A 57,046-nucleotide genomic window follows, 5' to 3' on the forward strand; every position below is an offset into this window, starting at 1 on the left:
AGGTGACCGTACGGAGCAAGGACAAGGGCGGGCGGCTGGTGGCCTGGACGGCGTCCGTCAGCGAACTCGCTCCTCGTACGGAGGCGTGGGAGACGGCCGTCGCCGAGCTGAAGGGCAAGCGGCTGAACGCGCCGGACTTCGAAGAGATGACCGACCGGTGGGCGCGCGAGTCGCGTGTGCTGCGTCTGGAGCCGCGCGACGCGATCACCGACCTGCCGCACGGCTCGCAGGCGGCGGCGCCGCTGCCGACACCGGCGACGACGCGTCAGCCCGCACCGGCGGCCGTGCCGCGCCTGCTGTTCAAGCGCGGGAGGAAGAAGGGCTGAGCCCGTCCGGGCCGGCTCAGCTGCTCGGCAGCGTGCTGCCGTAGTCCACCGTCTCGCCCTTCGTGGGCGCCTTCAGTGGGAAGTCCTTGCCCCAGTCGCTGAGGGTGAGCGTTCCCGCGCCGCCCGCGCGGGCCAGCTGCAACGGGTAGGGCATGCCTTCCAGGGAGACGTTCAGCGAGCCGCCCGCACCGTCGCTGCCGTTGACCTCGATGGTGCGTACGCCGCCGATCTCGGCGCGGTCGCCCTTGCCGAGCTTGCCGTGCAGCCCCAGCAGCCCGTCGAGCAGCACGCTCTTGTCGGTGAAGCCCCGCAGCTGGTCGTAGGACGGATCGTCCTCGGGCACCTTCACGTACTTGTCGTCGAGCTTGTCCGCGGCCTCGGAGTCGGCCTCGCTGGGCGGGGCGCTCGCGTCGTCGCCGCCCTTGCCGTCCGGGTGGGTCCAGAATTCGGCGTCCGCCTTGAGGAACAGCTCGTCCCCGACTCGCAGCAGCTCGAACGTGCCAAGGGCCTCGGAACTGACCGATCCGGTGCCGCCGGCCTCCTTGAGGGACATGTTGAGCTTGTACGTCTGCCCGTCGGTGACGACCGTGCCCGCCAGGCGCACCGCGTCCGCGCCCTCGGCCGCCGTCTTCGCCTTCTTCTCGATCCCGGCGGCCGACAGTTTGCCGACGCCGTTGGTGCCCGCGTCCGGATCCTCGTCGCCGCCGCCGCACGCCGTGAGCGCGACGGTCATCCCGACGCAGAGAGCCACGGGAAACGCGGCCCGGCAAAGACGGGCAAGGGACCGGGAAAGGGTCACGAACGCACTGCCTCTCATGCGAGACGGGGGACGGCAGACCGCAGCGTACCCGTGCCGCCCACACCCATCGACAACGAGCCCCGGCGGCTGATCGCCCGTACCGTACGGACGGATCCGCCAGGGCGGCACGGAGTGGTACGGGCTAGCCTGAACCCGTTGTCGCGGTCGATACGGGGACAGTCACGGGCAAGGCCGCGAACACGGCAGGGACAGTCGCGGGCAAGGAGGAGCGCATGATGGCGTCGGGCACCTCCCGGGTCTTCGTCTCGCACCTCGCCGGTGTGCCGGTCTTCGACCCCAACGGCGATCAGGTGGGGCGGGTGCGCGACCTGGTGGCGATGCTGCGCGTCGGCGGCCGTCCGCCGCGCGTGCTGGGCATGGTCGTCGAAGTGCTCAGCCGGCGAAGGATCTTCCTGCCGATGACACGCATCACGGGCGTCGCGTCGGGTCAGGTGATCACGACGGGCGTGGTCAACGTGCGGCGCTTCGAGCAGCGCCCCACGGAGCGGCTGGTCCTGGGCGAACTGCTCGACCGCCGTGTACAGCTCGTGGAGAGCGGCGAGGAGGTGACGGTCCTCGATGTCGCCGTCCAGCAGTTGCCCGCGCGGCGCGAGTGGGAGATCGGGAAGGTCTTCGTCCGGCGCGGCAAGAGCGGCGCGCTGCGGCGGCGCGGCGAGACGCTGACCCTCGACTGGTCGGCGGTCACCGGCTTCACGCTGGAGGAGGACGACCAGGGCGCGGAGAGTCTCGTCGCGACCTTCGAGCGGCTGCGTCCCGCCGACCTGGCCAACGTGCTGCACCATCTCTCGCCCAAGCGGCGCGCCGAAGTGGCCGCCGCCCTCGACGACGACCGGCTCGCCGACGTCCTGGAGGAGCTGCCCGAGGACGACCAGGTGGAGATCCTGGGGAAGCTGAAGGACGACCGGGCCGCCGACGTCCTGGAGGCGATGGACCCGGACGACGCGGCCGACCTCCTCTCCGAGCTGCCCGAGGAGGACAAGGAGCGGCTGCTGGCGCTGATGCGGCCCGACGACGCCGCCGACGTACGGCGGCTGTTGGCGTACGAGGAGCGGACCGCGGGCGGTCTGATGACGACCGAGCCGATCGTGCTGCGGCCGGACGCGACGGTCGCCGACGCGCTGGCGCGGGTGCGCCGGCAGACCCTCTCGCCCGCGCTGGCCGCCCAGGTCTATGTGTGCCGGGCGCCGGACGAGACACCGACGGGCAAGTATTTGGGCATGGTCCACTTCCAACGGCTGCTGCGCGAGCCGCCGTTCGCACTGGTCGGCTCGATCGTGGAGAGCGACCTGCCGCCGCTGGCACCCGATACGCCGCTGCCCGAGGTCACCGGCTATCTCGCCGCGTACAACATGGTGGCCGCGCCGGTCGTCGACGAGAGCGGTTCGCTGCTCGGCGCCGTGACCGTCGACGACGTCCTGGACCACCTGCTGCCCGACGACTGGCGGGAGACCGGGTTCAACGGCGTGGAGGAGGCCGCGAGTGGCCACTGAGCGCCCGGACAGGGAGTCGCCGAGGGAACGGGCCGCCGCGGCCTCGGGAGCGAGCACCGCACCGCGCGGGCCGCGCGGACGGCTCGACCAGCCGCGCACGCCGAGGCGCAGGTTGCTGCCGGAGTACGACCCCGAGGCGTTCGCCCGGTTCTCGGAACGGATCGCGCGCTTCCTGGGGACGGGCCGCTTCATCGCCTGGATGACGCTGGTCATCATCGTCTGGGTGCTGTGGAACATCTTCGCGCCCGAGGAACTGCGCTGGGACGAGTACCCGTTCATCTTCCTGACCCTGATGCTGTCCCTCCAGGCCTCGTACGCGGCCCCGCTGATCCTGCTGGCGCAGAACCGCCAGGACGACCGCGACCGGGTCACCCAGGAGCAGGAGCGCAAGCAGAACGAGCGCTCCATCGCCGACACCGAGTACCTGACCCGTGAGATCGCGTCGCTGCGGATGGGGCTCGGTGAGGTCGCCACCCGCGACTGGATCCGCTCGGAGCTCCAGGACCTGGTACGGGACCTGGCCGAGCAGCACGTCCTGCTGCCCGCGGAGCAGACGCGTGGACGTGACGAACCAGACCACCCGGAGCACTGACGCGCTTTCCGGAGCGTGCGCGCCGCGCCGTACCATCTCCGTATGGCTACCGACACGCACGGGACCGTCGCTCCCGCGGAAGACGCGGTGCGCGCAGCACTGGCGACGGTGAACGACCCCGAGATCCACCGGCCGATCACCGACCTGGGCATGGTGAAATCGGTCGACATCGGGGCGGACGGCGCGGTGGCTGTCACGATCTATCTCACGGTGTCCGGCTGTCCCATGCGCGACACGATCACCACGAACGTGACGGAGGCGGTCGCCTCGGTCGCGGGCGTCACCCGCGTCGACGTCACGCTGGACGTGATGAGCGACGAGCAGCGCAAGGAGCTCGCGACGTCGCTGCGCGGCGGCACGGCCGAGCGCGAGGTGCCCTTCGCCAAGCCCGGTTCGCTGACCCGGGTGTACGCGGTGGCCTCCGGCAAGGGCGGCGTCGGCAAGTCGTCGGTGACGGTCAACCTGGCGGCGGCGATGGCCGCCGACGGTCTGAAGGTCGGCGTCGTCGACGCGGACATCTACGGGCACAGCGTGCCGCGCATGCTGGGCGCGGACGGCAAGCCCACCCAGGTCGAGAACATGATCATGCCGCCGTCGGCGCACGGTGTGAAGGTCATCTCGATCGGCATGTTCACCCCGGGCAACTCGCCGGTGGTGTGGCGCGGACCGATGCTGCACCGCGCGCTCCAGCAGTTCCTCGCCGATGTGTACTGGGGCGATCTGGACGTGCTGCTGCTGGACCTGCCGCCGGGGACGGGCGACATCGCGATCTCGGTGGCGCAGCTCGTACCGAACGCGGAGATCCTGGTGGTCACCACCCCGCAGCAGGCAGCCGCCGAGGTCGCGGAGCGGGCCGGCTCCATCGCCGTACAGACCCACCAGAAGATCGTCGGCGTGGTCGAGAACATGTCGGGCCTGCCGTGCCCGCACTGCGACGAGATCGTCGACGTGTTCGGGACGGGCGGCGGCCAGCGGGTCGCCGAGGGGCTGACGAAGATCACGGGCACCTCGGTGCCGGTGCTCGGCTCGATCCCGATCGACGTACGGCTGCGGGAGGGCGGCGACGAGGGCAAGCCGGTCGTGCTCTCCGACCCCGACTCCCCGGCGGGCGCCGAACTGCGCTCGATCGCCGGCAAGCTCGGCGGCCGGCAGCGCGGCCTGGCGGGCATGACGCTGGGTCTGACGCCGCGCAACAAGTTCTGACGGCTCCGACACCGCGTGAGGGGCGCCCGCCAATGGCGTGCGCCCCTCACGCGTGTGACACGCCCTAGCGTCGGACGTACGAATTGATGTCCTCGATCGCCGAGAAGCCGAGGCCGTACGCGCTCATGCCGCGCCCGTACGCCCCGATGTGCACCCCGTTCCCGGCCGCTTCGGCGGGGACCGTCGAGCCCGCGAGCACCCAGCCGAATTCGGATTCGCGATAGTGGAACGAGGTCGGCACGCCGTCCACGGGGAGCGACAGCACCGACCACGCGGAGCCGTTCAGATCGTCCGCCAGTGCGAAGGCCGTCTCGGTCTGCTGGTCCAGCCAGTCGTCGCGCAGCGAATGGTCGAGCTGTGCGGGCCAGGTCGACAGCAGCAGCGCCGAACCGGCCAGCCAGGCCGCCGAGGACACCGTCGTGGCGTCGAGGACGCCCGTGCCGTCACCGCTGTGCCGTACGGGGCTCGCCGCGACCGTGATGACCGCCGCGAAGCGTTCCTTCTCCGCGCCTGACGCGTCCGGTCTTATCGACGGCTCGTCGCCGTGTCCCGTGGAACCGTGCTGGACCGTGCCGTCCGCCGCCATGCCCACCTGCATCAGCCATCGGGGGCCGGTGAACGCGTCGTCCAGTCCGTACCAGGGGAAGTTCGCCCGCAGATAGCCCTCGACCGTGCGCCGGGCCCCCGACACCCCATCCGTCGTGCCGGCCGCGCCATGGGCCCCTACCCGACTTGTCGTCTCCATCTGTCCGGACCGCCTCCTCTATCTCGGAGTCCGGAGCGGCCCGCCCTCACGGACGTCTCACCACCGGACAGATGGAGGATAGCCACCCGTTACCTACTGGCCGGGCAGGGCGGGGCTCAGGTGGCGTCTGCGTCGAAAGGCGGACGATCGGCCTGCTGGGGCTTTTCGGGCTTCTTGAGCAGGTCGGCGGTGCCTGAGGGGCTTTTCGTCAGGCTGGTCGCCGGGGTGTCGCTTGCGCCGGTCGGGTCGTCCTTGCCATGGACCGAGTCGGCGACCTCGTTGATTTCCTTCTTGAGGTTGAAGCTGCTGCGGATCTCCTTCAGCCCCAGATCGTCCTCATGCTCCGACAGCTGCTTTCGGACGAATTTCTTCGGGTTCAGGTCCTCGAAATCGAAGTCCTTGAACTCCGGTCCCAGCTCGGAGCGGATGTCCTCCTTGGCGTTGTCGGAGAACTCGCGCACCTTCCGGATGAAACGGGAAACGTCCTGGATGACCTTGGGCAGCTTGTCCGGGCCGAAGACGAGCACGGCGAGAATCACGAGCGTCACCAGCTCAAGCGCGCCTATGTCATTGAACACCTAGCTGCTCCTTGTGTTCTCCGTGCCCGCAGGCGAGACCTCGTCGGCCTGGCCTGTGGTGGGTCGAGGCCCGGGCCGCTCCACGGTACCCGGCGGACCTGGCCGGACGGTACCTTCATTCGACACTCACCTACCTTCCGCGCTGCCGAGGACCAGAGTCATGGTCTGCTCTTTACCTCCACGCTTCAGGGTGAGCTCCAGTTCGTCACCGGGGCGGTGCGAGCGGACCTTCACGATCAGCTCCTCGCCGCTGTGCACCCGCTGGCCGTCCACCTCGGTGATGATGTCGCCGGTCCTGATGCCCGCCTTCGCGGCCGGGCCGTCTTCCTCCACCGCGGGTCCGCCCTCGGCGCCCTTCGCACCGACCTTGGCGCCGTCGCCCGTGTACTCCATGTCGAGCGTGACACCGATCACAGGGTGCGACGCCTTGCCGGTGTTGATCAGCTCTTCGGCGACGCGCTTGCCCTGGTTGATCGGTATCGCGAAGCCGAGTCCGATGGAGCCGGCCTGGGCGCCGTCCGGCGTACCGCCGCCGTCGGCGCCGCGGATCGCGCTGTTGATGCCGATGACCTGCGCCTTCGAATTCACCAGCGGGCCGCCGGAGTTGCCGGGGTTGATCGGCGCGTCGGTCTGGAGGGCGTCGACGTAACTGATGTCGCTGCCGTCGCCGTTCTCGCCGCCGGCGGTGATCGGGCGCTCCTTGGCGCTGATGATGCCCGCCGTGACCGTGTTCTGGAGGTCGAAGGGCGCGCCGATCGCCACGACCGGGTCGCCGACCTGGACGTTGTCGGAATTGCCGAGCGGCAGCGGCTTGAGTCCGGAGACTCCGGTCACCTTCACCACGGCGAGGTCGTAGCCGCTGTCCTTGCCGACGAGCTTGGCCTTGGCGGTCTCGCCGCCGCTGAAGGTGATCGAGATGTCGCCGGAGTCGCCGGCGGGGTCGACCACATGATTGTTGGTCAGGATGTGGCCGGAACGGTCCAGGACGAAGCCGGTCCCGGTGCCCTGCTCGCCGCCTCCGCTCACATGGAGGGTGACGACGCTCGGCAGGGCACTGGAGGCGATCCCGGCGACGCTGTCGGCCGGGCGGCCGCCGCTGTCGTTGCCCGCCTGGGGCAGTTCGACGCTGGTGATGCCGCCGTTGCGCTCGATGTACGCGCCGACGCCACCGCCGATGACGGCGGCGCAGAGCGCGAGTGCCAGGGCGCCCACGAGGCCGATGCCCCGGCGCTTCTTCCGCGTCTCCCCCGCGTCGGGGTGCGTCAGGGTCTGCTGGCCGGGGGCGCCCCAGGGGTCGTACTGGAGCCACTGGTTGGGCGGGGGGTGCGGGCCCTGGGGCGGCGGCAGGTGCTGGGTCCCCGGCTGCGTGTGCGCGACCGGGGCCGGGTGGCCGTGCTGCGGGTGGGGCTGCTGCGTCCGCGGCGGGGGTAGCTGCCCCGGCATCGGCTGCTGGGCGCTCTGGGGCGGGACGCCGTACCCCGAGGCCGGCTGGGGCTGGGGTGCGCCGGGGGCGGCCGTGCCGGTCTGCCCGGTGTAGTGCTGCGGCGGAATGGGCGTGCCCTGCGCCGGGGTCGGCACCGGTCGCTGCACGGGAGGGGCGGGCGCCCAGGGGCCGGGGCCGCCGTAGGGCGGTGTGCTGTAGGGGTCGGGCTCGTGCAGCGGCTGCGGGCGGCCCTGCGTACCCGTCGACGTCTCCGCCGTGCTGCCCGTTCCCGCCGAGGCGCTCACCGCCGAGGGGGTGCGCTCGGGCGGGGCCAGCAGATGGTCCTCCGGATCCGGATCCGGGTCGACGGCCCGCTCCGGGGTGGCCGCTCGCTCGGGGGCGCTGTCGGCGGGTTCGGTGACCGGTGTGCGGTCGGGATCAGGGACTTCATCGGTGACCGGCGACAGTTCCGTCGTCTCCTCAGTGATCCGGTGCTCCGGTACGTCGGAGTCCCGCGGTATCGCGCGCCCCGAAGCCGGGCGGCTCCACCACTTCGCCTTGGGTCCGGTGGCCTTGCCGTCGTCCATGCTCTCCCCGCACCTGCCTCGTCCGTGCCCCGATCAGGGCACCCGTGCAGGGATTCAACCAGGTTTACGAATGTTCGCGCAGGGACCCTGTCACCGACGCTGCGAAAGCGGCACACCGGGCTGCGTGGGCGCGGCGAGGTGGGTGGGGTCGGGTGTGGCGGTGGGGGTGGTCAGTCCGGGATTCGCGGCCAGCTGGAACGCCGTGCCCGTAGGACGTATCAAGGGCGCCCCGGGGTAGTGGTTGAGGACCGCCGACTGGAACAGGTGGGGCGTGAGCGGTGCCTGCGTCGTGCCGGGAGCGAGCACCGGCGCGCTGTCGACGGACTGCGGAAGGATGGCACCCCGCTCGCCGCCCTGCCTGCCCCGCGCCCCGCTGCCGGGCGGTGTGGTCACCCTGGTCAGCGGCGTGATGCTGTTGGGCGCGCCCGCCCCGCGCGCCGTGGTGTCCGCCGTGGCACCCATGGGCAGCGCGCCGCCCAGGGCCATCGCGGCGAAGGACACCGCGCTCGCGGCGGCGAAGGCGAACCTCCGGCCGCGCCAGGGTGAGCGCTCGGCCTCGACGCGGCCGACCTCGTGGATCCTGAAGCCGGCACCGGAACTGGAGCCGCCGCGCACGGGCGAGCCGTGGGGTCCCGCGGGGCGGTAGCCGAAAGCGTCGCTCCGTACGCCGAAGACACCGCTGCTGAACGCCGAACCGTCGAACGGACCCGGGGTCTCGTCCTCGTCCTTCTCGGTGGACCCGCCGGGCAGCCCCTGGAGGCGGGCGAGGAACCCTTCGGACAGCGGCGGCGGCGCCGACTGCGCGAACGCGCTCTTCAGCCGGCGCTGGGCGTCGGCCTCCGCCTTGCACTTGGCGCAGGTCGCGATGTGCGCCAGCACCCGCTCCCTGGCATCGTGACCGAGCTCCCCGTCCACCAGGGCGGCGAGCCGGTCCCCCAGGTGCTGCTCCGCGGGGGTCGGACCTGTGCCACTCACGCGAGTCCGCCCTCCCCGGCCACGCTCGCGAACGTGCGCTGCTCGGCCCGAGCCTCGGGAGAACGGTGCGAGAGGGCCTTGCGCAGATGCGAACGGCCACGGTGGATCCTGCTGCGCACCGTGCCGAGCTTCACGCCGAGCGTGGCGGCGATTTCCTCGTACGACAGTCCTTCGATGTCGCACAGGACGACCGCGGCTCGGAATTCGGGAGCGAGGGTGTCCAGCGCCTGCTGCACATCCGCGTCGAAGTGGGTGTCGTGGAAGACCTGCTGGGGTGAGGGCTCACGGCTGGGCAGGCGCTCCGCCGCGTCCTCACCGAGCGCGTCGAAACGGATCCGCTGCTTACGGCGGACCATGTCCAGGAAGAGATTGGTGGTGATGCGGTGCAGCCAGCCCTCGAACGTGCCGGGCGTGTACGTGGACAGCGACCTGAAGACCCGGACGAAGACTTCCTGGGTCAGATCCTCGGCATCGTGCTGGTTGCCCGTGAGACGGTAGGCAAGGCGATACACGCGGGCGCTGTGCGTGCTGACGATCTCCTCCCAGCTGGGAGGCGTCCACGCCTGCGATTCCGCATCCGATGCGAAGGTCGCCGTAACTGCGGAGTCGGTCGAGCGAGAACGGTCAGCGAAGTTGGTCACGGATTTCGGCTCACCGGCCGACCTGAGAAAGCGCTTCAACGCTCCTCCCCGATCCGCAGGCGCAGCCGCACCTCCCCTATCGACTCTGGTGGTGTCCAGCGGAGCACCTACCATAGCTACCTCGCCCGTTAGCTCCGGATAAGAATCTTTGCCTGAATTTGCGACTGGTCCCAGGTCTTCATCCATGCGTTCCCCCACCCCTTCATAACGCCCGGTCCCATCAGCGGGTTCCCGCGTGCAGCGGATACAGTCACCGGTGCGCCAACTACGGGGACAGGAGAGGGTCATTACCGCCAACCGGCAGACAAGCTGGGCGTTCGCCGACGCTTTTGTCGCCGAGGACGAGGCACTGCGCTGGGCCCGCGACAGGGCCCGGGACATGGGGCTCCGCTCGGTGTCACCAGGCACGGGCGCCGCGCTTCGTCTGCTTGCCGCCACGGCGGGGGCCAAAGCGGTGGCGGAGATCGGCACGGGTACCGGCGTCTCCGGGATCTATCTCCTGAGCGGTATGCGGTCCGACGGCGTACTGACCACGGTCGACACGGAGCCGGAGCGGCAGCAGTTCGCCCGTGAGGCGTTCCGCGCGGCCGGCTTCACCAACAATCGCGCGCGCTTCATTCCCGGCCGGGCCCGCGACGTACTCCCCCGGCTCGCCGACGGCGGATACGACCTCGTCTTCTGCGACGGCGACCGGCTCGAGTGCCTCGACTATCTCGCTGAATCGTTGCGCCTGCTGCGACCTGGGGGCCTCGTCTGCTTCGAGGGCGTCTTCGCGGACGGCCGTACGGTCGATTCGGCGGCCCAGCCCCACGAGGTGCTGCGGCTGCGTGAGCTGCTGCGCACGGTGCGGGAGATGCAGGACGAGTTGCTGCCGTCGCTGCTGCCGGTGGGCGACGGGCTGCTCTGCGCCGTACGCCGCTGAGCCCTCGGCCCTCCTCAGGAGGACACGGAGGTGGGGGGCGGCATAAATGGGGGCGGCATAAAGCTGCCCCGGCACGGAGGTGTGTCCGCGACGGGGCAGCACGAGAGTGCGCGTTCTGTCCGCGTCAGCCGACGACCTTCTTCAGAGCGTCACCCAGCGCATCCGCCTCGTCGGGGGTCAGCTCGACGACCAGCCGACCGCCGCCTTCGAGCGGAACGCGCATGACGATGCCCCGCCCCTCCTTGGTCACCTCGAGCGGGCCGTCGCCCGTCCGCGGCTTCATGGCCGCCATGCTCGTTCCCCTTCCTGAAACCAGCTCATCGCAGCCGGCGGCCCCATGACAGGCGCTGTGTCACCGGCATCGAACACATTGCTTCCAGGTCATTATCCCGCATCGCGGGACCCGATGACCAACATCGGACGGCATCGCTTGCGCAACGCGCTCTCTCAAAACGACTCAATTCGGCGATCCGCCTGCGATACTTCGCCGCTGTTCACGGCTTCACGGCCGCGGATTCTTTGACGCAGGTCACATGCCGACCCGCGGTGACCTCCGCCATGCTGGGGCCGGACAGGACAGCCGGACGGGCAGTCAGAGCCGCAGAGGAGATCCGATCATGGCCGACACGGTGCTGTACGAGGTGGGCGACGGGCTGGCGACCGTCACGATCAACCGGCCCGACGCCATGAACGCGCTGAACATCGCGGCCAAGGTCGCCCTGCGGGACGCGCTGCGTACCGCCGCGGACGACTCCGCCGTACGGGCCGTGCTCCTCACCGCCACCGGGCGGGCCTTCTGTGTGGGGCAGGACCTGAAGGAGCACGTCTCCCTCCTGGCGGCCGACACGGCCGACGGCAGCGGCGGGACCATGAGGACCGTGAGCGAGCACTACAACCCGATCGTGCGGTCCCTGACCGAGATGCCGAAGCCGGTCGTGGCGGGGGTCAACGGGGTCGCGGCGGGAGCGGGGCTGGGCTTCGCGCTCGCCTGCGACTACCGCGTCGTGGCCGACACGGCCTCCTTCAACACCTCGTTCGCGGGGGTGGCACTGACGGCCGACTCCGGCGTGTCGTGGACGCTGCCGCGGCTGATCGGCGCGAGCAGGGCGGCCGACCTGCTGATGTTCCCGCGGTCGGTCACGGCGGAGCAGGCGTACGAGCTGGGGATCGTCAACAAGCTGGTCCCCGCGGCCGACCTCGCCGCCGAGGCGGCGACGGTCGCGCGCGCCCTCGCGGAGGGCCCCACGCTGGCGTACGCGGCGCTGAAGGAGTCCCTGGCGTACGGCGCGGGCCATTCGCTGGCCGAGACGCTGGAGAAGGAGGACGAACTCCAGAACCGGGCGGGCGCGTCGCAGGACCACGGCATCGCGGTCCAGGCCTTCCTCGACAAGGCGAAGCCCCGCTACGTGGGCCGCTGACGACGCCTGGGGCTCTCCCGGCGGCGCGGACGCCGCCGGGGCTGTCCGGCGGATGCGCGGGTGCCCGGGGCGCCCGGGTGCGCACCTCGCCGCGTTGTCGGACTCGTGCGGAGACGGCCAGTACGAGCACGGTCCGCCGCCTTGCGACGCACCGCGCCAGATGCTCCGGGCCGATCCCCCGAAGGTCCGCCGGACAGGCCCTACGCCTCGGCGAGCCGGCTCCGGACCAGGCAGCCGGCCAAATGGTCGTCCACCAGGCCGCACGCCTGCATCAGCGCGTACGCCGTCGTGGGGCCCACGAACCGGATGCCGCGCTTCTTCAGCGCCTTCGCCAGCGCGGTGGACTCGTCGCTGACCGGCGGAACGTCCGCGACCGTCTTCGGTACCGGGCGCGTCGCCGGGTCCGGGGCGTACGACCAGACGAGGGTGTCCAGTTCCCCGGCGGACCAGCCGGCCAGCTCGCGCGCGTTGGCGAGCGTGGCGTCGATCTTGGCGCGGTTGCGGATGATGCCCTCGTCGGTCAGCAGCCGCGCGGCGTCCGTGTCCGTGAAGGCGGCGACCGCCGGGATGTGGAACCCGGCGAAGGCCCGGCGGAAGCCCTCGCGGCGGCGCAGGATCGTGATCCAGGAGAGACCGGACTGGAACGCCTCCAGGCACAGCCGCTCGAACAGCGCGTCGTCGCCGTGGATGGGGCGCCCCCACTCCTCGTCGTGATACTTGACGTAGTCCTCGGTCGACAGGCCCCACGGACAGCGCAGCTCGCCGTCCGGGCCCGCCACCACTCCGCCGGCGGTCACCGCCGGTCCTCCTCGCCCGGGTTCTTGAAGAGGTCGGGCCCACCGACCGCCGCCGCCTGGGCGCCCGCCAGGGTGGACTCCAGCTCGGCGATCCGGGAGTCCCTCTCGGCCAGCTCGGCGCCGACCCTGGCCAGCACCTCGTCCACGTCCGCCATCCGGTAGCCCCGGAGGGCGACCGGCAGCCGCAGGGCCTCTATGTCGGCCCGGCCCACCGGGCGTGTCGTGGGCAGCGGGTCCACGAGGAGTTCGGGCGCGGCCTCGGGCAGCACCTCGCGGTCGCCGCCGCCGACCACCGCGAGAGTGACCGAGGCCACCACCACGACCATCGCGATGAGCAAGAACAAGAACACGTGCTTCTCCCCGGGGCAGGAAAACGTCCGGTGCCGATCGTGCCATGCGGGACCGACAGTTAGGGTCTGTTGGCGACGGCACGGACGGCTGGAACGGGCGGTGACCAGGGGATGAGCAGCGGCACTCTGCGGCTGGGACGGCGGGAGTTCGGCCCGTACGAGCCGGTGATCATGGCCATCGTCAACCGGACGCCGGACTCCTTCTACGACCAGGGCGCGACCTTCCGCGACCAGCCCGCGCTCGACCGGGTGGAGCAGGCGGTGTCCGAGGGCGCCGCGATCATCGACATCGGCGGGGTGAAGGCGGGGCCCGGCGACGAGGTGACGGCGGAGGAGGAGGCGCGCCGGACGGTCGGTTTCGTCGCCGAGGTCCGCAGGCGCTACCCGTCCGTGGTGATCAGTGTCGACACCTGGCGGCACGAGGTCGGCGAGGCCGTCTGCGAGGCGGGCGCCGATGTGCTGAACGACGCCTGGGGCGGGGTGGATCCGGCGCTCGCCGAGGTCGCGGCCCGGTACGGCGCGGGGCTGGTCTGCACGCACGCGGGCGGGATCGAGCCCCGGACCCGGCCGCACCGGATCGCCTACGACGACGTGGTCGCGGACATTCTCCGGGTGACGCTCGGGCTGGCCGACCGGGCCGTGGAGCTGGGCGTCCGCAGGGACGCGATCATGATCGATCCGGGGCACGACTTCGGGAAGAGCACCCGGCATTCACTGGAGGCGACCCGCAGGCTGGGCGAGATGGCGGAGACCGGCTGGCCGGTGCTCGTGTCGCTGTCCAACAAGGACTTCGTCGGCGAGACGCTCGACAGACCGGTGAAGGAGCGGGTGATCGGCACGCTCGCGACGACCGCCGTCTCGGCCTGGCTCGGCGCGCGGATCTACCGCGTGCACGAGGTGGCCGAGACGAAGCAGGTGCTGGACATGGTGGCTTCCGTCGCGGGCCACCGGCCCCCGGCGGTGGCCCGCCGGGGACTGGCCTGAGCACTACTTGCCGGTCTCCTTGGTCACCAGCGCCACCGCCTCGTCCACGTCGTCCGTGACGTGGAACAGCAGCAGGTCCTTCTCGGACGCCTTGCCCTGCGCCACGACGGTGTCCCGCAGCCAGTCGATGAGACCGGTCCAGTACCGCGTCCCGAAGAGGACGATGGGGAAACGGGTCACCTTGCGCGTCTGGACCAGCGTGAGCGCCTCGAACAGTTCGTCGAGTGTGCCGAGGCCGCCGGGCAGCACCACGAACCCTTGCGCATACTTCACAAACATCGTTTTCCGGACAAAGAAGTAACGGAAGTTGACCCCGATGTCGACGTGCGGGTTGAGCCCCTGCTCGAAGGGCAGCTCGATACCGAGCCCGACGGAAATGCCCTTCGCCTCCCGCGCGCCCTTGTTCGCCGCTTCCATCGCGCCGGGGCCGCCGCCGGTGATCACCGCGAAACCGGCCTCGACCAGTGCCCGGCCGATCCGGACGCCCGACTCGTAGTCCGGCGAGTCGACGGGCGTGCGGGCCGAGCCGAAGACGCTGATGGCGCTGGGGAGTTCGGCGAGCGCGCCGAAGCCCTCCACGAACTCGGACTGGATGCGCATGACCCGCCAGGGATCGGTGTGCACCCACTCGGAGTCACCCTCGGTGTCCAGCAGCCGCTGGTCGGTGGTGCCGGCCTGCACCTGGTCCCGGCGACGCAGCACCGGCCCGAGACGCTGCGTGTCCGGCTTCCGTGCTTCCTCAGGACTGCCCATGGACTGCTCCCTCCGCTGCTGTGCCAGTTCCGGGCCAGCGTAGATCCATGGAGGTGACAAACGGCGAAATTCCGGCGGACGGTCCGACTCCCCCGGCCGTACCGGCCGCCCAGACCTCGCCGGACACGACCGCGGCCAGGGCGTGTCTTTTGGATCAGGCCGGATCAGGGAGCGGGGTCTGGTGCGTACGATCGCAAGGCGGAGGAAGGAGCCGACGCGGAGCGTCGGCGACTGACGACAACGCGGCGAGCGTGCGTGCCAGGGCACGCGAGCCCGGCAAGATCCGAAAGACACGCCCTACGCGCTCAGCCACTCCCGCAGCCGGTCCTCGCAGTGCGTGATCCGCTCCACGGCCACGTGCTCGTCGCGCTTGTGGGCCAGCAGCGCGTCCCCCGGGCCGTAATTGACCGCGGGCACTCCCAGCGCGCCGAAGCGCGAGACGTCCGTCCAGCCGAACTTGGGCTGCGCGGTGCCGCCCACGGCCGCCATGAACGCGACCGCCGCGGGGTGCGAGAGGCCGGGCAGGGCAGCTCCCGAGTGATCGTCCACGATGAACTCCCGGACCCCGCAGCCGGCGAACACCTCGCGCACGTGCGCCACCGCCTCCGCCTCGCCGCGGTCCGGCGCGTAGCGGTAGTTGACCACCACGGTGCACGCGTCGGGGATGACGTTGGTCGCCACGCCCCCCTCGATCGCCACGGCGTTCAGACCCTCCCGGTACTCCAGTCCGTCGATCACCGGGCGGCGCGGTTCGTACGCGGCGAGGCGGGCCAGGATCGGCGCCGCGGCGTGGATGGCGTTGGACCCCATCCAGCTGCGCGCCGAGTGGGCACGCTCGCCCTCCGTACGGAGGTGCACCCGCAGCGTCCCCTGGCAGCCGCCCTCGACCTGCGCGTCGGAGGGTTCGAGCAGGATGGCGAAGTCGGCCTCCAGGAGGTCGGGGCGGGCGGCGGCCACGTGCCCCAAGCCGTTGAGGTCGGCGGCGACCTCCTCGTTGTCGTAGAAGATGAAGGTGAGGTCGCGGTTGGGGTCGGGGACGGTCGCGGCGATGCGCAGCTGGACGGCGACGCCCGACTTCATGTCGGTGGTGCCGCAGCCCCAGAGGATGCCGTCGTCGTCCAGCCGGGACGGCACGTTGCCGGCGATCGGGACCGTGTCGATGTGCCCGGCGAGGATGACCCGCTCGGCCCGCCCGAGGTCGGTACGCGCCACGACGTTGTTGCCGTAGCGCTCGACGGCGAGATGCGGCAGCGCGCGCAGCGCCTCCTCCACGGCGTCCGCGAGGGGCTTCTCGGCGCCGCTGACGGACGGGATGTCGACGAGCCGGGCGGTGAGCTCCGGGGCGTCCAGCGTGAGGTCCAGCGTGGTTCCAGGCTTTGTTTCGGGCATGGCCAGACCCTACGACGTGGCCCGTGTCCGGCGGAGGCGGCAGGGCGCCGGACGGACCGGTCCTGGCCGGCAGGCGGGGCCGGTACGGTGGGCGGCGTGTCCGAGACCGCCTCCCCTTCCCGTCGCGGCCGGTTCCTGCGTATCGCGGCCGGGTTCACCGTGCTTTTCGCGCTGGCCGGCTACCTCGTGGTGCGGTACGTCTCCGGCGACGGCGGGCCATCGCGCTGCACCGCGCGGGCCGCCGACTCGTCCGACGGCGACGTCCCCACGTACGAGATGAGCCCGGAGCAGGCCGCGAACGCCGCCACGATCTCCGCGGTCGGCACCACCCGCGGCATGCCCGAGCGCGCCGTCACGATCGCTCTGGCGACCGCTCTCCAGGAGTCGGCGCTGCGCAACATCGACCACGGCGACCGGGACTCCGTCGGCCTCTTCCAGCAGCGCCCGTCGAAGGGCTGGGGCACGGTGGAGCAGATCCTCGACCCGGTGTACTCGGCCGGGAAGTTCTACGCGGGTCTCGCCGAGGTCCCCGGCTACTCACGGCTTCCTCTTACGGAGGCGGCGCAGCGCGTCCAGCGCAGCGGCTTCCCGCAGGCGTACGCGAAGCACGAGCCGGACGCGACGCTGCTGTCCGCCGCGCTCACCGGCCGGGCGGCCGCGACTCTCACCTGCACGGGCGGGAGCGGCGGCGAACCGGGTGATCCGGCGAAGGTACGGGCGGCCCTGACGCGCGCCTTCGGGCCCGAGGTCCTGCCGAACGCCGACGGCGCCGACGCGTCCGCGGAAAGCGGTGAGGCGGCCGAACAGGCCGATGGACAGGACGCCGGACAGGCGGGCGGTGAGGCGGCCGGACAGTCCGACGCCAAGGGCCCGGCCGAGGTCGCGGTGCCGGTCGGCGGCTCGGACGAGGCGCGCGGCTGGGAACTCGCCCACTGGGCGGTGGCGCACTCCGCCGATCTGCGTATCGCCGAGGTCTCCGTAGGAGACCGGGTGTGGAGCGTGGAGAAGTCCGACCAGGGCTGGCGCAAGACCGACGGTGAATCAGGCCCGGAGAGATCCGGCGGAAACGACGTTCGAATGCGGATCGCGCAGTAGTACGTCCGGGTCGCCCGAACGGAGTAGCTCCGGCATATCCGGACGGCATTGCGCGGCCTCACTCGCCGATTCCTTCGCGTATCGCCAAATCCCTTGCCACAAAAGCGAAGTGACGGTTCGCCAGATCTCCGCACCGAGGATCCTTTGACCGTTTTTATCCGTAACCGATAATGCGACGCATTACCAATTCTTTACTCATGTACACCGCAACCTCTGATGCCCTTCGAGGGGTTGTCAGTGCGTCCGATCGCTGGACACGACAATTTCCTCTCCCGTCGAAGGAGCATCATGTCCCTCCCCCTGACCCGTCGGATCGCCCGTGCCGCGCTGCTTATCGCGGCGGGCGCAGCCCCCGTGGTCGGTGCGGCCGGCTCCGCCAACGCAGCAGCCCTCCCCCAGACCGCCGACCTCGGCAGCGTCTCCCAGCTGGACGGCGCCGCCCTCGGCGACACGCTCGACAACGGCGCGCGCCAGGCGACCGGTCTGGCGGGCGAGGCCGGCAGCGAGACGATCGCCTCGTCCGTCCCGGCGGCCGGCAAGACCCTCGGCGGCGTCGCCAAGTCCGCGACCCCCGTCGCTCAGCGGGCGGCCGGTGAAGCCGCCGGCGGCGCCGGTCAGACCCTCGGCGACGCGGCGACGTCCGTCACCGAGAACGGCCTGCCGACCGACTCCCTCGGAAACGGCCTGCCCACCGACAAGCTGCCGGTCAACACCCTGCCGCTCGGCTGATCCAGGCCGGTCCGGCACGCACGGGCACACGCGAAGGGGCTCGGGGAGTACGTACTCCCCGAGCCCCTTCGCGCCGCCCTGGGTCCCCCACGTCCAACGGGCCTCAGCCGAGCCGCTTGACCGCGGCCTCCACGCGCTCGTCGGTCGCCGTGAGCGCCACCCGTACGAAACTCTCGCCCGCGGGCCCGTAGAAGTCCCCCGGCGCCACCAGGATCCCCAGCTGGGCCAGGTGCGCCACCGTCCGCCAGCACGGCTCGTCGCGCGTCGCCCACAGGTACAGGCTCGCCTCGCTGTGCTCGATCCGGAAGCCGTGGCCCTCCAGGGCCGCGCGCAGTGCGGTACGGCGGGCCGCGTACCGGGCGCGCTGCTCCGCCACATGGGTGTCGTCGCCGAGCGCCGCGACGGTCGCCGCCTGCACCGGCGCCGGCGTCATCATGCCGCCGTGCTTACGGATCTGGAGCAGCTCGCCCAGGACGGCCGCGTCGCCCGCGAGGAAGGCCGCCCGGTAACCGGCCAGGTTGGAGCGCTTGGAGAGCGAGTGGACGGCCACGACGCCCTCGTACGAGCCACCGCAGACGTCCGGGTGGAGTACGGAGACGGGCTCGGCCTCCCAGCCGAGTTCCAGATAGCACTCGTCGCTGAAGAGCAGCACGCCGTGCTCACGGGCCCAGGCGACGATCCGGGTCAGCTCGGCCTTGTCCAGGACCCGTCCGGTCGGGTTCGACGGCGAGTTGAGCCAGAGCAGCTTCAGACCCGCCGGGTCGAGTTCGGTCGGGTCTTCGTAGGAGACGGGCTCCGCCCCGCACAGCCGGGCCCCCACCTCGTACGTCGGGTAGGCCAGCCGGGGGTACGCGACCCGGTCACCGGCGCCGAGACCGAGCTGGGTCGGCAGCCAGGCGACCAGTTCCTTGGAGCCGACCACCGGAAGGACGTTGGTGTGCGCGACGTCGCGCGCCCCGAGCCGCCGTTCGGCCCAGCCCGTCAGCGCGTCACGCAGCTCGGCCGTACCCCACACCGTGGGATAGCCGGGCGAGTTCGCGGCGCCGACCAGGGCCCGCTGGATCAGCTCGGGGACCGGGTCCACCGGGGTCCCAACGGACAGATCCACGATGCCGTCCGGATGGGCCGACGCTGTCGCCTTGTAGGGCTCCAGCTTGTCCCAGGGGAAGACCGGAAGTCGCGAAGAGACTGCGGACACGGTGCTCACTCTCTCGGTGGTGCTCAGTTGTCGGTACGACGAGGGAAACACCTCGGTCCCGTACGGCGAGTCGCCGTACGGGACCGAGGGCACGCTTGTCAGTCGTTCTGAGGCTGCGGCGGCAGTGCGGCGATGAAGGGGTGATCACGCTCGATCAGACCGAGCTTGGACGCACCACCGGGGGAACCGAGCTCGTCGAAGAACTCAACGTTCGCCTTGTAGTAGTCCTTCCACTCCTCCGGGGTGTCGTCCTCGTAGAAGATCGCCTCGACCGGGCAGACCGGCTCACAGGCGCCACAGTCGACGCATTCGTCCGGGTGAATGTACAAGGACCGGGAGCCCTCGTAGATGCAGTCGACCGGGCACTCTTCGATGCACGCCTTGTCCTTGAGATCCACACAAGGCTGCGCGATGACGTAGGTCACGCTGTCGTTCCTCCTCGATAGGGCGCGGCGGGCCATCTGCGGCTCCGTCCACGGGCGCGCGGGAGCGCGGCGTCGTCGATGCCCGCACCTAGTATCTCCGTTCCTGGGCACGATCCGCACAGGAGGGGCGCACAGAGCTGTGGAATTCACAACCGGAGGACGGCTGACGGTCCGGATCACCCCGGCCGACGTGGGAAAACGGGTGTCCGTCCGCCGTCTTACCGGCTCCGTCGACGGCATGGAGAAGTTCACCGATACGGTCGGTGTGCTCACATCCTGGGACGACAATGTGGTCCTCATCACACGGCGCACGGGTGAAACGGTCCGGATCGCGGAATCCTCGCTCGTCGCGGGCAAGGTCGTCCCGGCCGCGCCGGCCCGGCGGCGGGGCCCCGCCGCCTCCTTCCGGGAGCTGACGCGGGTGGCCGCGCGGGCGTGGCGGCCGGTGGAGCGCGAGGCGCTCGGCGACTGGGAGTTGAGAGCGTCCGGCGGATTCACCCGGCGCGCCAACTCGGTGCTGCCGCTGGGCGACCCGGGAATGCCCCTGGACGAGGCTCTGGCGCGCGTACGGCGCTGGTACGGGCTGCGGAGCCTGCCGGCGTACATCCAGACCGCCACGGGCGCCGAGGGGACGCAGGAGCTGCTCTGCACCGAGATCGAGGCGCGCGGCTGGCGGAGGGAGGTCACGGCCGAACTGCGCGTCGGGGCGCTCGCGCCGCTGGTGGACGGCGGTCCGGCCGCGGAAGCGGCACGGGTGCGGCTCGACCGCTCCTTCGACGAGGGGTGGCTCCGCCGCTACCAGCGCTTCGACGAGCCGGGTCCGCATGTGCTGGAGGTGCTCGGCGGCGGACCGTCCGTCTGGTTCGCCTCGGTCGACGGCGACGACGGGGTGCCGGCCGCGATCGGCCGGTGTGTCGTGGACGGCCGCTGGGCGGGCTTCATGGCCGTCGAGGTCGATCCCGCGCGGCGGCGGCAGGGGCTGGCGAGCGCCGTGATGCGCGCCCTCGCCGCCCGCGCGCTGGAGGAGGGCGCGTCCGCCGCATGGCTCCAGGTCGAGTCGGACAACGAGGCCGCGGGCGCGCTGTACGACGGCATGGGCTTCGCCACGCATCACCGTTACCACCACTTCCGACCCGCGTGAGGAGCGACGGACCGAGCATGGAACCACCTGAACCATCTGAACCACCATCGCCCGACCTGCGGAGCCGGTTCGCCGCCGAGGCCCGTGCCGAACGGCCCGACGTCGCCCTGCTCTGCCTCCTCATCGGTACGGAGGCAGACTCCGCGCTGGACGAGAACGGCATCGACGCGGCGCAGATCGAGCTCGACCGGCTGGCCGGGATGCTGCCCTTCGGTCTCGACGGCCCGCGCGCCTGGGGCGCGGCGCTGGAGGACCTGCTGGGCACGCGCCTCGGCTTCCGGGGCACACCGGGCGAGTACGGGCGTCTGGAGGCCTCTCTGCTGCACGAGGTCCTGCGCCGCAGACGCGGGTTGCCGATCCTGCTCTCGGTGCTGTGGACCGAGGTCGCCCGCCGCGCGGGGGCGCCGGTGTACGGGGTGGCCCTGCCCGGTCACTTCGTCGTCGGCATCGGCCCGCCCGACGAGCCGGACGAGGGGGTCCTGGTGGACCCGTTCACGGGCGGCAGGATCCTGACCCGGCAGGACACCGAGACGCTGGTGAGAGGGGCCACAGGCGCCCCGCTGGTGCCGTCGATGCTGACCCCGGCCGAACCGCTCCACGTGGTGATCCGCATCCTGAACAACCTGCGCGCGTGGGCGTCGACGCGCCCGGAGCGCGGCGATGTCGCGCTGTGGGCCCTCGAACTGAGCCTCCTGCTGCCGTCCCATCCGGCCCGGCTGCGCTACGAACGCGCCCAACTGCTGGTACGGCGCGGGGACTTCCTGACGGGGGCGGCGGAGATGGACGAGTACGCGGAGGTGGTCGCGGCGGTGGAACCGGCGACGGCGGACGCGATCCGCCACAAGGCACGGGCCGCCCGCGCGATGCTGAACTGAGCGCGGCCGGGGGCACGAACGCGAACACCGGACGGGCCGCGCACGCGGCCCGTCCGGTGCCTGAGTGGACCGTCACCCCTGCGGGTCGAGCTCGATCTCCGCGGTGCGTTCGTCCGGGGTCGTGCCCAGCAGCGGCTTCTGCATCGCCTGCGCCACGTCCGCCGCCGACACCGGGTGCTCCTTGCCGTCGGCCTTGGTGATCGTGAGGCCGTCGAAGACGCCGTCCAGCAGCTCCTCGATCGCCGCCCTGTCGTAGACCTCGACCAGCTTGCCGTCGATCGGCTTCATGGAGAGGATCTGCGGCAGTGACCGGTCGGGACCGAACTGGATCTGCTTGCCGCCGGCCTTGATGGTGATCAGGCCCGACATCGCCGGTTCGGCGAACTCCTTCATCGCCCGGTCGAGTTCGGCCTGGTCGATCGTCGGTTCGCGGCTGCTGATGGGCAGTTCGACGCTGTTGGGCTTGCCCGTCTCGACCTGGGCGCGGTAGGCGTCCCGTACCGAGATCATCGAGCGCTCGACATCAAGTGCCTTGCCCGCCTTGCCCGGTACGGCGACGGCCTTGCCCGGCTCGAACTTGATCGTGCCGTCGGCCGCCGAGCCCGAGTCGCCCGCGAGGTCGGTGAGCGCGACGCGCAGCTTCTCCTCGTCGACCGGGATCACCGGCTCGGTGACGCGTTCGCCGCCGAAGAGCGAGCCGATCACGGAGACCGGGTTGTAGTCGCTGCCCGCCGCGTTGCGGACCGTCGCCTGGCTGTCGAAGGTGAGCCCCGCCTTGTCCGGTCCGAGCTCCTCCTTCTTGCCGCCGACGGTCAGCTGGAGCGGCGCGGTCGACCGCTCGCCGAGTGTCGCCTCCAGCTTGTCCACCGCGTCGTCGCGGGTGCCGCCGCCGATGTCCACCCCGAAGACGGTGGTGCCCTTGGGGACGTCGGAGTGGTTCAGCAGCAGTCCGGCGCCGTAGGCGATCGCGACCAGCGTGATGATGCCCGCGCCGGCGGCCATCAGCTTCGAGCGGCCCTTCTTCTTGGGACGCGGGCTCGTCGTCCGCGCGGGCGCCGGGCCCGAGCCGGGGCCCGCGGGCGTGCCGGACGCCGGTCCGGGCGGGCCGGGGAAGTCCGGCGCCGAGTAGTCGCGGTTGCCTCCTCCTGGGGAGGGGGGCCCCGCGGACCTGGGGCCGCCGGCCGACGGGCCGGGAGGCGGGGGCAGTTGGCCGTCCTGGAACCGGCCGCCGGACGGGTCGGCACGCGGCACCGCGGCCGTCTGGGAACCGGCGGGCGGGAACGGCGAACGGTTGTCGGAGGGCACCACCGGGATACCGCTGGAGAGCGTGTCGCCCGAGACGTGGACGCCGGCCCCGCCCGGAGGCTCGGGGGCGGGCTGCTGCGGGGTCAGGATCGCGGTGTCGTCGGACATGCGCGGCGCTCCGCCACGGTCGTCCCGGCCGTCACGGCGGTCCGGTCCCGCGGGGCCTCCCGGGCCCGTGGGGCCTCCCGAGGCGCCCAGGTCGGCGCCCGGCGGCAGGTCCAGGAAGGCCAGCGGCGACGTGCCGCTCGCGGGGCCGGAGGTCGGCCCGTCGGGGGCGCCGACGCCGAACGCCGGTGTACCGGCCCTGCCGGGCGGCATGAAGGCGTTGCCCCCGCTCGCCGGCGGGCGCGGAACGCCCGCGCCGCCCCGGGTGTCCGGCCCGCTGTCGGAGCCGTACGGAAGGTCGGTACGCCCGCCCGTGCCGGGGCCGGGAGCCGGCGGCGGGACCGTCGGGCCCGGCGCCGTCACGGCGGCTCCGGCGCCCATCCCACCGGCGAGCGTGCCCCCGCTCGGAGGCTTGCGCGGCGCGAACCAGTCGCTCGTCGGGGGCTTGTCCGCCGCCGGCGCGTCCTCATCGGCCGCACCGGTGTCGGGGGCCGCGCCGGAACGCTTCACGCCGCCCGTGTCGTCGGCGCCCCCGCCCGGCTGCGCGTCGGGGGCGGCCGGTCCGCCCGATCCGGTCGGGCCGCTGTCCGTGTCGCTCATGGGCGTACGCATGACGACGGGCGGAATCGGCCGCGAACCCGGGATGTTGATCCGGATGCGCGTGGTCAGCGTGGTCTCGGTCTTCGGCTCTTCCGGCTGGGCCGGAGCCTCGGCTGTCTCCTCCGGAGCGTCCTGCTCAGGGTGCAGCGACGGATACTGGCGGGATCCGTACGGCGGTGTCCCCGAGGGGTACGCGGCTCCGCCGCGCCCCTGGGGCCCGGAGGACGAACTGTCAGTTTCACGACTCAAAGCAGGTTCTCCCGGGTTGGCTCCGCCGCCCGTTCTTACTGGTACTCAACTGTGTGGGTCCCCCAAGCCGGAGGCCAGGGGACGGCCCGGAGCGCGCACCACCATACTGTCCTGCGCCGGAACTCACCCGACGACCGGGGGAAGCGTTTATTCCACCGACCGTACGGACGTGGTCAATTCGGGCCGACGGGTCACTGGACGGGCGTATCACTTTCCAAGTCGGCCGGACTCCGGAGCCGGTTGCGGTGACCGCGACATGGTGGCACACATCACAGCCACCAGTGCACCGCCCAGCAGATAGACGACAGGGCCGAGCCCCGCGTCGAAGACGCCGTCGCCCTCCGGCCGGCCGAGACTGAGCACGATGACGGCGATCAGCCAGCCGGCCGCGGGAGCCCCGACGCCGAACGCGGTCCCGGTCGCGGTCCGGCCTCCGTAGAAGAGGCCCGCGGAGGCCACCAGCGCGAGGACCAGGCCGCCGGGGAACCAGCCGCTCTGGACGAGCGCGCCCGCCGTGCCGACCGCGACACCGAGGACCACGAGACCGAGGTACGCGGCGATGCGCCCGGGTCTTGGCGGCGACGCGAGCCCCGCACCGGGTACGCCGTGGCCTCCGGCGCCCGCACCCGTCGCGCCACCCGCACGAGTAGCGCCGGCCGCACGGGCACCAGCGCCACCACGGACAGCGGCGCCCCCGCGCGCGCCGCTCTTCGCCTTCGGGCGGCCCGCGCCCTCGCGCCCGCTCACACGCCCATCCCCGCGAAGAGATCCGTCTCACGTACTCCGGGGTCCGCGCCGGAGGCGCCCCGCGCCAACTGGTAGTACTCCGTGGTGAAAAGTGGTTGCCCGAGGCCGTTGGAGAGCGCGAAGAACGCCCCGTCCACCGCGATCTGCGTCTCGTGGGCGCGCATCGCCGCGGCCTTCCGGGCCACGTACGCCGTCCCGTCGATCTCCGCCGTGATCTCGGCGTCGTCCACCACTCCCGGGACGTCCTCGATGTCCGCCACGCCCTCGAAAGCGACGCCGGAGGCGCGCAGCCGGGCGAAACCGTCCTCGGCGTCCGAGCGCGCCACCCTGTTCCAGTAGATCTTCGCGATCGTGTGCGGGGCGCCGAGTCCGGGCCGGAAGTCACCGTCGGCGGCCAGCTCGGCGGCGCGCGTGGCGACGCGGTGGGCCTGGATGTGGTCGGGGTGGCCGTAGCCGCCCTCGGGGTCGTACGTCACCAGCACCTGCGGCCGTGCGGACCGGATCACCTCCACGAGATACGCGGCGGCGCCGTCCACGTCCGCGCCCCAGAAGGCGTCCTCGCGGTCGTTCTGCGCGAGACCCATCATGCCGGAGTCCTTGAAGCGCCCCCGGCCGCCCAGCAGCCGGTGGTCGGTGACGCCGAGCTCTTTCATGGCCGCCGCGAGCTCACCTTCGCGGTGGGCCCCGAGCGGACTGCAGGCGCCCGCCGACCCGCCGCCGGGCGCCAGATGAGCGAGGGAGGGCGGAATGACCTCGCCCTCCTCACCCAGGGTGCAGGTCACCAAGGTGACCTGGGCGCCTTCGGCCGCGTACCGGGCCATCGTGGCGCCGTTGTTGATCGACTCGTCGTCGGGGTGCGCGTGGACCAGAAGCAGACGGCGGTCGGGAAGATCGGTCATGCCCACAGCGTACGAGGCGCGCCTTCACGGACAACCCCGGGCAAGATCCGAGCGACAGGCCCTAGAACTGGAGGTCGCCGATCATCCCCGCCACGTTGGTGGTCAGTTCGGTGATCGAGGGCGCGATCGATGAGCTGGCCAGGTAGAAGCCGAGTAAGACGCAGACCAGCGCGTGTCCACCCTTGAGTCCGGATTTCCGGATCAACAGGACGACGATGATCGCCAGCAGCACAGCCGCCGAAATCGAGAGTGCCACGGCGGTTCACCTCCACAGAAGGTCGGCGGGTATTCGAGCGGGACGAGCAACACGCATGTGCCGACGGGTACTTACCCACCTGACGCTATGGATCATAACTTTCCGCAGGAACGCATCGATCGGTGCACGGCAGCACACGGGGGCGCACGAAGCACTGGCACGGACGCTAGGTTCGGTCGTATGACCTCGAGGCAACAACTCTCCTTTCCTCGCCAGTACGCAAGGACCCAGCGGTTCACGCTGGGTGCTCCGCGGGCCTTCACGGTGTCCCCCGACGGTTCGCGGGTGGCCTTCCTCCGTTCCGCCTCAGGAACGGACCGGACGAACCGTCTTTGGGTGCTCGATCTCGACGACAGATCGGGTACGGCGCGCGAGCGGATCGCCGCCGATCCACAAGCCCTGCTGGCGGGCACACCGGAGGAGCTCTCGGCCGAGGAGCGCGCCCGCCGGGAGCGGAGCCGCGAGGGGTCGGCGGGCATCGTCGGCTACGCGGTGGACGGCGCCGCCGAGTTGGCGGCGTTCGCCCTGTCGGGGCGGTTGTTCACCGCCGAACTGCGTGCCGGGACGGCGCGCGAACTGCCCGTACCGGGGCCGGTACTCGACCCGAGGCCGTCGCCCGACGGGCGGCACATCGCCTATGTGGCCGGGGGCTCGCTGCGGGTGACGGGCGCCGAGGGGGACGGCGACCGTGAGCTGGCGGCGCCGGAGGACGGGCAGACCACGTACGGTCTGGCCGAATTCATCGCCGCCGAGGAGATGAGCCGGTCACGCGGTTTCTGGTGGTCGCCGGAGTCGGACCGGCTGCTGGTGGCGCGGGTCGACGGGGCCGACGTACAGCGCTGGTGGGTCGCCGACCCGGCGCATCCGGACCGGGAACCGTCGACGATCGCCTATCCCGCGGCCGGTACCCCCAACGCCGACGTGCGGCTTTACCTGATCGGCCTCGACGGTTCGCGTACGGAGGTGGTCTGGGACCGGGCCAGGTCGCCGTATCTCGCGGCCGTCCACTGGTCGTCGGCCGGCGAGCCGCTGCTGCTCGTCCAGGCGCGGGACCAGCGCGACCAGCGCTGTCTGTCGGTCGACACGGCGAGCGGCGAGACACGGCTCGTACAGGAGGAGACGGACCCGGTATGGCTTGAACTTTTCGCCGGAGTGCCGGCCTTGACGCCCGGCGGCGAACTGGTGCGGATCGTGGACACCCCGGGCGGCACGAACGGCGCGGGCGGCACGGAGGCCGAGGGCAGCGCGCGCGTGCTGGTCGTCGGTGACCGGGCGCTGACCGGGCCGGAGTTGCAGATGCGCGCGGTGCTCGACATCGGCGAGCGGGACGTGCTGGTGTCGGCGGCGGCGGGCGAGGCCGCCGAGGCGCCGGAGATCGGCGAGATCCATGTCTACCGGGTCCCGTACGGCGCTCCCGAAGCCGGCGCGGACGAGGCGGACGAGGCGGGCGAGGCCCGCGCCTGGGGCCCCGAGCGCGTCTCGGAGGGCGTGGGGGTGCACAGCGCCGTCCGCGCGGGCGGCGTCATGGTGCTGGCGTCCGCCCGGCCCGACGTCAGCGGATCGGTGGTGCAGGTCGTGCGGGAGGGCAAACAACTCGCCGTCATCGCCTCGTACGCGCAGCAGCCGAACCTCACCCCGCGCGTACAGCTCACCGAGGGGGGCGCACACCGAATTCCGTGCGCCGTCCTCCTGCCCACGGAGTACCGGGAGGGGGACGGTCCGCTTCCGGTGCTGCTGGATCCCTACGCGGGACCCCACGGCCAGCGCGTGCTGGCCGCGCACAATCCGTACCTCACGTCCCAGTGGTTCGCGGATCAGGGCTTCGCCGTCGTCGTCGCGGACGGCCGCGGCAGTCCGGGCCGCTCCCCCGGCTGGGAGAAGGCGGTGAAGGACAATCTGCCGCTCACCCTGGACGACCAGATCGAGGCGCTCCAGGCACTCGCCGAGCGGTTCCCGCTCGATCAGTCGCGGGTGGCCATCCGCGGCTGGTCGTACGGCGGTTACCTGGCCGGACTCGCCGCCCTGCGCCGTCCCGACATCTTCCACGCGGCGATCGCGGGCGCCCCGGTGACCGACTGGCGGCTGTACGACACGCACTACACCGAGCGCTATCTGGGACATCCGTCGGAGGCGCCCGAGGTGTACGCGGTCAACTCGCTGGTCACGGACGACGGGCTGGCGGAGCCGGCGAGCCAGGCGCGGCCGATCATGATCATCCATGGTCTGGCCGACGACAACGTCGTGATGACACACACGCTGCGGCTGTCGTCGGCGCTGCTGTCGGCGGGCCGGCCGCACGAGGTACTGCCGCTCACCGGAGTGACGCACATGACGCCGCAGGAGCAGATCGCGGAGAACCTGCTGCTGCTCCAGGTCGACTTCCTGAAGCGCTCGCTCGGGATGCCGTAGGGGGCGGCACAGGCACCCCGCCGGTACGCCGCACAGTTACGCCGTACGGCCGGCCGGCGTCCTCACCAGCCGGGCGGCGGCGACGAGGGCGGCGGCGGGCCGAACCCGCCGCCGCTGCCGCCGCTCGGGCCGCCGAAACCACCACCGCCGCCATAACCGCCCCCACCGTAATCACCGCCGCCGTGGTCACCGCCGCCACCGGCCGCCGGATATCCGCGCCTCCCCGGTTCGGGCCGCCCCCACGCCGGTCCGTACGGCCCCGCCCCGGGCACGTCCGCCTCTCCCCCGCGGGCGAGAGCGAACAGCACCAGACAGCCCGCGCCGAGCCCGAACAGCAGGCTGGCGAGGGAAAGTTGTTCGATCGTTGCCAACTCCCCGAAGCGGGCGAGCTGTTCGTACCTCAGGGCTGTCGCCAGGGCCGAGCCGCCCACGCCGACCAGCAGCGCGGCGGCCGTCATGCCGAGCGGCCGTGAGAACGGCGTGTGGAAGAGCGTCCCGCCGGCCGCCACCGCGCAGAGCAGCACGATCGCCGCGTTCAGCCAGCCGGGCGGCGTGCCGAGGAGCGGCATCACGACCGACTCGCCGGTCAGGCGGTCGAGATACGTGTCGAGGCCGAGCCGCTGCCCCCAGTAGACCTCCCAGGCCGCCCAGATCCCCGCCGCGGCGCCCAGCAGCAGGAAGGCGGCCACGGAGACGCCCTGGGTGGGGCGGGTCGGCGTCAGCCCGTACGCGGAGTCCGGCGGCCTGCGCCCGGCCACGGCCGTGACGAGCAGCGCGACGCCCGCCCCGAGGACGCCGAAGGCGCAGAGCAGCGCGCGGGTGCGGAGTTCGTCCGAGGCACGTCCGTCCATCCAGGACGAACCGATCACCCAGAGTTCCGGCAGCCGGACGGCGAGTGTGAGGACCCCGGCGGCGAAGAGCGCGGAGGCGGCGACCGCCGAGCGCACCGCGGCGACGGCCACGACGGCGTACACGACGAGCAGTACGGGGTCCAGCAGGGAGGTCGCGGGCGGGGTGGCGGCGACGGCGGCGCCCTGGTCCGCCCAGTGCCACCACAGATCGACCGGCCGGTCCGTCACCCTGAGGTCGCGCACGATCCACGCGGCGGCGACAACGGCGAGAGCGGCGCAGAGCACCGCGCCCGTGATCCTGGCCCCGCGGGTGAATATCACACCGCGATGGTCCCGGCTGAACGCTCCGGGAACAAGGGCACCGGACGCACTCCGGCCTCACGGGCCGCACGGCCCGCGCCGACCCGATGCACGAACCCCGCCGTGGGCGACCGGCCGGGACCTCAGGATCCCGGCCGGTCCAACGGCACCCGCACGGCCGTACGTCGACCAATGTGGCCCGTCCGTATATCGGCGAGGCGTCGGCCAAGTTTCCTGCGTGTCAACGGAACTGACGTCTCAATCACATCTCCTTGTCCGGATCCGGCCCCTGCTCCCCCTCCCCGGGGGCCTCGTCGCCCCCGTCACCCTCCCCGCCCTCGTCCCCCTCCGCCGGTCCGGACGTGCTCGGCACGATCTGCCGTTCCTCGGCGAAGTGACAACGCGAGTCGTGCTCCGCGGGCCCCTCCGTCCCCCGGAACCACGGGGGCACGGTGAGCAGCGGCACCTCCAGCGCGCACCGCTCCTGCGCCTTCCAGCAGCGGGTACGGAACCGGCAGCCCGACGGCGGATGCGCCGGCGACGGCACCTCGCCGGTCAGGATGATCCGCTCGCGGCCCTCGCGCGCCTCGGGGTCGGGCACGGGTACCGCCGAGAGCAGCGCCTGGGTGTAGGGATGGGTGGGGTGGTCGTAGATCTGGACGTCCGTGCCGATCTCGATGATCCGCCCGAGATACATCACCCCGACCCGGTCGGAGATGTGCCGGACGATCGACAGGTCGTGCGCGATGAAGACATAACTCAGGTCGAACTCGTTCTGGAGGCGCTCCATCAGATTGACGACCTGCGCCTGCACGGACACGTCGAGGGCCGAGACCGGTTCGTCGGCGACGATGATCTCCGGGCGCAGGGCCAGCCCGCGCGCGATGCCGATGCGCTGGCGCTGACCGCCGGAGAACTGGTGCGGGTAGCGGTTGATGTACTCCGGGTTGAGGCCGACCACGTCGAGCAGGTCCTGCACCATGCGCCGCCGGTCGCCCTTCGGCGCCACCTCGGGATGGATGTCGAAGGGCTCGCCGATGATGTCGCCGACGGTCATACGGGGATTGAGCGAGGTGTACGGGTCCTGGAAGACCATCTGGATGTTGCGCCGTACGGCCTTCAGCGCGCGGCCCGACATCCGGGTGATGTCCTCACCCTTGTAGCGGATCTCGCCGGCCGTCGGCCGCTCCAGGTTGACCAGCATCCGCGCGACGGTCGACTTCCCGCAGCCCGACTCGCCCACGATGCCCAGCGTCTCGCCGGCCGCCAGACCGAAGGAGACGCCGTCGACCGCCTTGACGGCACCGATCTGCCTCTTGAAGAGGATGCCCCGGGTCAGCGGGAAGTGCTTCACCAGATCCCGCACTTCCAGGATGGGCTCAGACGTCATCGAGAGTCTCCCTCCAGAAGAAGCAGGCGCTGCGCCTGTTCTCGTCGACCTCGAAGAGCGGCGGCACGTCCGTGCGGCAGATGTCCTGCGCTCTCGGGCACCGCGGGTTGAAGGCGCAGCCGGGCGGGATACGCGTCAGGTTGGGCGGCAGGCCCTTGATCGCGTACAGGTCCCGGCCCTTCTGGTCGAGCCGGGGGATGGAGTCGAGCAGACCGCGGGTGTACGGGTGGGCGGGGGCCTTGTAGATGTCGTGGACGGGGGCGGTCTCGACGATCCGGCCCGCGTACATGACGGCGATCTTGTCGGCGACGTCGGCGACGACGCCGAGGTCGTGGGTGATGAGGATCAGGCCCATGTTCAGCTCGCGCTGGAGATCCGCGAGCAGCTCCATGACCTGGGCCTGGACGGTCACGTCGAGCGCGGTCGTCGGCTCGTCGGCGATGATCAGCGAGGGTTCGAGTGCCATCGCCATGGCGATCATGATGCGCTGGCGCATGCCCCCGGAGAACTGGTGCGGGTAGTCGTTCACGCGCTCCTTGGCCGCGGGGATCCGTACCCGCTCCATGAGTTCGACGGCTCGCGCCCGCGCGTCCTTGCGGGACATCCCCCGGTGCACGATGAACATCTCGCCGAGCTGCGCGCCCACGGTCAGCACCGGGTTGAGCGAGGAGAGGGCGTCCTGGAAGATCATCGCCATGTCGGCGCCGCGGATCTTCCGCCGCTCGTCCTCCTTGGTCTTGAGCAGATCCCGGCCCTTGAACACCACTTCGCCGCCCGCGATCCGGCCGGGCGGGACATCCAGGATGCCCATGATCGCCTGGGCGGTCACGGACTTGCCGGAGCCCGACTCGCCGAGCACGGCGAGGGTCTCGCCCGCCTCGACCGAGTAGCTGACCCCGTTGACCGCCTTCGCGACGCCGTCGCGGGTGTGAAACTCCACCTTCAGATCGCGCACTTCGAGCAACATGGACCGGCTCCTCAGCGCAGCTTGGGGTCGAGGGCGTCGCGCACCGCGTCGCCGAGCATGATGAAGGCGAGCACGGTGATGGCCAGGGCGCCGGCCGGCCAGAGCAGCATGTGCGGGGCGTTGCGGATGAACTTCGACGCGTCGGAGATGTCGATGCCCCAGGACACGGAGGGCGGTTTGAGGCCCACGCCGAGGAAGGACAGCGTCGCCTCCAGCGCGATGTACGTCCCGAGCGCGATGGTCGCCACCACGATCACCGGGGCGACGGCGTTGGGCAGGACATGGCGCAGCATCATCCGTGAGTTGGAGGCGCCGAGGGCGCGCGCCGCCTGGACGAAGTCGTTCTGCTTGATGGTGATGACGGAGCCGCGGGCGATGCGGGAGATCTGCGGCCAGCCGAGCAGCACCATGAATCCGACGACCGGCCAGACACTGGAGCTGGTGACGACGGAGAGCAGGACGAGACCCCCGAGCACCACGGGGATCCCGAAGAAGATGTCGGTGATGCGGGAGAGGATCGAGTCCCAGAAGCCTCCGAAGAAACCGGCCAGTCCGCCGAGCACGGTCCCGACGACGGCGACTCCGAGCGTGGCGCAGACGCCGACGGTGACCGAGGCGCGGGCGCCGTAGACGGTACGGGTGTAGACGTCACAGCCCTGGGAGGTGAAGCCGAAGGGGTGGCCGGGCTGGGAGCCTTCCTGGGCCTTGGCGAGGTCGCAGGAGAGCGGGTTGCCGGAGGCGACCGCCTGGGGCCAGATCGCGATGAACACCAGGAAGAGGATGACGAGGCCCGAGACGATGAAGATCGGGTTGCGGCGCAGATCGCGCCAGGCGTCCGACCAGAGGCTGCGGGCCCGCTCGTCGGGCCCTGTGCCACCCCCGGCGGGTTCGACCGACTCGCCGTCGCTGGTGGCGAGATCCATCGTGCCGCCGAACCCGGTCGGGGCGATGGCTCCCTCGTCCTTGGGGGGAACTGGCTCAGGCATAGCGGATCCTCGGGTCGAGTACGGCGTACAGAAGGTCGACCAGCAGGTTCGCGAGCAGGAAGATGATGACGAGGATCGTCACGAAGCCGACGACGGTCTGGGTGTTCTGGCGCAGGATGCCCTGGTAGAGCTGGAAGCCGACGCCGTGGATGTTGAAGATCCGCTCGGTGACGATCGCGCCGCCCATCAGGGCACCGATGTCGGTGCCGATGAAGGTGACCACCGGGATCAGTGAGTTGCGCAGCAGATGCCGGGTGATCACGCGATGTCTCGGCAGGCCCTTGGCGACGGCGGTACGGACGTAGTCGGCGCGTCTGTTCTCGGCGATGGACGTCCGGGTCAGCCGGGTGACGTACGCCAGTGACACGGAGGCCAGTACGAGGCCCGGCACGATCAGTTCGTCGAGCGGTGCCGCCGAGGAGACCGACGGCGAGATGAGGTCCCACTTCACCCCGAAGAGCAGCTGCACGATCAGGCCGGTCACGAAGGTCGGTACGGAGATGACGACCAGGGTCAGCAGCAGGACTCCGCTGTCGACGGGCCGGCCGCGCCGCAGTCCGGTGAGCACGCCGAGCGTGATGCCGATGATGATCTCGAAGACGATCGCGACGATCGTCAGCCGGATGGTGACCGGGAAGGCCGTGCCCATCAGCTCGGTGACCTCCTGCCCGTTGAAGGCTGTACCGAAGTCGCCGGTGAAGACGTTGCCCATGTAGATCGCGTACTGCTGCCACACCGGCTTGTCGAGGCCGAACTCGCGGCGCAGCTGGGCCGCGGTCGCGGGGTCGCACTGGCGCTCGCCGCAGAGACCCGCGATGGGGTCGCCCATCACATTGACCATGAGGAAGATCAGCAGCGTGGCACCGATGAAGACCGGGATCATCTGCAGCAGACGCCGGATCACATAACGTCCCATGAAGGGCTCCGGGGGTCGTGGTCGCTCGGGCCTGTCGCCCTAGGTCGTGCGTGGCGGGGGAAGGGTGCGGCCCGGCGCGGGGAGTGCGCCGGGCCCGACGACCTCCGGGCGTCAGTTGACCCTGATCTCGTTGTAGACGGGGACGCTGAAGGGGTTCAGCTTCACGTTGCTCAGCCGCTCCGAGTAGCCGGCGCTGCCGTTCTGGTACCAGAGCGGGATGGCGGCCATGTTGTCCCGTACGACGCCCTCGGCCTGCTGGAACTTCTTGACCGCTGCCGCTTCGTCGCTCTCGGCGTTCGCCTCGTTGACGAGCCTGTCGAAGTCGGCGTTGGTGAACTTGCCGTCGTTCGAGGAGGCGTTGGTGAAGTAGAGCGGCTGGAGGAAGTTCTGGATCAGCGGGTAGTCCATCTGCCAGCCCGCCCGGAACGGACCGGGCATCTTCTGCTGGGTGATCTGGCTGCGGAAGTCGGCGAAGGTGCCGATGGGCCTGCCCACGCACGCCCGGTCGTTGCCGAGGGTGTTGTTGATGCTGTTGCAGACGGCGTCGATCCAGTCCTTGTGGGAGCCGGTGTCCGCGTTGTACGAGAGCTGGATCCGGCCGCCCGGGAGGCCGCCGCCGTCGTTGATCAGCTGCTTGGCCGCGGCGGGGTCGAAGTCGCAGGCCTTGCCGCAGAGGCCGGCCTGGAAGCCGCCCGACTCGCCGAGGACGGGTGAGGTCCAGTCGGTGGCCGGGGTGCGGGTCTTCTGGAAGATCGTCTCGGTGATCTGCTTGCGGTTGATCGCCATCGACAGGCCGGTGCGGACCTTCACGGCGTCCGGGGTGTTCCAGGCCCTGTCGTAGAACGGGAAGGCAATGGTCTGGATGATGCCGGCGGGGGTGTTGATGTAGCGGGACCCCAGGTCGGCGGGCGCGTTCTTGAGCTGGGAGGCCGGGACGTCGTCGACGAGGTCCAGGTTGCCGGCTGTCAGGTCGGTGTAGGCGGTGTTGTTGTCGGTGTAGACCTTCAGGTCCACGCCGCCGTTCTGCGCCTTGTCCGGGCCCGGGTAGTCGTCCCACTTGCGCAGGGACATCTGCGAGCCCTTGGTGTACGAGTCGATGGTGTACGGCCCGTTGCCGACGGGCTTGGCGAGCCAGCCCGCGTGGTCCTTGAAGAACGCGGAGGGCAGGGGCGCGAACGCGGCGTACCCGAGGGTGTCCGGCCAGGTGGAGAACTTCTGGGAGAGCTTGACGGTGAAGGTCTGGGGGCCGGTGACCTTGAGGCCGGAGAGCGTGGTGGCGGTGGGGCTGCCCGAGTCGGGGTGGACGGCCGTGTAGCCGTCGATCTGGCCGAAGAAGTAGGCGTTGCGCTGGTTGTTCTTCAGGTTCGCGCCGTAGTTCCAGGCGTCCACGAAAGACTTCGCCGTGACCTTCTCACCATTGCTGAAGGTCCAGCCGTTCTTGACGGTGATGATGAAGTTCGTCGAGTCCTTCGTCTCGATCTTCTGGGCGAGCATGTTCTCGGCCCTGGCGGTCTTCGGGTTGTACCGCTTCAGCCCCCGGAAGACCATGTCGAGGACTTTGCCGCCCTGGACCTCGTTCGTGTTGGAGGGCTCCAGTGGGTTCTGCGGGTCGCCCCAGGACGAGCTGAGCACCCCGTCGGCGCCGCCCCCGCCGCCGCTGCCGCCCCCGCCGCCGCCGCAGGCCGTCGCGGTGAGGGCGACGGCGAGCGCACCTGCGGCCCACTTGGCGTGCGTGGCTCCGCGCATGGGGTTCCTCCTGAGTCCTGACTGTCACTTAGGCCCAAATATCACTCCCTTTCAGATATTGCGCATGTATTGGGCACCCGTGCGGGGAAACGGGTGTCCGGGCCGTCCCCGCCCGGTCGCGCGGACATGACGGAGGCCCGGACCGCGTACGGCCCGGGCCTCTCGTCGTTCACGTCACCGCACCTCACGCGGCGTGGATGACGTCCTTCTCCTCGGCGAAGTGGCAGGCCGACTCGTGCGCCGCCGGCGTGGTCGAGGCGACGAAGCGCTCGGGGATCGCCAGCAGCGGGACCTCCTTGGCGCACCTGTCCTGCGCCTTCCAGCAGCGGGTACGGAACCGGCAGCCGGACGGCGGGTTCGCCGGGGACGGCACGTCGCCGGAGAGGATGATCCGCTCGCGGCCGGTACGGGCCTCCGGGTCGGGGACCGGGACCGCCGACAGCAGCGCCTGGGTGTAGGGGTGCGTCGGGTGGTCGTAGATCTGGGTGTCCGTACCGATCTCGGCCATCTTGCCGAGATACATGACGCCCACCCGGTCGGAGATGTGCCGGACGATCGACAGGTCGTGCGCGATGAAGATGTAGGACAGGTTGAACTCGTCCTGGAGCTTCTCCATCAGGTTGATGACCTGCGCCTGCACGGACACGTCGAGGGCCGAGACCGGCTCGTCGCAGATGATGATCTCGGGGTTGAGCGCGAGACCGCGTGCGATGCCGATGCGCTGGCGCTGGCCGCCGGAGAACTGGTGCGGGTACCTGTTGATGTACTCCGGGTTCAGTCCCACGACGTCGAGCAGGTCCTGGACCTTGCCCCGCCGGTCACCCTTCGGCGCCACCTCGGGATGGATGTCGAAAGGCTCACCGATGATGTCACCGACGGTCATACGGGGGTTCAGCGAGGTGTACGGGTCCTGGAAGACCATCTGGATGTTCCGGCGGACCGCCTTGAGCGCCCGCCCGGACAGCCGGGTGATGTCCTGGCCCTTGTAGAACACCTCGCCCGCGGTCGCCGTCTCCAGCGTCATCAGGAGCCGGGCCACCGTGGACTTGCCACAGCCCGACTCGCCGACGATGCCCAGGGTCTCGCCCTGGTAGAGGTCGAAGGAGACCCCGTCCACGGCCTTGACCGCGCCGACCTGGCGCTTGAAGAGGATGCCCTGGGTCAGCGGGAAGTGCTTGACCAGGTTGCGGACCTGGAGGATCGGCTCCCCGCGCTCCGCCGGCGCCTCGATGGCGGCGACCGCCGCCGATTCGGTGGCGACATCGATCTCCGTCACCTCGGTGACGTTGGGGGTGACGACCTCGGAGCCGGCGTCAGCCGGTCCGGCCGGGTTCCCGTCCGTCTTCTTGGGGTCAGCCATGGATCGTCTCCTTCCAGAAGTGGCACGCGCTGCCGCGGCCGGGCAGCTCGGTGCCGTCCCGCTCGGTCACCGGTTCGAGGGCCGGGACATCCGTACGGCAGATGTCCTGCGCCCTCGGGCAGCGCGGGTTGAACGCGCATCCGGCCGGGATCTTGAGCAGGTTGGGCGGCAGGCCCTTGATCGCGTAGAGCTCCTGCCCCTTCTGGTCGAGCCGGGGGATGGAGTCGAGCAGACCACGCGTGTACGGGTGCGCCGGCCGCTTGTACAGCTCGTGCACCGGCGCGGTCTCCACGATCCGGCCCGCGTACATGACGGCGATCTTGTCCGCGACGTCGGCGACGACGCCGAGGTCGTGGGTGATGAGGATCAGCCCCATGTTGAACTCGCGCTGAAGGTCCGCGAGCAGGTCCATCACCTGGGCCTGCACGGTCACGTCGAGCGCGGTCGTCGGCTCGTCCGCGATGATCAGGTCGGGTTCCAGGGCGAGCGCCATCGCGATCATGATGCGCTGGCGCATACCGCCGGAGAACTGGTGCGGGTAGTCGTTGACCCGCGCCTTCGCCGCCGGGATGTTGACCCGCTCCATCAGCTCGACGGCCTTGATCTTGGCCGCCTTGCGGGAGAGGCCCTCGTGGACCCGGTACATCTCGCCGAGCTGGTAGCCCACCGAGAGGACGGGGTTCAGCGAGGAGAGCGCGTCCTGGAAGATCATCGCGATCTTCCGGCCACGGATCTTCCGCCGCTCCTCGTAGCTCATGGTGAGCATGTCCTGCCCGCGGTACAGGATCTGGCCCTGCGGGATGGAGCCCGGCGGCATGTCGAGAATGCCCATGATCGCCTGCGCGGTCACGGACTTGCCGGAGCCGGACTCACCGAGCACGGCCAGGGTCTCGCCCGAGGCCACGCTGTAGTTCACGCCGTTGACGGCCTTCGCGACACCGTCCCGGGTGTGGAACTCCACATGGAGGTCGCGTACTTCGAGCAGTGGGGTGGTGTCCGACTCGCCCGGTCGGGGCGTCGGGACACTTGAGGTTTCTTCGATGATGGTCACGTACGCCCTCCTCAGCGCAGCTTCGGGTCGAGGGCGTCGCGTACGGCGTCACCCAGCATGATGAACGCGAAGACCGTGAGGCTCAGCATTCCGGCCGGGAAGAACAGTGCGTGCGGGTTGTCCCTGATGTCCTTGCTGCCCTGGGCGATGTCGATGCCCCAGGAAATGGTCGGATCGGCGAGGCCGAGACCCAGGAACGACAGGGTCGCCTCGGCCGAGATGTAGCCCCCCAGCGCGATCGTCGCGACGACGATGGTCGGCGCCATCGCGTTCGGCAGCACATGGCGGAAGAGAATCCGCCGGGTGCCCGCGCCGAGGGCGCGCGCCGCCGTCACATAGTCCGCCTGCTTGGCGGTGATCACCGATGAGCGCATCACGCGGCAGATCGACGTCCAGCCCAGGAAGGCCAGGGCGAAGATCACGACGTAGACCTTGCGCTCGGTGAAGGCGTTCAGGACGACCATCGCGCCGAGCAGGAACGGGATGCCGAAGAAGATGTCGGTGATACGGGAGATGACCGAGTCGAGCCAGCCGCCGAAGTAGCCGGCCAGCATCCCGAGCAGTCCGCCGACGAGCGTCACCGCCGCGGTGACGCCGACACCGACCAGGATCGAGGCGCGCGTCCCGTAGACGACACGCGCGTAGATCGAACGGCCCTGGCCGTCGTAGCCGAACCAGTCGGGCTGGAAGAAGCTGCCCAGCTCAGGCTTGGTCAGGAAGTGGTTGGTGAGGTCGCCGTCGCGCGGGTCGACGCTGGTGAACAGCCCCGGGAAGGCGGCCACGACTATCAGGAAGACCAGCAGGATCGAGGAGACCCAGAACATCGGGCGGTGCCGCAGGTCGTACCAGGCGTCGCCCCACAGGCTGCGCGGCTTGCCCTGCGACTTGTGGCCCTCGGCCACGGTCTCGGGAGCTCCGGCGGCCGGCGGCGCGATGGCGTCGGTGGCCGCGTCAGTCTTGGTCTTGATCACGTCAGGCATACCGGATCCTCGGGTCCAGGACCGCGTACAGCAGGTCGACGACCAGGTTGATCAGAAGGATGATGAGCACGAAGACCGTGACCACGCCGACGATCGTCGAGCCCTCACGGCCTTGGAGCGCCTTGAAGAGCAGGTTGCCGACGCCCTGGACGTTGAAGATGCCCTCGGTGATGACCGCGCCGCCGATGAAGCCGCCGACGTCGGTGCCGAGGAACGTGACGACCGGGATCAGCGAGTTGCGCAGCAGGTGGACGCCGACGATGCGGCGTCTGGGCAGGCCCTTGGCCATCGCCGTACGCATGTAGTCGGCCCGCAGGTTCTCCGCGAACGTCGTACGGGTCAGCCGTGCCACGTACGCCATCGACAGCATCGCCAGAACGAAGCCTGGCAGGAACAACTGGGCGTAGTCCGTGGAGTCCTGCACATTGGGCGCGACCCACCCCAGTTCGTCGGCGAGGACGAAGCGCGCCAGGTAGCCGAGCACGAAGACCGGGATCGAGATGACGATGAGCGTGAAGATCAGTACGCCGGTGTCGACGGCCTTGCCGGCCTTCAGACCCGCCCAGGCGCCGAGGCCGATACCGATGATGATCTCGATGACGAGGGCCACCATGGTGAGCCGGAGCGTCACCGGGAAGGCCTCGGACATCTCGTCGGCGACCTGACGGCCACCGAACGTCTCGCCGAAGTCTCCCTGGAGGAGCCCCCACATGTAGTCGACGTACTGCTTCCACAGGGGCTGGTCGAGCCCGAAGTCAGCACGTAGCGCGGCGACCTGTGCGGGGTCCGCCGCCTTGTCACCCCACATCGCCCGGATCGGATCGCCCGGAAGGATATGGACCATAAGGAAAATAATCAGAGTGGTCCCGATGAATACCGGGATCATCTGGAGCAGTCGCCTTGCGACGTAGCGCCCCATCATGCCTCCATGCCGTGAGGGGTCGGCGATGGCCTTCGTAGTTTTCTCCGCCACGGGGTATGGGGTGGAGTCTCCCGGGGCCTGCCTGGCCGGGCCGGTGCCGCCGCCCCACGGGGGAGCGGCGGCACCGGTTGACGGTCCCGATGTTTAGCTCTTGGCCTTCACCTGGACGCTGGTGAAGATGGGGTCGCCGTCCTGGCCGTAAGCGATCTTGCCGAAGACGTTCCTGGACTGACCCGAGTTGTTCTTGTAGAACCACAGCGGAATCGCGGGCATGTCAGCCTTCAGGAGCTGCTCGGCGTCCTGGTACAGCTTCACCGTCTCGTCGAGCGTCGCCGCCTGGTCGGCCTTCGTGGCCAGCGCGTCGAACTCCTTGTTGGAGTAGCCCGAGGTGTTACCGGCGGCGGTGGTGCCGTACAGGTCGCGCATGAAGTTCGAGTTGACCGGGTAGTCGAGCACCCAGCCACCGCGGTACATGGACTTGACCTGCTTGTTGTCACGCGCGTTCAGGTCGGCCTGGAAGTCCGGCTTCGAGTCACCGGTGCACTCGACACCGACGCTCTTGCGGATGCTGTTGCAGACCGCGTCGACCCAGGGCTTGTGGTCCTGGTCGGCGTTGAACTGGATCGAGATCTTGTTGCCGGGGACGCCGCCACCCTCCTTGATGAGGGCCTTGGCCGCGGCCGGGTCGAACTTCGTGACGTCACCGAGGGCGCCGGCCTTGTAGCCGAGCACACCGCGGGCGACGTAGGAGTCGGCCGGGGAACGGGTGCCGTGCAGCACGGTCTTGGTGATCGTGTCACGGTCGATCGCCATGGACAGACCCTGGATGACCTTGGGGTCGATGTCCTTGAACTGGTCCGTGTAGAACGCCGGGACGATCGACTGGACGGCCGAGTACTCCTGGTCGATCGCGCGGTCGCCCAGGTCGTCCTTGTAGCTCGTGAGGGCCGTGGTCGGGACCTGCTCGATCCAGTCGAGGTTGTCCGACCGCAGGTCCGAGTAGGCGGAGTCGGCGGTGGTGTAGTTCTTGAAGTCGATGCCACCGTTCTTGGCCTTGTTCGGCCCGGTGTAGTCCTCGAACTTGCGGACCTTGATCAGCTTCTTGTGGTCCCACGAGACGAACTTGTACGGGCCGTTGCCGACCGGCTTCTCGCCGGCGGCCTTCGGGTCCGCGAAGAACGACTCGGGAAGCGGCGCCCACACGTCGTAGCCCAGCTTGTACGCGAAGTACGAGACCGAGCTGGTCAGCGTGATCGTGAAGGTGTTCTCGTCGACCACCTTCAGACCGGACATCTTCTCGGCCTTCGGGTCACCCTTCTCGGGGTGGACGTCCGCGTAGCCCTTGATGTCCTGGAACCAGCTGGAGTTGGTCTGGTTGTTCTTGACGTTGGCCGACCAGTTCCACGAGTTCACGTAGGACTCGGCGGTGACCGGGGTGCCGTCGTGGAACTTCCAGCCGGGCTTGAGCTTGACGGTCCAGACGGACGAGTCGTCGTTCGGGGTGACCGACTCGGCGTTCACGTACTGAAGCTTTCCGGTCCCGGGCTCGTAGTCGACCAGGCCGGAGAAGATGGCGCGCAGGACACGGCTGCCCTGGCTCTCCTTGGCGTTAGCCGGCTGCAGCGGGTTCTGCGGCTCGCCGAGCTGTGCGGTCAGAATGCCATTCGGGTCGGCCTTCCCCGCCTTCATGTCGTCGCCGCTGTCGCTGTCGCCGCCGCCGCAGGCGGTCGCAGCCAGGGCGATAACTATCGCGCCCGCGACCCACTTGGCGCTCTTGGCACCGCGCATGGGTTCCTCCTCATGAGTCCACTTGTCACAACAAGATGGGCACCGATCGTTACGCCGACACCCCTGACGGCGGCCGATCGATGCACCGAGTGTGTGCTCGTGAGTCGGCGCTCCCCACAGCGCATGACCCATTGACCCGAGCTCAATGGAGCCAACTATTAAGTACGCCCGACCGGTAAACCACACTTACTGCGTCTCGTTTTGACAACATCGACCTATCACCTACGCCCGAAATCCGGACAAAGTAAGCACAGACAGACACCCGCGAAACGGACTGTTAACGCAGCTTCCGGTGAGCGATACCCGGTATCCGGACGTTTCGCCACGGAAAACGAGTTGACAGGAGCCCTCGGCTCGGCCAAAACACCCTACTGTCCGGCCGCCGCCGGGGGGCAGACCTCCGGCCCGGCACCTCGCGGGGGCCGGGCCGGGGAAACGTACACCTGCCGGACCGTCATGGTCCGCGGCGGCGGTGCGTCAGCGCTTGGCGCGGGAGGCCGCGCGGCCGCGCTCCTTCTGGTCCAGGACGACCTTGCGGATACGGACCGTCTCCGGGGTCACCTCGATGCACTCGTCGTCGCGGCAGAACTCCAGGGACTGCTCCAGCGAGAGCCTGCGCGGCGGCACCACGTTCTCCGTGGTGTCGGCGGAGGCGGCACGCATGTTGGTGAGCTTCTTCTCCTTGGTGATGTTCACGTCCATGTCGTCGGCGCGCGAGTTCTCGCCGATGATCATGCCCTCGTACACCTCGGTGCCCGGCTCGGTGAAGATGACACCGCGCTCCTGGAGGTTGACCATCGCGAACGGCGTCACCGAACCGGAACGGTCCGCGACCAGCGAGCCGTTGTTACGGGTCCGCAGCTCGCCGAACCACGGCTCGTGCCCCTCGAAGATCGAGTGCGCGATGCCGGTGCCGCGGGTCTGGGTGAGGAACTCCGTACGGAAGCCGATGAGTCCGCGGGACGGCACGATCCACTCCATCCGGATCCAGCCGGACCCGTGGTTGGTCATGGTCTCCATACGGCCCTTGCGGGTCGCCATCAGCTGCGTGATCGCGCCCAGGTGCTCCTCGGGGCAGTCGATCGTCATGCGCTCGATCGGCTCGTGCAGCTTGCCGTCGATGTCCTTGGTGACGACCTCGGGCTTGCCGACCGTCAGCTCGAAGCCCTCACGGCGCATCTGCTCGACCAGGATGGCCAGCGCCAGCTCACCGCGGCCCTGCACCTCCCAGGTGTCGGGACGCTCGGTGTCCAGGACGCGCAGCGAGACGTTACCGATCAGCTCGCGGTCCAGACGGTCCTTCACCTGTCGGGCGGTGACCTTGTGGCCCTTGCCGCCCTTGCCGACCAGCGGCGAGGTGTTGGTGCCGATGGTCATCGAGATGGCCGGCTCGTCCACCGTGATCAGCGGCAGCGCGATCGGGTTCTCCAGGTCTGCGAGGGTCTCGCCGATCATGATGTCCGGGATACCGGCGATGGCGCAGATGTCGCCCGGACCGGCCTTCTCGGCCGGCTTGCGGGTGAGCGCCTCCGTCATCAGCAGTTCGGTGATGCGGACGTTGGACATCGTGCCGTCACGCTTGATCCACGTGACGGTCTGCCCCTTCTTCAGCTCGCCCTGCTCGACGCGGCAGAGCGCGATACGGCCGAGGAAGTTGTCGGCGTCCAGGTTGGTGACGTGGGCCTGGAGGGGCGCGTCCTCGTCGTACACCGGAGCCGGGACGGAGCCCAGGATCGTGGTGAAGAAGGGCTCCAGGTTGGTGCTGTCGGCCGGGACCGTGCCGTCCTCCGGCTTGGTCAGCGAGGCGACGCCGTCACGCGCGCAGGCGTAGACGATCGGGAACTCGATCTGGTCCTCGTCCGCGTCCAGGTCGAGGAAGAGGTCGTACGTCTCGTCGACGACCTCGGCGATACGGGCGTCGGGCCGGTCCGTCTTGTTGATGCACAGGATCACCGGCAGCTTGGCCGACAGCGCCTTGCGCAGCACGAAACGGGTCTGCGGCAGCGGGCCCTCGGAGGCGTCGACGAGGAGGACGACCGCGTCGACCATCGACAGACCCCGCTCGACCTCACCGCCGAAGTCGGCGTGGCCGGGGGTGTCGATGATGTTGATCGTGACCAGGTTCGGGATGTCACCTGTACCGCCCTCCTTGGGGTGGTACTTCACCGCCGTGTTCTTGGCGAGGATCGTGATGCCCTTCTCGCGCTCCAGGTCGTTCGAGTCCATCATCCGGTCGTCGAGGTGCTCGGCGGCGTGCGCGGCGAAGGCACCGGCCTGCTTCAGCATGGCGTCGACCAGAGTGGTCTTGCCATGGTCGACGTGGGCGACGATGGCGACGTTACGGATGTCGTGGCGCGTGGGCATGCTGGCTGGCGCTTCTCTCGATCGTGGGATGCGGCGTTGTTTTCCTCGTACGCCTGCCGGGCGGACACGCCACGGCCTACCCCATCGTACGGGGCTGGCGATGCCGGGGCTTCCGGGACCGATCCGATAAGAGGCGGAGCGCTGGGGAACGCGCTCGTGGACTGCTGGTCGTGCGTCTGCTGGGACGTACTGCGGGGTGTGAAACGGCCCGGGTCAGGGGATGACACGATCTTGCCCGCCGGGAGGCCCGGCGGGCAAGTTGATCGTCCGGCTTCCAGGGTCTGACCTGCCGGTTCTCTCCGTTTCTTCTTCTGTGCTACCGCTGTCCTTCTACTTCTTGTCGCTTTCGGACTTCGCCGACGACTTCACCGGCTTCTCCGGACCGCTCCTGCCACCGTTCTTGAAGCCGATGTCCTCGTAACGGGGGGAGGCGAAGGCGAAGGCACCGGCGTTCGCCACGGACGGCTTGGCCGCCACGAGCTGCGGGCGCTGATAGAGGGGGATGGAACCGGCCGCCGCCCAGATGCGGGCGTCGGCCTGCCTGAGCAGATCGCGGGCCTCGTTCTCGTCCAGCTCGGAGGCGGCCTGGTCGAAGAGCTGGTTGATGTGGTCGGTCCCGACGCGGGTGTAGTTCTGCTCCACCAGCAACGAGCCGTCGGAGGCGGGGACGGGCTTGGAGTAGATCGGCCGGCCGTCGGTCGCGGGGTAGGCGGTCGCGGGCCACGAGTACAGGGCGAGGTCGTAGTCGCCCGACGCGATGTGGTCCTTGAAGTAGTTGGCGTCCGCGACCTTGCTGATCTCCGTACGGATGCCGATGCGGTCGAGCATGCGCGCGATCTTCTCACCGACGGTGCGCAGCTGCTCGGAGCCGGGGCCGGAGGGGAGGACGAAGCGGAGGGTGAGGGGCTTGCCGTTCTTGGCGAGCGAGCCGGGCAGGGGGGAGGCGGAGGCGGAGGCCGACGCGGAGGCTGATCCGGAGGCCGAGGCGGAGGATGAGGGGGACGCGGACTCGGACTCGGACTCGGAGTCAGTGTCCGACTCGGTGTCCGACTCGGTGTCGGACGCGGACGCGGACTCGGACGCGGAGGGTGCCGCCGTACCGCGCGGGGCGTACGCGCCGGCCATGCCGCCCGGCTGCCTGTCCTGGGCGCTGACGTCCGAGTCGTCCAGCAGCCCCGCCTGGCCGAGGAGAACCGCACGGTGGAAGGCGGCGGCGGGCGCCGGGGCGATGACGCGGGTGCCGCTCTCGGAGAGGGGGGCGCCGCGTCCGGGCTTGTTGTCACCGACGACGTACGAACCCTCGTCGGAGGCGCTGTCGGAGTCGGACTCAGAGCCGGAAGCGGAGTCCGAATCGGACTCCGAGTCAGAACCGGAATCGGTGTCCTTCGTGTCGGATTCCTTGTCCTTGTTCTCCGCGCCGGCGTCCTTCTCGGCGTTCTCGGCCTTCTCGCTCGCGTCGCCGGCCTTGTCCTTGTCCTTCTTCTTGTCGGTGTCGGCCTCGCTCCCGGCCTTCGTACCGTCGTCCTTCTTCAGGGCGCCGCCCGGCATCCACCCCGCGTCGGCCAGGAGCGCCTGCGCCTCCCGGGTGTTCTGGTCCCCGAGCGCGTCGCTGCTGTCGGCGTACGCGTGCTGTCCGGCCAGCGCCAGATGGCTGCCGGGCGGGTACGCCGGCAGGCCGAGCGGCTTGAGTACGGCCTCGGCCAGCTTCTTCCGGTCGAGCGCGCGGGCCACGGCGCGCCGTACCCGCTCGTCGGCGAGCGGCCCGGTCTCCCCGTTGAGCGCCAGCTGTGTGAAGGCGGGCTCCAGGGACTTCCGTACGACATAGCCGCGCAGGCCCTGCTGCTCCCTGGAGAACTTGGCGAGCGCCTCGGTCCGCTTCTCCTGGGAATCCCGCGCGGACTCGGCCTCTTCCCCGGCCTCGGCGTCGGCCTCTTCCTCGTCCGAGTCGTTGGGTGACTCCTCCGCCAAGGGCGACCCGGTTCCCGACGGTGATCCGGTAGCCGCCCGCGGCCCCGCTCCCCCGCCCCTCTTACCGGCGCGCGCCTTGTTGATCCGCTCGGCCACCGGGCTGTCGATCTCGGCGAGGTCGAGCGTGCCCGCGACCAGCGCGGCGGCGCGCTTGTCGCGCGGCACCGCGCTCAGGACGATCGATTCGAGCTTCGGCCGCGCACCCCACCAACGGGGGTTGCGGACGAGGGTCATCTCGCGGTCCTCGCGGTCGAGCTCCTTGATCTGGAAGGGCCCGGCCGTTGCCTTGAGCTTCGCGCGCGCGCCGTCGTTGAAGGAGTTCGGCGCCCCCATCACGCTCTTCGGGTACAGCGGGCTGAAGAGCGCCTTCCAGTCGGCGTACGGCTTGTTGAAGGTCACCCGGACCTCCAGGTCGTCCTTGCCGCGCTCGATCTTCTGGATGCGCTCGTATCCGGCGTTGCGCGCGGTCCAGTACGCGGACTCCTTGCCGCTCAGCGCGCGCCACTGGGACACGAAGTCGGGGGCGCCGAGCTCGCGTCCGTCGCTCCAGACCGCCTGCTGGTTGAGCTTGTAGAGCACGACCTGCTTGGGCTCGCGCTCGACGATCTTCGCGGACTCCAGATAGTCCGGGTTGCGCTGCGGGCGGCCGGTCTTGTCGAGGGTGAAGAGTGCGGGCAGTACGGCGCCCGCGATGCGCGACGTCGTGGCGTCGGCGTCCGCCTGGAAGGTGTTGAGGGTGGTGGGCACGGTGTCCACGGCCCAGCGCAGCGTCCCGCCGTCGGCGATCCGGTCCCGTGCCGCGGGCCCGACGTCTTGGGCGGCCTCCGGGACCTTGCTCCGCTCGTCGCCCGAGCCGCACCCGGCGAGCGCGGGCAGGGCGAGCACGCCGGTGGTGAGTAGTGCGACGGAGCGGATGGTCCGGGAGCATGTCCTCCCGCGTGGGGCGCCGACCTGGGACATGGCTTCTACCTCTTCGTCCTGTTTGTGGAATTTAGAGATGATCACACCTATTGCCCGCCCACTGAAGTGGACCGGTCCGACCCGACAGCGGCGACACGGCGGTCCGGTGCCCGAAGGCCACCCGTACGGCTCAACGAGGAACAGGACACAGAGCCGCCGAAAGAGCGAAAATGGAAGGGCGCGACATCAACGACGCGGAGCGCACGGCTCACGTATGCGCCGGGAATCCCTGCACGTCCCTTCACAAGCGGGGATGTGAGGAGCGACACTCGCAGGCGCATTACCGATGGCATCGCTCCCCTGCGGAAGTGAGGGCAAGTCATGTCCCAGCCGGAAGATCTGACAGCAGTCCACCGTCGTATCGATGAGCTCGTTCAGCGCGTCGCGGACCTGGAGCGGACGGTCGACCGACTGAACGAAGCCGTACCGGCGGCCCCGTCCAGGCCCGCGCCCAAGGACCGCCGCCCGGACGTGGTCACCATCCCCGACGCGCCGTACAACGCGGCGCTGTGGACGGACTCCGACGACGAGGGTCTGGGGCTGCGGGACCGGCGCGCTCCCTAGCCCGCCGGCCGGCCTCGGACGCTCTCAGCGCCGAGGCCGACGTGTCCCCCCAGGCCGCCGACCACCTTCTGACCAGCGCCACACGGACGTCACCCCGCACGGACATCACACCGCACGCCCGCGACACCGCACCGACGCACCCGCCATCAACCGCCCCGGCCCCACGACCCCCCACCAGATCCCACTCCATCTCCATACGGAGTCTTCGTTGGCAACAGGCACGGAACAACCCCAACTGAATACGGGCGTGCACGACACCACGCGCGCCGCCATCACCGCCCGCCACCTGCGGACCGACCGCTGGTGGCTGGCCCCCGCCGCCACGGCGGCCGGGCTGCTCGCCTTCGTCATCTACTCGACGTGGCGCGCGTTCGGGAACGCCCACTACTACGCGGCGCCGTACGTCTCACCGTTCTACTCGCCCTGTCTGGCCGAGAATTGTGAGCCGATGAAGGGCGGCCCCAACCTGGAGATCTTCGGCAGCTGGTGGGGTCTGTCCCCCGCGCTGATCATCCTGATCTTCCCGCTGGGCTTCCGGATGACCTGCTACTACTACCGCAAGGCCTACTACCGGGGCTTCTGGGCGTCGCCGCCCGCCTGCGCCGTCGCCGAACCGCACAAGAAGTACACCGGCGAGACGCGCTTCCCGCTGATCATCCAGAACATCCACCGGTACTTCTTCTACGCGGCCGTGCCGGTGGCGGTCATCCTCACGTACGACACGGTGCTCGCCTTCCGCAACTCGGAGTACGAGTGGGGCCACATGGGCCTCGGCACGATCCTCATGGTCGTCAACATCGTGCTGATCTGGGCGTACACCCTCTCCTGCCACTCCTGCCGCCATGTCATCGGCGGCAAGCTGAAGCACTTCTCCAAGCATCCGGTGCGCTACCGGCTGTGGGGCTGGGTCGGGAAGCTGAATCACCGTCATATGCAGCTCGCCTGGGCCTCCTTGATCAGCGTCGCCCTCGCGGACTTCTATGTGTATCTGCTCGCCAGCGGGGTCTTCGACGATCCGCGCCTCTTTTAGTCCTAGGGAGAGCCTTCAGCAATGACGCAACTCGAACGCGAGCAGTGGGACGTAGTGGTGGTGGGCGCGGGCGGAGCGGGTCTGCGGGCCGCCATCGAGGCGCGTGAGCGTGGCGCCCGTACCGCTGTCATCTGCAAGTCGCTCTTCGGCAAGGCCCATACGGTGATGGCCGAGGGCGGCATCGCGGCCTCCATGGGCAATGTGAACTCCGGGGACAACTGGCAGGTCCACTTCCGCGACACCATGCGCGGCGGGAAGTTCCTCAACCAGTGGCGGATGGCGGAGCTGCACGCACAGGAAGCGCCGGACCGGGTCTGGGAGCTGGAGACCTGGGGCGCGCTCTTCGACCGTACGGCGGAAGGGAAGATCTCCCAGCGCAACTTCGGCGGGCACGAGTATCCACGTCTCGCGCACGTCGGCGACCGGACCGGCCTTGAGCTGATCCGTACGCTCCAGCAGAAGATCGTCGCCCTCCAGCAGGAGGACTTCCGCGAATTCGGGGACTACGAAGCCCGGTTGAAGGTCTTCCAGGAGTGCACCGTCACCTCCGTGCTGAAGGAGGGCGAGCGGGTCTCGGGCACGTTCTGCTACGAGCGCGAGTCCGGCCGTTTCTTCGTCCTGGAGGCGCCCGCCGTCGTTCTCGCGACCGGCGGCATCGGCAAGTCCTTCAAGGTGACGTCGAATTCGTGGGAATACACGGGCGACGGGCACGCGCTGGCGCTGCTCGCCGGTGCCCCGCTGCTGAACATGGAGTTCGTGCAGTTCCACCCGACGGGCATGGTCTGGCCGCCGTCGGTGAAGGGGATCCTCGTCACCGAGTCGGTGCGCGGCGACGGCGGAGTGCTGCGCAACTCCGAAGGCAAACGGTTCATGTTCGACTACGTACCGGACGTCTTCAAGGAGAAGTACGCGGAGTCCGAGGGCGAGGGCGACCGCTGGTACGAGGACCCGGACAACAACCGGCGCCCGCCCGAGCTTCTGCCCCGTGACGAGGTGGCCCGTGCCATCAACTCCGAGGTCAAGGCCGGCCGGGGCTCACCGCACGGCGGCGTGTATCTGGACGTGTCCACGCGTATGCCGCCCGAGGTCATCCAGCGTCGGCTGCCCTCGATGTACCACCAGTTCAAGGAGCTGGCCGATGTCGACATCACCGCTGAGGCGATGGAGGTCGGCCCCACCTGTCACTACGTGATGGGCGGGATCGCCGTCGACTCGGACACCGCCGCCACGCCCGGCGTCCCCGGTCTGTACGCGGCCGGCGAGGTCGCGGGCGGGATGCACGGCTCCAACCGGCTCGGCGGAAACTCGCTCTCCGACCTGCTGGTCTTCGGCCGGCGGGCCGGACTGCACGCGGCCGAGTACGCGGCGGGGCTCACCGAGCGGCCGGTTCTCGACGAGGGCCAGATCGACGCCGCCGCCACCGAGGCGCTGCGCCCGTTCGGCGCCGAGGAGCCGGAGGGCGGCGGCCCGCCGGAGAACCCGTACAGCGTCCATCAGGAGCTCCAGCAGACGATGAACGACCTCGTCGGCATCATCAGGCGCGAGGGCGAGATGGAGCAGGCGCTGGAGAAGTTGGGCGAGCTGCGCGGGCGAGCGGCTCGCGCCGGGGTGGAGGGCCACCGGCAGTTCAACCCCGGCTGGCACCTCGCGATCGACCTGCGGAACATGCTGCTCGTCAGTGAGTGCATCGCCCTGTCGGCCCTGGAGCGTACGGAGAGCCGGGGCGGTCATACCCGCGAGGACTGGCCGGGCATGGTTCTCGACTGGCGGCGGGTCAATCTGCACTGCCGGCTGAACGATTCCGCACGGGACCCGTCGGTGGACCCCACGCTCGGCCGGATCAGCCTCTCCAGGAAGACGACCGAGCCCATCCGTTCCGACCTGCTCGACCTCTTCGACAAGGAAGAGCTGGTCAAGTACCTCGCCGAAGAGGAGCTCCACGAGTGAGTGCCAGCACGACTCCGACTCAGAGCACACCCCCCTCGTCCGTCTCGTCCACCACCTCACCCGCCACGTCCGCGACGTCCACCCCGGCCACCTCTTACGAGGCCAAGTTCAAGGTCTGGCGGGGCGACGCGGAGGGCGGCGAGCTGAAGGACTTCGCCGTCGAGGTCAACGAGGGCGAGGTCGTCCTCGACATCATCCACCGGCTCCAGGCGACGCAGGCGTCCGACCTGGCGGTGCGCTGGAACTGCAAGGCGGGCAAATGCGGTTCGTGCAGTGCGGAGATCAACGGCCGGCCGCGGCTGCTCTGCATGACGCGGATGTCGACCTTCACCCGCGAGGAGACGATCACCGTCACCCCGCTGCGCGCCTTCCCCATTGTCCGGGACCTGGTGACGAATGTGTCCTTCAACTATCAGAAGGCGCGGGAGGTACCGGCGTTCGTGCCGCCGCCGGGGGTCGCGGCGGGCGAGTACCGGATGCAGCAGATGGACGTGGAACGCTCGCAGGAGTTCCGTAAGTGCATCGAGTGCTTCCTGTGCCAGGACACCTGCCATGTGGTCCGGGACCACGAGGAGAACAAGACCTCGTTCGCCGGTCCCCGTTTCCTGATGCGGGTCGCGGAGCTGGACATGCATCCGCTGGACGCGGCCGAGGAGAGCGGGCTGGACCGCAAGGAGACGGCGCAGGACGAGCACGGGCTCGGCTACTGCAACATCACCAAGTGCTGCACCGAGGTCTGCCCCGAAGGCATCAAGATCACGGACAACGCGCTGATCCCGCTGAAGGAGCGCGTGGCGGACAAGAAGTACGACCCGCTGGTCTGGCTCGGGAACAAGATCCGCCGCCGTACGACCAGCTAGGGGCTGTCTGTTCTCAGGCGGCGGACGGGCCGACGCGGCCCGTCCGGCGCTGGGGGCAGGCTTCTCTCAGGGGCCGGGTGACCGCTCGATCAGCGACTCGACACCGTCCAGCATCCGTTCGAGACCGAACTCGAAGAGTGTGCCGAGTTCGAGATCGAACTCCTCGTCCCCGAAGAGGTTCGACAGGACCGGATACGCGCCGGTGAGCTGGATCGAATCGAGGCGCGTCTCGTTTGCCGCCATCCACTGCTCGGCCGTGAGCCCCGTGTCCTGCCGTGCCTGCGACTCCAACTCGACCGCCATCGCGACCCCTTGGGCGTAGCCGAGCAGGGAGAGGTGGATGTGGATCATCGCGTGCGGTGTGAGACCGAGGTCTCGCATGGTGCCCAGCGTCCGCTCGGTGTAACTCATCGCGTGCGGTGATGCCATCGGCCGGGTCAGCCCCGCCATGGCACGGGCGAGCCAGGGATGCCGCTCGTACTGGCTCCACAGCCACCGGATCTCCCGCCTCAGCCGAGGGCGCCAGCCGGCCGGTTCGGGGCCCGAGGGGGCGCCGGCGAACACCGCCTCGGACATCAGGCGCACCAGCTCGCCCTTGCTCGGAACATGGCGGTACAGCGCCATCGTGGACGTACCGAACTCCGTGGCCACGCGCCGCATCGACAGCGCGCCCAGTCCTTCGGCGTCGGCGAGCGCGATGGCGGCGCGTACGACGCGCTGACGGCTGAGTCCCTCGCCGGGAGCGGTGTCCCGGCCCCGGGGGCGGACGGGTTCCGCGACCACTGTGCCGACGCCCGGCACCGCCCGTACGAGCCCTTCCTGGTTGAGCGTCGCGAGCGCCTTGGTCGCGGTCGCCATCGCGACGCCCCACTCCTGGGTGATACGGCGGGTGGAGGGCACGCGGTCGCCGGGCGCGAGTTCGCGGGAGGCGATACGGCGGCGGAGCTCGGCGGCGATACGGAGGTAGGGCGGATCGGCGGTCATGGGCTTCAGCGTACTAGTGCACTGGGAGCCCAAGTCACGGCCTGTACAGGGATTTTGGGGTGGTGCACTAGGCAGCTGTTTGCCGCGTACACGCGGGGACGATTACGTACCGGTCATGGAGAACTCACATACACCCGGACTCGCGGGCCGCAAGGAATGGATCGCCCTCGGCGTCCTGATGCTCCCGCTGCTGCTCGTCTCGATGGACATCTCGATCCTCTACTTCGCGATCCCGTTCGTCAGCCAGGATCTGGAGCCCAGCGCCACCCAGCAGTTGTGGATCCTCGACATGTACGGCTTCGTACTCGCGGGGCTGCTCATCACCATGGGGGCGCTCGGCGACCGGATCGGCCGACGCAAACTGGTGCTCGTCGGCGCGACGGTCTTCGGCGCGGCTTCGGTCGCCGCGGCGTACGCGCACTCGGCCGACGCCCTCATCGGCGTACGCGCGCTGCTCGGGCTCGGGGGCGCCGCCCTCATGCCGTCGACGCTCGCGCTGATCCGCAATCTCTTCCACGACGCGAAACAGCGGGGCCGGGCGGTGACGATCTGGACGGGCGTCATGACCACCGGGATCTCGCTCGGGCCGGTGGTCAGCGGGCTGCTGCTCGAACACTTCTGGTGGGGGTCGATCTTCCTGATCAACCTGCCGGCGATGGTGCTGCTGCTGGTGCTGGTTCCGTTCCTGGTGCCTGAGTCCAGGACGGGGGCGGAGGCGCCGGGGGCGGGAGTTGGGGCGCCGGGTGCGGGCTGTGGTCCGGGGGCGGGCTGGGGCCCGGGCGCGGGCGGTGGTCGGGAGGCGTCGCGGGAGCCGTTCGACCTGGTGAGCGCGGCTCTCTCGCTCGCCACCCTGCTCACGGTCATCTACGGCATCAAGGAGTCGGCCCGGCACGGGTTCGCACCGGTGCCCGCCGCGGCCGTCGTCCTGGGGGTGGTGCTCGGCTGCGTCTTCGTACGCCGCCAGAAGCGCCTCGCGCACCCGATGATCGACCTCGGACTGCTCGGGCGCCGGGCCTTCGGGGGCCCGGTGTTCGCGAATGTGCTCGCGATGTTCGCCACAGTGGGGATGGCGGTCTTCCTCACCCAGTACCTCCAGTCCGTACAGGGCCTGAGCCCGTTCGAAGCCGCCCTGTGGAGCCTCGTACCGGCTTCGGGCGTGATCGTGGCGGCGCCGGCGGCGGCGCTCCTCGCGCAGCGCACCGACCGCGCGTACGTGATGGGCGGCGCCTTCCTCTTCTCGGCGGTCGGATTCTTCTGGCTGACCCAGATCCGGGCGGACTCGGCACTCTGGTTCTGCCTCGCGGCCGCCGCACTGTACGTGGGCGGTCTCGTCGCCGCCATGACACTCGCCAACGAACTCGCCATCGGCGCCGCCCCGCCCGAGCGCGCGGGCTCGGCCGCCGCCGTACTCGAATCGGGCCAGGAACTCGGCGGGGCGCTGGGGATGGCCGTCCTGGGCTCGGTCGGGGCGGCGGTCTACAGCCGGGACATGGCCGATGCCCTGTCGGCCGACGTCACCGCCGCTCTGCCGGGCGGCGAGGCGGACGCGGTACGCGAGACCTTGGGCGGCGCGGCGGCTGCCGCGGCCCGGCTCCCGGAGGAGACGGCCGCGGGGGTGCTGACGGCGGCGCGGGACGCCTTCACGCACGGGATGGCACTGGCGTCGGTCGGCGCGGCTGTCGTCATGGTGGGGGCCGCGCTCTTCTCGTTCGTGTTGCTCAGGGGCACGGCCGGGCACGGCACGGACAGGGCGGACGGGGGACCCGAGGGAGGCGCTGAGGGGGGAGCCGAGGGGGGTGCCGAGGGGGGCGACCTTGCTCCTGCACAGACCGGCGCCGTAAAGTGAATGCGCTTACACGGTAGGTGCGCCGGCGTCCGGCAGCGGTAACGGGCCCGGTGGAGAGTGAGCGGTCAGAGACAGCGCGGCGAGAGCGGACGGTCGGATCGGTTGAGTGCCCCCACGGTGTACGACGTCGCAGAACGGTCCGGCGTCTCGATCGCGACCGTTTCACGGGTCTACCGGAATCCGGACTCGGTACGCGCCGAGACCCGCGACCGCGTACTGGACGCGGCCCGCGCCCTCGGTTACGTACCGAGCGGCAACGCCCGTGGTCTGGCCAGCCGCACCACCGGCGTCCTCGGGCTCTGCTTCCCCGACTACGCGGACCCGGACGCCGAGACCGGCGCGGAGGCGGAAGCGGAGGCTGAGGCCGACGACTCCGCCGTCATGCTCTATTCGGACCAGATCATCCGCGGCATGGAGCGGGCGGCACGGCGGCACGGGTACGCGCTGCTGATCGCCGCCTCGCTGGTGGGCGGGCCGGAGAGCCTGGTCGCCAAGGTGGCGGGGCGGGTGGACGGGTTCGCCGTACTGGCGAAGACCGTGCCCACCGAGGACCTTGAGGTGATCTCGCGGCGGCTGCCGATCGTGATGCTGGCCGGACCGCGCGAGATCGACCACCTCGACCACATCGAGGTGGCGAACTCCGGCGGGGAACGGGAGCTGGCCCGTCACCTCATCCGTGACCACGGGCTGCGCAGACTCGCCTTCGTGGGCGGCGAGCGTGAATCGCCGGACGCGCAGGCGCGGTTCCGCGGCTACCAGGAGGCCTGCCGGGAGGCGGGCCTGCCGGTGGCCGACGAGCCCGACCTGCGCGCGGAGATGATGACGCAGGCCGAGGGCGAACGGACGGCCGACGCACTGTTGGACCGTGCCGCGGGGCGCGAGCGGCCCGAGGCGATCCTCTTCGCGAACGACCAGATGGCGATCGGCGCGCTGCACGCGCTGGAACGGCGTGGGGTGCGGGTGCCCGACGACATCGCGGTGACCGGCTTCGACGGCATCCCGCTGAGCCGGATCGTCCGCCCGTCCCTGACGACGGTCCGCCAGCCGATGCGCCGCCTGGGCGAGGAGGCGGTGGAACTCCTGATCCACCGCCTGGCCGACCCCACGCGCGCACCGGTCTCCCTGATGCTCCCGGTCTCGGTGACCCGCCGATCGAGCTGCGGCTGCGGGTGAGTGCGCGGTTACGGATGCGGGCACAGGTGCGGGTACGGGGGTGAGGAGCGCGGCGATCGCGGCTCCCCGGCCCTGGCCCCCGCACCGCCCCACGGACCCCTCAGATACGGCCCCCTCAGCTACAGCCTCCGCACCGCGGGTCAGGCCAGCCGGGCGGTGAAGAAACCGCGCCGGGCCTTCGCCAGTGCCGCCACGTCGCCGCTCTCGCCCTCGTACGCGAAGTGCCCCGCCCGCAGAAGATGCAGCTCACGCGGCTCGGGCAGGGCGTTGTACACGGCGAACTGCCCCGGCGGCGGCACCGCCGGATCGAACAGCGCGGGCGCGGCCATCATCGGCACCTGGAGACGTTTCGCCGCGGTCGCGGCGTCGAAGTACGCGAGGACGTCCATGACTTCCGGATGCCTCTCGCTGTACGCCCGTACCGCTTCCCCGCTCCCCACGCTCGGCAGCGTCACCCGCAGCGGATGATTCCCGAACGTCGGCACGGTCAACTGCCCGCAGGCGAACCGGTCGTCCCACGGCAACGCCAACGCCCCGAGCCCGCCGCCCAAGCTCTCCCCCACATACCCGAGCCGCGCTTCCTCCCCCGGCCCCGACCCGGCCCTCAATTCCGGCACCAGTTCCAGCAGCGCCGACGCCGCACACCACAGATCGGCCACGCAGTCACCGATCACATACGTCTCGCGTGAGTCGATGCCGTGCAGCACATGCGCCCCGGCCTCCCCGGGGATGCCGGGGCGGCGGCTCCGCGAGCCCATCCCCCGTACACACGGGAGGATGGCGGCGCTCCGGGGCAGCGGAAGCGGCACGTCCGCCCCCGGCTCCTGGCGCCCGCCGTATCCGTGCCCGATCACGAAGCCGTGCTCGACGGGCCCCGCCGCCGGCCGCACCAGCCAGCCGCCGAGGCGCAGCCCGCCCACCGAGGTGTAGGACACGCCGAAGATCCGGGAGCCGTCCCGCTCGTCCTCCTGCGGCCCCACGGCCGGCGCGGTCGCCACCCCGGCCGCTGCCGCGAACCGGTCCCGCCAGTGCGCGTCGAATCCGACCGGAGGGGCGGGCGCGGGGATGTCGAGCAGCTCGTCGAGGCTCCGGCCGTAGGCCGGGTCGAAGGGATAGCCGTGCTCGAACTCAGACATGAGCGCGACATTAACCCCGGCCCACCACCGAAGACCACAACCGGAATCCCCCTCATCACTTCCGCAACGCAAACAGCCCACCTAGCCCGCGGAGGCAGCACATCCGGATGTCCCACATGTTGCACGAGTGTGACCAAAGGCCCCCTTGCGGTTCTCGGAACGACTGCACCAGAGTGATGTATGCGCTTACAGGCAGCGCATACATTGGTGAGCTCAAGGAGGAGCCGTCCATGCATCGCAACGCCAGAACCGCCTCTGCCGCCCTCGCTCTGGCGATGGCCGCGGGGATCACCGCGTGCGGCAGTTCGGGCGGCGCGGGTGTCGCCGCCGACAAGAAGCAGACCCTCACCGTGTGGGCCATGGGCGCCGAAGGCGAGAAGCTCGCCGAGGTGGCCAAGATGTACGAGGACGCGAACCCCCACATCACCGTCAAGGTCACCCCCATCGGCTGGGACGTCGCCCACCAGAAGCTGGTCTCCGCCGCCGCGGCCGGCACCCTGCCGGACGTGACGCAGATGGGCAGCAGCTACATGGGCGAGTTCGTCGAACTCGGCGTCCTGGAACCGGTCGACACCAAGACCTTCAAAAAGGACTCCTTCTTCCCCGCCGCCTGGGACCAGGGCGTGGCCGACGGCGAGGTCTACGGCGTCCCCTGGTACGTCGAGACCCGCGTCCTCTATTACCGCACCGACCTGGCGAAGAAGGCCGGCATAACGAAGCCCCCCGCCACCTGGCCCGAACTCCAGCAGGCGGCCACCGCCTTCCAGGACAAGGCCGGCAGCCAGTGGGGCATCTACTTCCAGCCCAGCGGACTGGACGCCGTGCAGAGCTGGTACCCGTTCCTCTACTCGGCCGGCGGCTCGATCGTCTCCGACGACGGCAAGGCCGCCATGAACAGCCCGGAGACCGTCAGGGCCCTCAAGGAGTACGG

The 57,046-nt window shown here is 70.2% G+C and carries 51 protein-coding genes (2 of these 51 cut by a window edge); 19 read left to right on the forward strand and 32 right to left on the reverse strand.

Translation table 11 applies throughout. The features are described from left to right. On the forward strand, positions 1–326 hold the 3' portion of the coding sequence (locus ACIBBB_RS16950) for a hypothetical protein (RefSeq protein ID WP_398982560.1). 202 nt of this gene lie to the left of the window's left edge; the window shows 326 of its 528 coding nt (coding positions 203–528); the start codon falls outside the window, past its left edge; it ends in the stop codon at positions 324–326. Between the two features lie 16 nt (positions 327–342). On the opposite strand, the gene ACIBBB_RS16955 is transcribed toward ACIBBB_RS16950, so the two are convergent. Beyond that, positions 343–1,059, reverse strand: a complete 717-nt coding sequence (locus ACIBBB_RS16955; RefSeq protein WP_398982562.1) for a hypothetical protein — start codon at positions 1,057–1,059, stop codon at positions 343–345. A 302-nt stretch (positions 1,060–1,361) separates the two neighbouring features. On the opposite strand from ACIBBB_RS16955, the gene ACIBBB_RS16960 reads away from it, so the two are divergent. The 3 genes from ACIBBB_RS16960 to ACIBBB_RS16970 are packed head-to-tail and all read left to right on the forward strand — an operon-like array spanning position 1,362 to position 4,431. After that, the gene (locus tag ACIBBB_RS16960; RefSeq protein ID WP_398982792.1) at positions 1,362–2,636 is read left to right on the forward strand and encodes a magnesium transporter MgtE N-terminal domain-containing protein; all 1,275 of its coding nucleotides are present in this window, start codon (positions 1,362–1,364) and stop codon (positions 2,634–2,636) included. Continuing rightward, complete coding sequence (locus tag ACIBBB_RS16965; protein ID WP_398982564.1) at positions 2,626–3,228, forward strand: DUF1003 domain-containing protein; 603 nt, start codon at positions 2,626–2,628, stop codon at positions 3,226–3,228. Before ACIBBB_RS16960 ends, ACIBBB_RS16965 begins: the two co-directional genes overlap by 11 nt. Before the next feature lie 42 nt (positions 3,229–3,270). Further along, positions 3,271–4,431, forward strand: a complete 1,161-nt coding sequence (locus ACIBBB_RS16970) for an Mrp/NBP35 family ATP-binding protein (RefSeq protein ID WP_398982566.1) — start codon at positions 3,271–3,273, stop codon at positions 4,429–4,431. A gap of 64 nt (positions 4,432–4,495) precedes the next feature. Here the strand turns inward: ACIBBB_RS16970 and ACIBBB_RS16975 are convergent, their stop codons facing one another. The 5 genes from ACIBBB_RS16975 to sigE all read right to left on the reverse strand — a co-directional run bounded on the left by ACIBBB_RS16975 (position 4,496) and on the right by sigE (position 9,494). Continuing rightward, entirely contained in the window at positions 4,496–5,176 is a 681-nt protein-coding gene (locus tag ACIBBB_RS16975; RefSeq protein ID WP_398982568.1) for a hypothetical protein, read from the reverse strand. 116 nt (positions 5,177–5,292) lie between these two features. Continuing rightward, positions 5,293–5,754: a sec-independent translocase gene (locus tag ACIBBB_RS16980; RefSeq protein ID WP_398982569.1), complete on the reverse strand. Its 462-nt coding sequence runs from the start codon at positions 5,752–5,754 to the stop codon at positions 5,293–5,295. A gap of 126 nt (positions 5,755–5,880) precedes the next feature. Further along, a complete protein-coding gene (locus ACIBBB_RS16985; RefSeq protein WP_398982571.1) occupies positions 5,881–7,764 on the reverse strand; it encodes a trypsin-like peptidase domain-containing protein in 1,884 nt (627 codons plus the stop codon). 90 nt (positions 7,765–7,854) lie between these two features. Continuing rightward, on the reverse strand, positions 7,855–8,739 hold the full coding sequence (locus tag ACIBBB_RS16990) for an anti-sigma factor family protein (RefSeq protein ID WP_398982573.1): 885 nt from the start codon (positions 8,737–8,739) through the stop codon (positions 7,855–7,857). After that, on the reverse strand, positions 8,736–9,494 hold the full coding sequence (sigE, locus tag ACIBBB_RS16995; protein ID WP_398982794.1) for an RNA polymerase sigma factor SigE: 759 nt from the start codon (positions 9,492–9,494) through the stop codon (positions 8,736–8,738). Before sigE ends, ACIBBB_RS16990 begins: the two co-directional genes overlap by 4 nt. Before the next feature lie 142 nt (positions 9,495–9,636). Between sigE and ACIBBB_RS17000 the strand changes: the two genes are divergently transcribed. Further along, a complete protein-coding gene (locus ACIBBB_RS17000; protein WP_329392268.1) occupies positions 9,637–10,302 on the forward strand; it encodes a class I SAM-dependent methyltransferase in 666 nt (221 codons plus the stop codon). Between the two features lie 124 nt (positions 10,303–10,426). Here ACIBBB_RS17000 and ACIBBB_RS17005 read toward each other — a convergent pair whose 3' ends face one another. After that, positions 10,427–10,594 (reverse strand): DUF3117 domain-containing protein, encoded by a 168-nt coding sequence (locus ACIBBB_RS17005; RefSeq protein WP_003966491.1) that lies wholly within the window; start codon positions 10,592–10,594, stop codon positions 10,427–10,429. Positions 10,595–10,919: 325 nt separating this feature from the next. Here ACIBBB_RS17005 and ACIBBB_RS17010 point away from each other — a divergent pair, with 325 nt between their 5' ends. Beyond that, positions 10,920–11,720 (forward strand): enoyl-CoA hydratase/isomerase family protein, encoded by an 801-nt coding sequence (locus ACIBBB_RS17010; RefSeq protein ID WP_398982575.1) that lies wholly within the window; start codon positions 10,920–10,922, stop codon positions 11,718–11,720. Positions 11,721–11,920: 200 nt separating this feature from the next. Here the strand turns inward: ACIBBB_RS17010 and ACIBBB_RS17015 are convergent, their stop codons facing one another. Further along, positions 11,921–12,517 (reverse strand): DNA-3-methyladenine glycosylase I, encoded by a 597-nt coding sequence (locus tag ACIBBB_RS17015; RefSeq protein WP_398982577.1) that lies wholly within the window; start codon positions 12,515–12,517, stop codon positions 11,921–11,923. Beyond that, the gene (locus tag ACIBBB_RS17020; protein WP_398982579.1) at positions 12,514–12,867 is read right to left on the reverse strand and encodes a DivIVA domain-containing protein; all 354 of its coding nucleotides are present in this window, start codon (positions 12,865–12,867) and stop codon (positions 12,514–12,516) included. Before ACIBBB_RS17020 ends, ACIBBB_RS17015 begins: the two co-directional genes overlap by 4 nt. A gap of 111 nt (positions 12,868–12,978) precedes the next feature. On the opposite strand from ACIBBB_RS17020, the gene folP reads away from it, so the two are divergent. Next, positions 12,979–13,851: a dihydropteroate synthase gene (gene folP / locus ACIBBB_RS17025; RefSeq protein ID WP_398982581.1), complete on the forward strand. Its 873-nt coding sequence runs from the start codon at positions 12,979–12,981 to the stop codon at positions 13,849–13,851. Positions 13,852–13,854: 3 nt separating this feature from the next. On the opposite strand, the gene ACIBBB_RS17030 is transcribed toward folP, so the two are convergent. Next, positions 13,855–14,604, reverse strand: a complete 750-nt coding sequence (locus ACIBBB_RS17030; RefSeq protein WP_189111525.1) for a TIGR00730 family Rossman fold protein — start codon at positions 14,602–14,604, stop codon at positions 13,855–13,857. A gap of 297 nt (positions 14,605–14,901) precedes the next feature. Then, positions 14,902–15,993, reverse strand: a complete 1,092-nt coding sequence (gene dapE, locus ACIBBB_RS17035; RefSeq protein ID WP_398982583.1) for a succinyl-diaminopimelate desuccinylase — start codon at positions 15,991–15,993, stop codon at positions 14,902–14,904. A 96-nt stretch (positions 15,994–16,089) separates the two neighbouring features. Here dapE and ACIBBB_RS17040 point away from each other — a divergent pair, with 96 nt between their 5' ends. Next, the gene (locus ACIBBB_RS17040) at positions 16,090–17,088 is read left to right on the forward strand and encodes a hypothetical protein (RefSeq protein ID WP_398982585.1); all 999 of its coding nucleotides are present in this window, start codon (positions 16,090–16,092) and stop codon (positions 17,086–17,088) included. Positions 17,089–17,376: 288 nt separating this feature from the next. Further along, the gene (locus tag ACIBBB_RS17045; protein ID WP_398982587.1) at positions 17,377–17,817 is read left to right on the forward strand and encodes an ATP-binding protein; all 441 of its coding nucleotides are present in this window, start codon (positions 17,377–17,379) and stop codon (positions 17,815–17,817) included. Positions 17,818–17,920: 103 nt separating this feature from the next. Here ACIBBB_RS17045 and ACIBBB_RS17050 read toward each other — a convergent pair whose 3' ends face one another. Together ACIBBB_RS17050 and fdxA are read right to left on the reverse strand one after the other, a co-directional pair. Continuing rightward, complete coding sequence (locus ACIBBB_RS17050; protein ID WP_398982589.1) at positions 17,921–19,015, reverse strand: bifunctional succinyldiaminopimelate transaminase/glutamate-prephenate aminotransferase; 1,095 nt, start codon at positions 19,013–19,015, stop codon at positions 17,921–17,923. A 98-nt stretch (positions 19,016–19,113) separates the two neighbouring features. Continuing rightward, positions 19,114–19,440: a ferredoxin gene (gene fdxA, locus ACIBBB_RS17055; RefSeq protein WP_189111520.1), complete on the reverse strand. Its 327-nt coding sequence runs from the start codon at positions 19,438–19,440 to the stop codon at positions 19,114–19,116. Positions 19,441–19,579: 139 nt separating this feature from the next. On the opposite strand from fdxA, the gene ACIBBB_RS17060 reads away from it, so the two are divergent. After that, a complete protein-coding gene (locus ACIBBB_RS17060) occupies positions 19,580–20,581 on the forward strand; it encodes a GNAT family N-acetyltransferase (protein ID WP_398982592.1) in 1,002 nt (333 codons plus the stop codon). A gap of 17 nt (positions 20,582–20,598) precedes the next feature. Continuing rightward, positions 20,599–21,456 (forward strand): transglutaminase-like domain-containing protein, encoded by an 858-nt coding sequence (locus ACIBBB_RS17065; protein WP_398982594.1) that lies wholly within the window; start codon positions 20,599–20,601, stop codon positions 21,454–21,456. Between the two features lie 72 nt (positions 21,457–21,528). Here the strand turns inward: ACIBBB_RS17065 and ACIBBB_RS17070 are convergent, their stop codons facing one another. The 4 genes from ACIBBB_RS17070 to ACIBBB_RS17085 form a co-directional block, all read right to left on the reverse strand. Beyond that, positions 21,529–23,715: a hypothetical protein gene (locus ACIBBB_RS17070; protein WP_398982596.1), complete on the reverse strand. Its 2,187-nt coding sequence runs from the start codon at positions 23,713–23,715 to the stop codon at positions 21,529–21,531. 207 nt (positions 23,716–23,922) lie between these two features. Next, a complete protein-coding gene (locus ACIBBB_RS17075; protein ID WP_398982598.1) occupies positions 23,923–24,462 on the reverse strand; it encodes a DUF6113 family protein in 540 nt (179 codons plus the stop codon). Further along, entirely contained in the window at positions 24,459–25,361 is a 903-nt protein-coding gene (gene mshB / locus ACIBBB_RS17080; protein WP_398982600.1) for an N-acetyl-1-D-myo-inositol-2-amino-2-deoxy-alpha-D-glucopyranoside deacetylase, read from the reverse strand. Before mshB ends, ACIBBB_RS17075 begins: the two co-directional genes overlap by 4 nt. A gap of 61 nt (positions 25,362–25,422) precedes the next feature. Next, positions 25,423–25,617: a DUF2304 family protein gene (locus ACIBBB_RS17085; protein WP_189111515.1), complete on the reverse strand. Its 195-nt coding sequence runs from the start codon at positions 25,615–25,617 to the stop codon at positions 25,423–25,425. A 180-nt stretch (positions 25,618–25,797) separates the two neighbouring features. On the opposite strand from ACIBBB_RS17085, the gene ACIBBB_RS17090 reads away from it, so the two are divergent. Continuing rightward, entirely contained in the window at positions 25,798–28,026 is a 2,229-nt protein-coding gene (locus ACIBBB_RS17090; protein ID WP_398982603.1) for a prolyl oligopeptidase family serine peptidase, read from the forward strand. Positions 28,027–28,088: 62 nt separating this feature from the next. On the opposite strand, the gene ACIBBB_RS17095 is transcribed toward ACIBBB_RS17090, so the two are convergent. The 13 genes from ACIBBB_RS17095 to ACIBBB_RS17155 form a co-directional block, all read right to left on the reverse strand. Beyond that, positions 28,089–29,198: a hypothetical protein gene (locus tag ACIBBB_RS17095; protein WP_398982605.1), complete on the reverse strand. Its 1,110-nt coding sequence runs from the start codon at positions 29,196–29,198 to the stop codon at positions 28,089–28,091. Positions 29,199–29,439: 241 nt separating this feature from the next. Then, positions 29,440–30,567: an ABC transporter ATP-binding protein gene (locus tag ACIBBB_RS17100; RefSeq protein WP_398982607.1), complete on the reverse strand. Its 1,128-nt coding sequence runs from the start codon at positions 30,565–30,567 to the stop codon at positions 29,440–29,442. Beyond that, on the reverse strand, positions 30,557–31,534 hold the full coding sequence (locus tag ACIBBB_RS17105) for an ABC transporter ATP-binding protein (RefSeq protein ID WP_398982609.1): 978 nt from the start codon (positions 31,532–31,534) through the stop codon (positions 30,557–30,559). The genes ACIBBB_RS17100 and ACIBBB_RS17105 overlap by 11 nt, the downstream gene beginning before the upstream one ends. 11 nt (positions 31,535–31,545) lie before the next feature. Beyond that, positions 31,546–32,520, reverse strand: coding sequence for an ABC transporter permease (locus ACIBBB_RS17110; protein ID WP_398982612.1), 975 nt, complete (start codon positions 32,518–32,520; stop codon positions 31,546–31,548). Beyond that, the gene (locus ACIBBB_RS17115) at positions 32,513–33,436 is read right to left on the reverse strand and encodes an ABC transporter permease (protein ID WP_398982614.1); all 924 of its coding nucleotides are present in this window, start codon (positions 33,434–33,436) and stop codon (positions 32,513–32,515) included. Before ACIBBB_RS17115 ends, ACIBBB_RS17110 begins: the two co-directional genes overlap by 8 nt. 111 nt (positions 33,437–33,547) lie before the next feature. Continuing rightward, on the reverse strand, positions 33,548–35,182 hold the full coding sequence (locus ACIBBB_RS17120) for an ABC transporter substrate-binding protein (protein ID WP_398982616.1): 1,635 nt from the start codon (positions 35,180–35,182) through the stop codon (positions 33,548–33,550). 184 nt (positions 35,183–35,366) lie between these two features. Further along, positions 35,367–36,542, reverse strand: a complete 1,176-nt coding sequence (locus ACIBBB_RS17125) for an ABC transporter ATP-binding protein (RefSeq protein WP_398982618.1) — start codon at positions 36,540–36,542, stop codon at positions 35,367–35,369. Continuing rightward, the gene (locus ACIBBB_RS17130; protein ID WP_398982620.1) at positions 36,535–37,593 is read right to left on the reverse strand and encodes an ABC transporter ATP-binding protein; all 1,059 of its coding nucleotides are present in this window, start codon (positions 37,591–37,593) and stop codon (positions 36,535–36,537) included. The genes ACIBBB_RS17125 and ACIBBB_RS17130 overlap by 8 nt, the downstream gene beginning before the upstream one ends. An 11-nt stretch (positions 37,594–37,604) precedes the next feature. Continuing rightward, positions 37,605–38,573 (reverse strand): ABC transporter permease, encoded by a 969-nt coding sequence (locus tag ACIBBB_RS17135; RefSeq protein ID WP_398982622.1) that lies wholly within the window; start codon positions 38,571–38,573, stop codon positions 37,605–37,607. Then, positions 38,566–39,492, reverse strand: a complete 927-nt coding sequence (locus ACIBBB_RS17140) for an ABC transporter permease (protein ID WP_189110236.1) — start codon at positions 39,490–39,492, stop codon at positions 38,566–38,568. Before ACIBBB_RS17140 ends, ACIBBB_RS17135 begins: the two co-directional genes overlap by 8 nt. 147 nt (positions 39,493–39,639) lie before the next feature. Beyond that, complete coding sequence (locus ACIBBB_RS17145) at positions 39,640–41,283, reverse strand: ABC transporter substrate-binding protein (protein ID WP_398982624.1); 1,644 nt, start codon at positions 41,281–41,283, stop codon at positions 39,640–39,642. Between the two features lie 477 nt (positions 41,284–41,760). Further along, the gene (gene typA, locus ACIBBB_RS17150; protein ID WP_398982626.1) at positions 41,761–43,647 is read right to left on the reverse strand and encodes a translational GTPase TypA; all 1,887 of its coding nucleotides are present in this window, start codon (positions 43,645–43,647) and stop codon (positions 41,761–41,763) included. A 330-nt stretch (positions 43,648–43,977) separates the two neighbouring features. Continuing rightward, a complete protein-coding gene (locus tag ACIBBB_RS17155) occupies positions 43,978–46,575 on the reverse strand; it encodes an ABC transporter family substrate-binding protein (protein ID WP_398982628.1) in 2,598 nt (865 codons plus the stop codon). Between the two features lie 321 nt (positions 46,576–46,896). Here ACIBBB_RS17155 and ACIBBB_RS17160 point away from each other — a divergent pair, with 321 nt between their 5' ends. From ACIBBB_RS17160 to ACIBBB_RS17175, 4 genes are all read left to right on the forward strand, one after another. Then, positions 46,897–47,139 (forward strand): hypothetical protein, encoded by a 243-nt coding sequence (locus ACIBBB_RS17160; RefSeq protein ID WP_329382114.1) that lies wholly within the window; start codon positions 46,897–46,899, stop codon positions 47,137–47,139. Positions 47,140–47,347: 208 nt separating this feature from the next. Beyond that, complete coding sequence (locus ACIBBB_RS17165) at positions 47,348–48,169, forward strand: hypothetical protein (protein WP_398982630.1); 822 nt, start codon at positions 47,348–47,350, stop codon at positions 48,167–48,169. 21 nt (positions 48,170–48,190) lie between these two features. Continuing rightward, positions 48,191–50,116: a fumarate reductase/succinate dehydrogenase flavoprotein subunit gene (locus tag ACIBBB_RS17170; RefSeq protein ID WP_398982632.1), complete on the forward strand. Its 1,926-nt coding sequence runs from the start codon at positions 48,191–48,193 to the stop codon at positions 50,114–50,116. Further along, positions 50,113–50,976 (forward strand): succinate dehydrogenase/fumarate reductase iron-sulfur subunit, encoded by an 864-nt coding sequence (locus tag ACIBBB_RS17175; protein ID WP_398982634.1) that lies wholly within the window; start codon positions 50,113–50,115, stop codon positions 50,974–50,976. The genes ACIBBB_RS17170 and ACIBBB_RS17175 overlap by 4 nt, the downstream gene beginning before the upstream one ends. Positions 50,977–51,042: 66 nt before the next feature. On the opposite strand, the gene ACIBBB_RS17180 is transcribed toward ACIBBB_RS17175, so the two are convergent. After that, positions 51,043–51,960: a TetR/AcrR family transcriptional regulator C-terminal domain-containing protein gene (locus ACIBBB_RS17180; RefSeq protein ID WP_398982636.1), complete on the reverse strand. Its 918-nt coding sequence runs from the start codon at positions 51,958–51,960 to the stop codon at positions 51,043–51,045. Positions 51,961–52,075: 115 nt separating this feature from the next. On the opposite strand from ACIBBB_RS17180, the gene ACIBBB_RS17185 reads away from it, so the two are divergent. Then, positions 52,076–53,806, forward strand: a complete 1,731-nt coding sequence (locus ACIBBB_RS17185) for an MFS transporter (protein WP_398982638.1) — start codon at positions 52,076–52,078, stop codon at positions 53,804–53,806. A 102-nt stretch (positions 53,807–53,908) separates the two neighbouring features. After that, positions 53,909–54,979, forward strand: coding sequence for a LacI family DNA-binding transcriptional regulator (locus tag ACIBBB_RS17190; protein WP_398982640.1), 1,071 nt, complete (start codon positions 53,909–53,911; stop codon positions 54,977–54,979). A gap of 140 nt (positions 54,980–55,119) precedes the next feature. Here the strand turns inward: ACIBBB_RS17190 and ACIBBB_RS17195 are convergent, their stop codons facing one another. Beyond that, on the reverse strand, positions 55,120–56,115 hold the full coding sequence (locus ACIBBB_RS17195) for an acetylxylan esterase (RefSeq protein ID WP_398982642.1): 996 nt from the start codon (positions 56,113–56,115) through the stop codon (positions 55,120–55,122). Positions 56,116–56,345: 230 nt separating this feature from the next. Between ACIBBB_RS17195 and ACIBBB_RS17200 the strand changes: the two genes are divergently transcribed. Continuing rightward, a protein-coding gene (locus ACIBBB_RS17200) for a sugar ABC transporter substrate-binding protein (protein WP_398982644.1) crosses the window boundary here: on the forward strand, positions 56,346–57,046 show its 5' portion. The gene runs 544 nt beyond the window's last position; 701 of the gene's 1,245 nt are visible here — the first part of the coding sequence; the start codon lies at positions 56,346–56,348; the stop codon falls past the right edge of the window.

This window comes from Streptomyces sp. NPDC051217, from assembly GCF_044455465.1.
In the GTDB taxonomy this organism is placed as follows: Bacteria; Actinomycetota; Actinomycetes; order Streptomycetales; family Streptomycetaceae; genus Streptomyces.

Excerpts from the sequence above, each read along its gene's own strand:
- ACIBBB_RS16955 (WP_398982562.1), bottom strand. The coding sequence starts at position 1,059 with ATGACCGTCGCGCTCACGGCGTGCGGCGGCGGCGACGAGGATCCGGAC.
- ACIBBB_RS16960 (WP_398982792.1), top strand. The coding sequence starts at position 1,362 with ATGGCGTCGGGCACCTCCCGGGTCTTCGTCTCGCACCTCGCCGGTGTG.
- ACIBBB_RS16970 (WP_398982566.1), top strand. The coding sequence starts at position 3,271 with ATGGCTACCGACACGCACGGGACCGTCGCTCCCGCGGAAGACGCGGTG.
- ACIBBB_RS16975 (WP_398982568.1), bottom strand. The coding sequence starts at position 5,176 with ATGGAGACGACAAGTCGGGTAGGGGCCCATGGCGCGGCCGGCACGACG.
- ACIBBB_RS16985 (WP_398982571.1), bottom strand. The coding sequence starts at position 7,764 with ATGGACGACGGCAAGGCCACCGGACCCAAGGCGAAGTGGTGGAGCCGC.
- sigE (WP_398982794.1), bottom strand. The coding sequence starts at position 9,494 with ATGGTAGGTGCTCCGCTGGACACCACCAGAGTCGATAGGGGAGGTGCG.
- ACIBBB_RS17005 (WP_003966491.1), bottom strand. The coding sequence starts at position 10,594 with ATGGCGGCCATGAAGCCGCGGACGGGCGACGGCCCGCTCGAGGTGACC.
- ACIBBB_RS17010 (WP_398982575.1), top strand. The coding sequence starts at position 10,920 with ATGGCCGACACGGTGCTGTACGAGGTGGGCGACGGGCTGGCGACCGTC.
- folP (WP_398982581.1), top strand. The coding sequence starts at position 12,979 with ATGAGCAGCGGCACTCTGCGGCTGGGACGGCGGGAGTTCGGCCCGTAC.
- ACIBBB_RS17030 (WP_189111525.1), bottom strand. The coding sequence starts at position 14,604 with ATGGGCAGTCCTGAGGAAGCACGGAAGCCGGACACGCAGCGTCTCGGG.
- dapE (WP_398982583.1), bottom strand. The coding sequence starts at position 15,993 with ATGCCCGAAACAAAGCCTGGAACCACGCTGGACCTCACGCTGGACGCC.
- ACIBBB_RS17045 (WP_398982587.1), top strand. The coding sequence starts at position 17,377 with ATGTCCCTCCCCCTGACCCGTCGGATCGCCCGTGCCGCGCTGCTTATC.
- ACIBBB_RS17065 (WP_398982594.1), top strand. The coding sequence starts at position 20,599 with ATGGAACCACCTGAACCATCTGAACCACCATCGCCCGACCTGCGGAGC.
- mshB (WP_398982600.1), bottom strand. The coding sequence starts at position 25,361 with ATGACCGATCTTCCCGACCGCCGTCTGCTTCTGGTCCACGCGCACCCC.
- ACIBBB_RS17090 (WP_398982603.1), top strand. The coding sequence starts at position 25,798 with ATGACCTCGAGGCAACAACTCTCCTTTCCTCGCCAGTACGCAAGGACC.
- ACIBBB_RS17100 (WP_398982607.1), bottom strand. The coding sequence starts at position 30,567 with ATGACGTCTGAGCCCATCCTGGAAGTGCGGGATCTGGTGAAGCACTTC.
- ACIBBB_RS17105 (WP_398982609.1), bottom strand. The coding sequence starts at position 31,534 with ATGTTGCTCGAAGTGCGCGATCTGAAGGTGGAGTTTCACACCCGCGAC.
- ACIBBB_RS17110 (WP_398982612.1), bottom strand. The coding sequence starts at position 32,520 with ATGCCTGAGCCAGTTCCCCCCAAGGACGAGGGAGCCATCGCCCCGACC.
- ACIBBB_RS17115 (WP_398982614.1), bottom strand. The coding sequence starts at position 33,436 with ATGGGACGTTATGTGATCCGGCGTCTGCTGCAGATGATCCCGGTCTTC.
- ACIBBB_RS17120 (WP_398982616.1), bottom strand. The coding sequence starts at position 35,182 with ATGCGCGGAGCCACGCACGCCAAGTGGGCCGCAGGTGCGCTCGCCGTC.
- ACIBBB_RS17125 (WP_398982618.1), bottom strand. The coding sequence starts at position 36,542 with ATGGCTGACCCCAAGAAGACGGACGGGAACCCGGCCGGACCGGCTGAC.
- ACIBBB_RS17135 (WP_398982622.1), bottom strand. The coding sequence starts at position 38,573 with ATGCCTGACGTGATCAAGACCAAGACTGACGCGGCCACCGACGCCATC.
- ACIBBB_RS17140 (WP_189110236.1), bottom strand. The coding sequence starts at position 39,492 with ATGGGGCGCTACGTCGCAAGGCGACTGCTCCAGATGATCCCGGTATTC.
- ACIBBB_RS17145 (WP_398982624.1), bottom strand. The coding sequence starts at position 41,283 with ATGCGCGGTGCCAAGAGCGCCAAGTGGGTCGCGGGCGCGATAGTTATC.
- typA (WP_398982626.1), bottom strand. The coding sequence starts at position 43,647 with ATGCCCACGCGCCACGACATCCGTAACGTCGCCATCGTCGCCCACGTC.
- ACIBBB_RS17155 (WP_398982628.1), bottom strand. The coding sequence starts at position 46,575 with ATGTCCCAGGTCGGCGCCCCACGCGGGAGGACATGCTCCCGGACCATC.
- ACIBBB_RS17160 (WP_329382114.1), top strand. The coding sequence starts at position 46,897 with ATGTCCCAGCCGGAAGATCTGACAGCAGTCCACCGTCGTATCGATGAG.
- ACIBBB_RS17170 (WP_398982632.1), top strand. The coding sequence starts at position 48,191 with ATGACGCAACTCGAACGCGAGCAGTGGGACGTAGTGGTGGTGGGCGCG.
- ACIBBB_RS17180 (WP_398982636.1), bottom strand. The coding sequence starts at position 51,960 with ATGACCGCCGATCCGCCCTACCTCCGTATCGCCGCCGAGCTCCGCCGC.
- ACIBBB_RS17185 (WP_398982638.1), top strand. The coding sequence starts at position 52,076 with ATGGAGAACTCACATACACCCGGACTCGCGGGCCGCAAGGAATGGATC.
- ACIBBB_RS17195 (WP_398982642.1), bottom strand. The coding sequence starts at position 56,115 with ATGTCTGAGTTCGAGCACGGCTATCCCTTCGACCCGGCCTACGGCCGG.